We start from the raw sequence: 55,962 nt of genomic DNA, 5'->3' as shown, positions 1-55,962 counted from the left end.
GAGCACCAAGATGATCAAACGCAATCTGCTGGTTATGGGCCTCGCGGTACTGCTGAGCGCCTGCGGCTTCCAGCTGCGCGGCACCGGCACCACCGAGCTCGCTATCAAAGAACTCGACTTGAATGCCCGCAACGCCTACGGTGAGACCGTCACGCAACTGCGTCAGGTACTTCAGAACAGCGGCGTCAAAGTCTACGCCGGCGCGCCGTACAAGCTGACGCTGACTGATGAACAGGAATCCCAGCGCGCCCTCAGCTATGCCGGTGCAGGCCGCTCGGCCGAATACGAGCTGACCTCCGTGCTGTACTACGATATTCAGGGTCACGATAATCTGTCGTTACTCAGTGACAAGTTGCAAGTGCAGAAAGTCTTCCTCCACGACGGTAACAACCTGGTAGGTTCCGACCAGGAAGCGGCCGAAACACGTCAGGAAATGCGTCGTGACCTCGTACAGCGCATGGTGCTGCGTCTGCAACAGCTGAGCCCGGAACAACTGGATAAACTGCAGCAAACCGCGGATGCCAGAGCCAAGGCTGACGCCGAAGCACTGAAAGCGGCACAAAAGGCTGAAGCGGAAACGCCTCGCCAATCGCCTCTGCAATTGCAGAACCAATAAGCCTTACGGGGCGCTCCAGCGCCCCGTTCGCCTCTTCTTATGAAGCTTGCCCCCGCCCAGCTCGCCAAACATCTGCAAGGCAACCTTGCGCCTGTGTACATTATCAGTGGCGATGACCCGTTGCTGTGCCAGGAAGCCGCCGATGCCATCCGTTCTGCTGCCCGCCAGCAAGGCTTCGATGAGCGCCAGGTGTTCAGCGCCGATGCCAGCTTCGATTGGGGCACGCTGCTGCAAGCGGGCGCCAGCATGTCGCTCTTCGCCGAAAAGCGCTTATTGGAACTGCGTCTGCCTTCTGGCAAGCCCGGTGACAAAGGCGCTGCTGCATTCATTGAATACTGCTCACGCCCTGCCGAAGACACCCTGCTGCTGATCAGTCTGCCCAAGCTCGACGCCAGTGCGCAGAAAACCAAGTGGGGCAAAGCGCTGATCGAAGGTCAGCAAACCCAGTTCGTGCAGATCTGGCCGGTGGATGCCAGCCAGCTGCCACAATGGATTCGTCAACGCTTGTCTCAGGCCGGTCTTTCCGCCAGCCAGGACGCTGTCGAACTGATTGCCGCGCGAGTGGAAGGCAACCTGCTGGCCGCCGCGCAGGAAATTGAAAAGCTCAAACTGATGGCCGAAGGTGGTCAGATCACCGTCGATACGGTGCAAGCCGCGGTTGCCGACAGTGCACGCTTCGATGTCTTCGGGCTGGTGGATGCCATTCTCAACGGTGAAGCCGCCCACGCCTTGCGCATGCTCGAAGGCCTGCGCGGCGAAGGCGTCGAACCGCCGGTGATTCTCTGGGCCCTGGCCCGAGAGCTGCGCCTGCTGGCCAACCTGTCGCTGCAATACAGCCAAGGGGTGCCGCTGGACAAAGCCTTCGGCTTGGCGCGTCCACCGGTCTGGGACAAACGCAAGCCCCTGATGAGCAAAGCCCTGCAACGTCACTCAGCCCAGCGTTGGGGACAACTTCTGCTCGATGCCCAGCGTATCGATGCGCAGATCAAAGGTCAGGCTGCGGGCTCACCGTGGATGAGCCTGAGTCGGTTGTCATTGTTGATGGCCGGCCAGCGGTTGGCATTGCCGGCCGAGTGATCGGACATAGTGGCGAGGGAGCTTGCTCCCGCCGGGCCGGTCCGCGCTCGGAAACGGACGAATGGTCCTACACATTGTAGGGGCTGGACAGAATCTCGACTCTGTCCGATGATCTGCACCGCAAAAGCCATCCACAGTAGAGATCTCACCATGAGCAAGCCATCAAAGCATGGCCCCAACAAGGCCAAATCCATCATCGCCCAGCCACTGTTCCGCAGCCGTCAGGAACGAGCCGGCAAGGGCAAAGGCAGCTACCGCCGCGAAGCCTTCCAGTCTAAAAGCTGGGAGGCTTCTTACTTTCTGGCCGCTTGAAGGCAGAGAATCCCTTGGCGTGATAAGGTCGACACCTGATTCGTATTCTCTGGACCTGTGCATGCCCTTTTGTATTTCCCGTCGTTGGCACTTACGCCAATTGATTGCTGCCTCCAGCCTTGTTCTGTTAGTCGCCTGCGCGGAAAAACCGACCGCCGCCGACGCCCAACCGCTTCAGACCGCTCCTGCTGCCCCCGCTCCCGCCGTTACTCCTCCAATCGCCCAGACTGGCGAGGACCTGGACATTCAGCCAGCGCAGACTTTCGCCGAATGGCTGGCAGCCTTTCGCAAAGACGCCTTGGCCGCTGGCATCAACCCCGACCTTTTCGACCGGGCCTTCGCGGGTATCACGCCGGACATGAGCGTAATCCGCGCCGACCGCAGCCAACCGGAATTCGCTCGTCCGGTCTGGGAATACCTCGACGGCGCACTGTCTGCCTCGCGAGTACGTAAGGGCCAGGCACTGCTCAACCAATATGCCGGGATCCTGCAAAGCATCGAGCAACGTTATGGCGTTGATCGCCAGGCACTGGTAGCGGTCTGGGGTATGGAAAGTAACTTCGGCAGCTTCCAGGGTGACAAGTCGGTGATCCGCTCACTGGCGACCCTGGCCTACGAAGGCCGGCGGCCAGAGTTTGCCCACAGCCAATTGCTGGCAGCTCTGCAGATTCTCCAGCAGGGTGATATCGAGCCCGAGAAGATGCTCGGCTCCTGGGCGGGCGCCATGGGGCAAACCCAGTTCATGCCGACCACCTACAACACCCACGCGGTGGACTTCGACGGTGATGGTCGACGCGATATCTGGGGCAGCCCGACCGACGCCCTGGCCTCGACCGCTCACTACCTGCAAAGCTCCGGCTGGCAGAAAGGTCAGCCGTGGGGGTTCGAAGTACAAATGGCGACCGGTTTCGACTATGCACTGGCCGATGGCTCGATCCGCAAGACAGTCGCCGAGTGGCTGCAATTGGGGCTTAAACTCCCCAGCGGTGTGAAGGTACCGCTCGGTTCCGAACAACTGTCCGCGGCCCTGTTGCTGCCAGCGGGTTATCGCGGTCCGGCGTTCCTGATCCTCGACAACTTCCGCGCCGTTCTCAAGTACAACAATTCGTCGTCTTATGCCTTGGCTGTAAGCCTGCTGTCCGAGCGCTTTAACGGTGCCGGCCTGATCAGCGGCGAATGGCCGAAAGATGACCTGCCATTGAGCCGCTCCGAGCGGATCGAGCTGCAAAACCTGCTGAGCGCCAACAACTACGATGCAGGCAATGCCGACGGCATCATCGGCGCCAATACCCGCAAGGCGATTCGCACCGCACAGCAATCTTTTGGCTTGCCGGCTGATGGCTATCCGACGCATAAGCTGTTGGAAGGTTTGCGTAACCGCTAGTCAGCCTATGGCTACAACCGCATCGCGAGCAAGCCCCCACACGGGATTCAGGTCGCACACAAATGCTGTGTTCGCTGAAGAGTGCGGGCTTGCTCGCGATAGCGGCCTGCCAGACAGCGAAAATCTAAGGTTTGATTACCACATCCTGCTCCAGCACCAGCTCCTTGCGCCCTGCATCCAGCCGGACCAGTGCGCCCATGGGCAGCGTCAGGTTGGGATCGCAATGGCCGCTGCACCAGCCAGCCAACACCGGAATACGTAACGGTTCAAAGGTTTGCTTGAGCAACCGCGCCAACGCCTCGCCATCCACCCCCGCCACATCGCCCACCAGCACCCCACGCAACTTGCCAAGGGTTCCGGCCAGGCGCAGCTGGGTCAGCAACCGGTCGATGCGGTACAGCGGCTCGTTGACGTCCTCGATGAACAGAATCACGCCTTCGGCATCAATCTCATAGGGCGTGCCCATGGACGCAGCGATCATCGACAGGTTGCCGCCCAGCAAACGTCCATGAGCGACACCTGGCTCGATCGTCGTCAAGGGGTAGGCCACTGGGTGTGCCAACAGGCTTCCGGCCTTCAGCTGCCCGCTGAGCAGGTTGAACAGCGATGACTCAGTGGGCTGCTGTTTATCCCCCAGCAGATCGGCATTGAGCATCGCCCCATGGAAGGTCACGAAACCTGCGTAGCGACTGATGGCCAGGTGCAGCGCAGTGATGTCGCTGTAGCCGACAAACGGCTTTGCGTTGCATCGCAGCAGCTCGAAATCGATTCGGTCCAGCAACCGGGGGCTGCCATAACCACCGCGCAGACAGAGAATGGCATCGATGGCCGTGTCGGCAAAAGCATCATGCAGATCCTTCAGGCGAACGTCGTCGCTGCCCGCCAGGTAGCCGTCTGTCTCCAGGACGCCCGGGAAAATCCGTAGCGAATACCCCCGTGCATGCATCCATTGAAGGGCCTTTTCGGTATCCAGTGCCGCCGGCCCTGCCGGTGCAATAACGCCGATCAACCCTTCGGCAGGCAATGCCGGGACCGGAGCGTGCTCACAAACGATAGGGGTCGAGCGAGTGGTCATCCGTGATTCTCCCTGCGTGAATGTTTCAACACACAGTAGTCAGGAACGGGAACAAACAGAAGAGGGTCAGCCGCCCCGCAAGAGGCGGGAAATGACTGAATGTGACGTATCACCGTGGTCAGTGCCCGGGAACAAAAATGCCCGCAACGCGTAAGCCTTGCGGGCATTGTCGATCAGGACGACATCAACTCGGCCTTAACCAGTTTCGCCTGTTCGTCGGCGTGGTACGAGGAACGCACCAGCGGGCCCGACGCAACGTTCTTGAAGCCCATTTTGTAGCCTTCTTCGGCAAACCAGGCGAACACATCCGGGTGCACGAAGCGCTGGACCGGCAAGTGGTTGCGCGAGGGTTGCAGGTACTGGCCGAGAGTCAGCATGTCGATGTCGTGTTCGCGCATGCGCTTCATGACTTCGATGACTTCTTCATCGGTTTCGCCCAGCCCCAGCATCAAGCCAGACTTGGTCGGAATATGGGGCATCATTTGCTTGAACTTCTGCAGCAACGTCAGCGACCACTGGTAATCGGAACCCGGACGTGCAGCCTTGTACAGGCGCGGTACGGTTTCCAGGTTGTGGTTGAACACATCCGGCGGCTCGGCGGCGGTGATTTCCAGCGCCACGTCCATCCGGCCACGGTAGTCCGGGACCAGGGTTTCGAGCTGTACATCCGGCGACAGCTTGCGGATTTCGCGGATGCAGTCGGCGAAGTGCTGGGCACCGCCGTCACGCAAGTCGTCGCGGTCTACCGAGGTGATCACCACGTACTTCAGACGCAGGTCGGCGATGGCGATGGCCAGGCTTTGCGGCTCGTTGACGTCCAGTGGCTTCGGACGACCGTGGCCAACATCGCAGAACGGGCAACGACGGGTACAGATGTCGCCCATGATCATGAAGGTCGCGGTGCCACCGGAGAAACACTCACCCAGGTTCGGGCAGGACGCTTCTTCGCAGACACTGTGCAGCTTGTGTTTACGCAGCAGGGCCTTGATGCGGTCGACTTCCGGGGAAACCGGGATGCGTACGCGAATCCAGTCAGGCTTTTTCGGCAACTCGGTGGTCGGAATGATCTTCACCGGAATGCGCGCAACCTTTTCGGCACCGCGCAGCTTTACGCCAGCTTCCACTTTGGCACGCGGGGCCGGGCGCTCGGTAACATCCAGCGTCGGGATCATGGTTTGCACAGCGTCTTGCGCAGTAGTCATATCAGTCGATTCCGCCCGTTAGGGTCGTCTGCTCAGCATAGTCGAGGTGTTTGACAAGCTGCGCACGCAGCCGGGCACTAACCTCGGCAAATTCAATCGGCCCGGTGTGATCGCGCAGCTGGGTCATGGCCAGCCCGGCGTATCCACAGGGGTTAATCCGTCGAAACGGCTCCAGGTCCATATCCACGTTCAGGGCCAGGCCATGAAAGGAGCAACCGTGGCGGATCCGCAGACCCAGAGAAGCGATTTTTGCACCGTTGACGTAGACGCCCGGTGCATCGGCCTTGGCTACAGCGGTTACGCCGTAGCTGGCCAGCAGCTCGATCAGGCACTGCTCCATCCGGCTGACCAGGTCGCGCACGCCGAAACCCAGCTTGCGCACGTCCAGCAGCAGATAAGCCACCAACTGACCCGGGCCGTGGTAAGTCACTTGACCACCACGGTCAACCTGCACCACCGGAATATCGCCGGGGAGCAGCAGATGCTCAGCCTTGCCGGCCTGGCCCTGGGTGAAAACCGGCGGGTGCTCGACCAGCCAGATTTCATCGGCGCGGTCGCTGCCGCGCTCGTTGGTGAACCGTTGCATGGCATGCCAGACCGGCTCGTAAGCCAGCTGGCCGAGCTCGCGAAAGCCCAGCGGTTCGGACATCACAACACCATGTGCACGAAACCGGTCGCACGCAACTCGCTGTTGATGTTGTACAGCTGGTCCTGGTCGGTGGCGACGATGTGCAACTGAATCGTGGTGTACTTGCCGTTGGTGCTTTGGCGCTCATCCACACGGTCATGGTTGATCGTTGCGTGTTTCTTGACGATCTCGATGATCTTGTCTTTGTTGCCTACACCCGTATCGCTGATCACCTTAACCGGATAATCAACGTTGGGAAATTCGATCTTTGGCGCCTTTACTTCTGTGTCTGTCATGGCGTAACGGCCTCGTAAGCCGTGGCAACGGACATGGCCCCGCTCCAGATTGGAACGCAGCCATGCAGGTCCACACTAATCAGTTGAACAAGCCGTAGAAGAATAGACGGATGCTATCCCACATGCGGCGGAAGATACCACCTTCGTCAACAGCGTCCAGTGCGATCAGGTCGGCACTGTGCACGACTTTATCGTCCAGTTTCACTTCGACTTTACCAATCACGTCGCCCTTGGCGATCGGTGCAACCAGGTGCGGGTTCATGCTCATGCTCGCAGCCAGTTTCTTCAACTGACCTTTAGGCATGGTCATGGTCAGGTCTTCAGCCAAACCGGCTTTAACCTGATTGGTGGTGCCTTTCCAGACTGGAGCCTGAGCCAGCTCGGCGCCCTTCTGGTAGAAGGTCTGGGTTTCGAAGAAACGGAAACCGTAAGTCAGCAGCTTCTGGGTTTCAGCAGCACGAGCCGTTTCGCTGCTGGTGCCGAACACCACAGCGATCAAACGCATGCCTTCACGTACAGCCGACGATACCATGCAGTAGCCGGCTTCATCGGTGTGACCGGTTTTCAGACCATCGACGGTCTTGTCACGCCACAGCAGCAGGTTGCGGTTCGGTTGCTTGATGCCGTTCCAGAAGAACTCTTTCTGCGAGTAGATCGCGTAGTGAGCCGGATCTTCGTGGATGATCGCGCGGGCCAGCAGCGCCATGTCGTGGGCCGACGAGTAGTGCTCCGGGTTCGGCAGACCGGTCGGGTTCATGAAGTGACTGTTGCTCATGCCCAGATCGGCGACGGTTTTGTTCATCATGTCGGCGAACGCGTCTTCGCTACCGGCGATGTGCTCGGAGAGCGCAACACTGGCGTCGTTACCCGACTGAATGATGATGCCGTGCAGCAGGTCGCTGACCGTTACCTGAGAGCCGACCTTGATGAACATCCGCGAACCACCGGTACGCCAGGCGTTCTCGCTGACGGTCACCGGATCGTTTTCGCCGATCTGGCCGCGACGGATTTCCAGGGTCGCGATGTAGGCCGTCATCAGTTTGGTCAGGCTGGCCGGTGGCAGGCGCTGGTCACCATTGTTCTCGACCAGCACGTTACCGCTGCTGGCGTCCATGAGCACATAGGCCTTGGCAGCCAGTTGCGGTGGCGACGGCATCATCTCTGCCGCCCACGCAGCAGGTGTGATGATCAGCGGGACAAGCAGGCACAGGCGTTTGGCAAAGGTGGTGATGTTCATCCGTCTCTCGAAATTGCTAATGGAAACTTGCCCGCACGGGCAAAACTAATCTGACAACCGTTACCCGGTTGTCGCGTGTTCAGTTGCTCACTCTATGGCCCTTCACGAGCTTTTGTTGTTCGACGAGCCAACAACCGGAACCCGACCCTGCAAAGGCCAGGCCCTCAATCCGATGTCACTTATTCTGCTGTTACGACGCTAGGCTGGCCGAGATTGGCCAGTCGAACGCTGTTTTGCACTTGCTGGATTTCACCCTGAGTACCGAGTGGCCCCAGGCGTACCCGATGTAGCGTCTGTTGATTGCGTACGATCGAGCTGATGAAGACCGGGGCCTGCACCATCCCGCTCAGCTTCGACCTCAGCAGTTCTGCAGCGTCCGGGTTGGCGAAGGCGCCCACCTGAAGATACTGGCCAGAGGCTTGTGCAGAAGCGCTTTTTTTCGCATCCAGCTGCGCGGGCACAACGGCCGCGGCATGTTGCTGTGGTGGCGGCGTCCATTGCTCGACCGTGCCGGCCGAAGCCGTCAGCACGGGCGCGGCAGATTGCGCCACTTGCGGTTCGTTCAGCATCAACGGTGCCGGCCGGCCGCGCTGGGCCCACCACTCTTGCGGGTCAATGCCCTCGACCTTGACCCGCGCAGTGCCGATTTCGGCATAGCCGAGCTTCTTGGCAGCAGCGTAAGACAAGTCGATGATCCGGTCCGAGTAGAACGGCCCACGATCGTTGACTCGCAGAATCACGCTCTTGTTGTTGTCCAGGTTGGTCACCCGGACATAACTCGGCAACGGCAGGGTCTTGTGCGCGGCACTCATGCCGTACAAGTCATAGACTTCGCCGTTGGCGGTGTTCTGGCCGTGAAACTTGGTGCCGTACCAGGACGCCGTGCCCGAGGCGACATAGTTCTTCGACTCGTTCATCGGAAAGTAGTTTTTGCCCAGCACCGTGTACGGGTTGGCCTTGTAGGGCCCTTGGTGCAAGGTAGGCGTGGCGTCCGGAATGCGCGAAATATCGACATCCCACCACGGCGCGCCGTCTTTATGGGCGCGATTGATATCCAGACCGGGCATTGCGCGAACGCCGGACGATGATTTCTGCTGCGGTGAGCGACTGGTCGAACAACTGACCACCAGCAACGATAGTGCGGCGAAAGCCATCAGCTTCAGGGGTTTACGAATCGGCATTGCCCGCATTACTTGACGCCCCGTGCTTGGACCAGCAGTTCAGACAGCTGATGCACGGCCATGGCGTACATCACGCTGCGGTTATAGCGCGTGATTGCGTAAAAATTATTCAGACCCATCCAGTATTCTGGACCATTGTCGCCTTCCAGGCGAAAAGCCGTGACCGGCATATCATCGCGCAGCGCATCATGACTTGACCAGCCCAGCGCCCGCAACTCCCCGACCGTTTTGACCGGCTCGATTCCCGGGCTCAACCCATCGTCGACCTGATCGCCACGCACTGTGGCCTGGCTGACCACTGTCTCGCCCGCGACCCAGCCGTGACGCTTGAAGTAACTGGCAACGCTGCCGATGGCATCGTCAGGGTTGGTCCAGATATTAATGTGGCCATCACCGTCGAAATCCACAGCATAGGCGCGAAAGCTGCTCGGCATGAATTGCGGCAAGCCCATGGCACCGGCGTAAGAGCCCTTGAGGGTCAACGGGTCGAGCTGTTCTTCACGGGCCAGCAGCAGGAACTCACGCAACTCTTTGCGGAAGAATTCGGCGCGTGGCGGGTAGTCAAAGCTCAGGGTCGACAAGGCGTCGATCACCCGATAGTTGCCGGTATTGCGGCCGAAGAAGGTTTCAACGCCGATGATCGACACGATCACCTGAGCCGGAACCCCATATTCCTGCTCGGCACGGGCCAGCACAGCTTCGTGTTGACGCCAGAAATCCACACCGCGGGCGATGCGCGCGTCGGTGATGAACATCGGGCGGTATTCCTTCCACTGCTTGACCCGCTCGGCAGGCCGGGAAATCGCGTCGAGAATCGATTGTTTGCGCTCGGCTTCACGGAACACGCCCATCAGCTGCTCCCCGGCGAAACCATAGTCGCGGGTCATTTCACCGACGAATTCGGCCACTTGCGGCGAACCTTCATAATCGCCGGCCAACGCTTCCTGCGCCGCACCAAGAATGCCTACCAGGCCGACCCACGGAGCGTATCGAGCAGCCCAGCGACGCATTACCTGCATTGAAATCTTCACCTTATTCAAACCTGCGCGATCCACTTACGATGGGTATGGATCGACATCAAAACCCCAAACGCTGACAGCAGCGTCACCAGCGAAGTTCCTCCATAGCTAATGAATGGCAATGGCACCCCCACTACCGGCAACAGGCCGCTGACCATACCGATGTTGACGAAAACGTAAACAAAAAACGTCATGGTCAGGCTGCCGGCGAGCAATTTGCCGAACAATGTCTGCGCCTGAGCGGTAATCACCAGCCCACGACCGATCAACAGCAAATAGATCAGCAACAACGCACAGATGCCCACCAGACCGAACTCCTCGCCCATGACCGCGATGATGAAGTCGGTGTGGCTTTCCGGCAAAAAGTCTAGATGGGACTGGGTACCGAGCAGCCAGCCTTTACCGAATACGCCACCTGAACCGATGGCCGCTTTGGACTGAATGATGTTCCAGCCGGTGCCGAGCGGGTCACTCTCCGGATCGAGGAAGGTCAGGATCCGCTGCTTCTGGTAGTCATGCATGATGAAGAACCACATGGCGATCGCCACGGGAACGGTTGCGGCGATCACGCTGAGGATCCAGCGCCAGCGCAGGCCGCCCATGAACAGCACAAACGCGCCGCCCGCCAGAATCAGCAACGAGGTGCCAAGGTCGGGCTGGCGCACGATCAGAATGAACGGAACCCCGATCAGCATCAGGCTGATGCCCACATGCTTGAGTTGCGGAGGCAAGGTGCGCTTGGCCAGGTACCAGGCGATGGTCGCCGGCATGATGATCTTCATGAATTCCGAGGGCTGGAAGCGGATCACCCCAGGAATGTTGATCCAGCGTGTGGCGCCCATGGCGTTGTGGCCCATGACGTCCACCACCACCAACAACACGACACCCAGCACATAGGCCAGTGGCACCCAACGCGCCATGAACCTGGGCTCCAGCTGAGCAATGATGACCATCGACACCAGACCGATGCCAAACGAGGTGGCCTGTTTGATCAGCAGATCCCAGCTCTTGCCACTGGCCGAATACAGCACGAACAGACTGCCCGCCGCGAGCGTCAGCAGCAGGATCAGCAAGGGGCCATCAATGTGCATGCGTTGCAATAGCGTCGCGCGGCGACGCATCACATCCTCACTGGAGAGGATGCGATCAAAGTTACTCTTCACGGGCCGTAGCCTCCGCGCTTGTAGGGCTGGCAAACTCAGGCTTGAGCTGGCCGTTCTGGCCCAGTAGCCAGGCATCCATCACCTGACGCACTACCGGTGCGGCGACGCCGGAGCCGGACTCGCCGTTCTCGACCATGACCGCCACTGTGATTTTCGGGTTATCGGCCGGAGCAAAACCGACGAACAAGGCGTGGTCGCGGTGACGCTCCTGAACCTTGGAACGGTCGTACTTCTCGCCCTGTTTGATCGCCACCACCTGGGCCGTACCGCTTTTGCCGGCAATCCGGTATGGCGAGCCGATGGCAGCCTTGCGCGCGGTACCGCGGGCACCGTGCATCACCTGCTGCATGCCGTGATTGACTTTCATCCAGTCGGACGGATCGCGCAGGACGATATCCGCCATCGGGTTCGCATCGACCGGTTTCTCTCCTTCGATGGTTTTCGCCAGATGCGGGCGATTCCACTTGCCCTTGTTGGCCACCAACGCCGTGGCCTGAGCCAATTGCAACGGCGTCGACTGCATGTAGCCCTGACCGATACCCAGAATCAGCGTCTCGCCCGGGAACCAGGCCTGACGACGGGTAATCCGCTTCCATTCACGCGTTGGCATCAGCCCTGGCGACTCTTCGAACATGTCCAGGGAAACTTTCTGACCGATGCCGAATTTGCCCAGGTAAGAGGACAGTCGATCGATCCCCAGCTTGTGCGCCAGGTCATAAAAGTAGGTGTCGTTGGAACGCATGATCGCCGTATCCAGATCCACATAGCCGTCACCGGTGCGGTTCCAGTTCCGGTACTTGTGGTCGTAGTTGGGCAACATGTAGTAACCCGGGTCGAAGACCCGGGTCGAGGCGGTGACCACGCCAGAGTCCAGCCCGGCAATCGCCACCGCCGGTTTGATCGTCGACCCCGGCGGATACAGACCACGCAGGACCCGGTTGAACAGTGGGCGATCGATGGAGTCGCGCAACTCGGCGTAAGCCTTGAAGCTGATGCCGGTGACAAACAGGTTCGGATCGAAACTCGGCTGGCTGACCATCGCCAGAACCTCGCCGGTATTCGGGTCCAGAGCCACCACCGCGCCACGTCGACCGCCCAGGGCGAGTTCGGCGGCCTCCTGCAATTTGATGTCCAGGCTCAGGACAATGTCCTTGCCGGGAATCGGATCGGTACGCTTGAGTACCCGCAACACGCGACCACGGGCATTGGTCTCGACTTCTTCGTAACCGACCTGACCGTGCAATTCGGGCTCGTAAAAGCGCTCGATGCCGGTTTTGCCAATTTGATGGGTGCCGCTGTAACCCACCGGATCCAGAGTCTTGAGCTCTTTCTCGTTGATCCGCCCCATGTACCCGACCGAGTGTGCAAAATGCGCGCCCTGCGGATAGTGGCGCACCAGCTGCGCAACCACTTCGACGCCCGGCAGGCGGAACTGATTCACCGCAATCCGGGCGATCTGCTCTTCCGTCAGCTCGAACAGGATCGGCACCGGCTCAAACGGTCGGCGCCCCTGCTTCATGCGTTTTTCGAAGACCACCCGGTCTTCGGGCGTCAGTTGCAGCACTTCAACGATCACATCGAGCACTTGCTTCCAGTCACCCGAACGCTCGCGGGTCATGCTCAGGCTGAAGCTGGGCCGATTATCGGCCACCACAACGCCATTGCGGTCGAAGATCATCCCGCGGGACGGCGGAATCGGCTGCACATGAACGCGATTGTTCTCCGACAGCGTGGAGTGATACTCGTACTGGATCACCTGAAGGAAATACAGCCGCGCGATCAGCACGCCGATCAGCGTTACCACCGCAATTGCACCGAACACGACCCGGCCACGCACCAGACGGGCGTCTTTCTCGTGGTCCTTGATGCGGATCGGCTGAGACATGAGGGCGCTGAACTACTTGTGGTAAGGGTGCCCGGACAGCACTGTCCAGGCGCGATACAGCTGTTCACCGATCAGAATCCGCACCAGCGGATGCGGCAAGGTCAGCGGCGACAGCGACCAGCGCTGATCGGCCCGCGCGCAGACTTCAGGCGCCAACCCCTCGGGGCCGCCGACCATGAAATTCACCGTACGCGAATCCAGCCGCCAGCGATCGAGCTCGACCGCCAGTTGCTCGGTGCTCCAGGGCTTGCCGTGCACTTCGAGGGTAACGACGCGCTCGTTCGGGCCGACCTTGGCCAGCATGGCTTCGCCCTCCTGGCGAATGAAGCGCGCCACGTCAGCGTTCTTGCCACGGGTGTTGAGCGGTATTTCCACCAGCTCCAGCGCCAGCTCGGATGGCAGACGCTTGGCATACTCATGCCAGCCTTCTTCCACCCATTTGGGCATGCGGGAACCGACGGCGATCAGACGCAGTCGCACAGCGGCCCCTTATTCCTGGTCGCGGTTGAGCTTGATGAAGTGCTCGTGGGAGTTTTCCGGGCTGTGGTGAGCAGCGTTCAGAGCACGGCTCTGTTCAGCGCCAGACCACAGACGCTCAAGGTCATAGAACTGACGTGCAGAGGCGGTCATCATGTGCACGATGACGATGTCCAGGTCCAGCAGAACCCAGTCGCTGTTGCCTTTGCCTTCTTCGCCCAACGGCTTGAGGCCATGCTTTTTCACTTCTTCGCGAACCTTGTCGAGCATCGCGTTGATCTGGCGAGAAGAGGTACCGGTCGCGATGATCATGTAATCGGTGATGCTGTGCTTTTCGCGCACATCGATTACGTGGATATCTACCGCTTTGACGTCTTCCAGAGCCGCTACTGTCAGCTTGACTACTTCTTCGCCGCTAATTTGTACTTTGTTCGTCATATAAAACTCGTTCAGCTCGTATGTTCGGGCGCTTCAATACACGTTTATTCGTGCCTTGAAGCGCTCCTTTTCAGTTCGACGCACGGTAAAGTCCGTGCGCATCGATGTAGGCCAGGACCGCGTCAGGCACCAGGAAACGTACCGACTTACCGCTGGCCAGCAGTTGACGGATCTGGGTGGCGGATACCGCGAGCGGCGTCTGCCAGACGAATGCAATGTGTCCGCTCGGCCCCTTGAGGGCCAGCGGGTCGCTCACCGAGCGCGCTGCCAGCAGGTTGCGCAGGGCATCCGGCGGTTCGCTGTCGGCATCCGGGCGTTGCAGCACCAGGATGTGGCAATACTGGAGCAACTCTTCCCAGCGATGCCAAGTGGGCAGGCCGCAAAATGCGTCCCAGCCCAAAAGTAGAAATAACTGGTCATCAGCGGCCAACTCGGCCCGCATCAGTTCCAGGGTGTCGATAGTGTAGGACGGTTTGTCCCGTTGCAGCTCACGAGCGTCCACCACCAACGGTGCAACGCCCGCTACCGCACATTCGACCATCGCCAGACGGTCGGGGGCCGAAACCTGTGGCGTATCCCGATGCGGCGGCCTGGCACTGGGTGTCAGACGCAGCTCATCGAGCGCCAGCGATTCGGCAACCTCCAGTGCACCGCGCAAATGGCCGATGTGTACCGGGTCGAAGGTCCCGCCCAGCACGCCAATGCGTCGAGGCAGGGGTTCGCTTGGGGTCACGGTAGCTGACTGGCGTTTATCGGCCAAGTCAGACCGACTCCTGACCGCGCAACTGGCCATCACCGACCACGATGTACTTCTCGCACGTCAAACCTTCGAGCCCCACCGGACCGCGGGCGTGCAGCTTATCAGTAGAAATGCCAATCTCCGCACCCAATCCATACTCGAAGCCATCGGCGAAGCAGGTCGGGGTGTTGATCATCACGGAACTGGAGTCGACCTCAGCAACAAAACGCCGGGCCTCGCCCTGATGCTCGGTAACGATCGAGTCGGTGTGATGGGAGCCGTAATGGTTGATATGTTCGATGGCCTCATCCAGCCCGTCGACCACGCGGATCGACAGGATCGGTGCCAGGTATTCGGTGTTCCAGTCTTCTTCGGTTGCCGCGACCACGTCGATGACTGCGCGAGTTCGCTCGCAACCCCGAAGCTCGACACCCTTGGCGCGGAACTGTTCGGCCATCGCCGGCAAGAAATCGGTGGCCACCGCCTGATCGACCAGCAAGGTTTCCATGGCGCCGCAGATGCCATAACGATAAGTCTTGGCGTTGAACGCGATGCGCTGGGCCTTGGGCAATTCGGCGTGGGCACTGACATAAATGTGGCAGATGCCGTCCAGGTGCTTGATCACCGGCACGCGGGCGTCACGGCTGACGCGCTCGATCAGACCCTTGCCGCCACGGGGCACGATCACGTCGACGTATTCGGGCATGGTGATCAGCGCGCCAACGGCTGCGCGATCAGTGACTTCAACCACTTGCACCACGGCAGCCGGCAACCCGGCTTCGGCCAGGCCACGCTGAATGCACGCGGCGATTGCGCGGTTGGAATGAATGGCTTCCGAGCCACCACGCAAGATGGTTGCGTTGCCCGACTTCAGGCACAGGCTCGCGGCGTCGATGGTCACGTTCGGACGCGACTCATAGATAATTCCCACGACGCCCAGCGGCACGCGCATCTTGCCGACTTGAATACCCGATGGCCGATAGCTCATGTCGCGGATCGCGCCAATCGGGTCCGGCAGGCTGGCCACCTGACGCAAACCGACAATCATGCTGTCGATCCGTGCCGGAGTCAGCGCCAGACGCTCAAGCATGGCCGGCTCAAGACCGTTGGCCCGACCAGCGGCCAGGTCCAGTTCATTAGCGGTGGTCAACTCGGCGCGAGCGGCATCCAAAGCCGCGGCGGCAGCGTGCAGCGCGCGGTTTTTCTGCGCGGTGCTGGCACGGCCGATCACGCGGGAGGCTTCGCGGGCAGCGCGACCCAAACGGGTCATGTAGTCAAGAACGGACTCAGTCATGGTCTCTATGGTCTTGGCAAAGAGGAAAGCGGCAGATTATAGCTGTCGCGCTCTCCTACTAACAGCGGTGACGGGCGGATGGTCGAAATGGGGTGCAAATACCCACTGTTCAGCCTCGATTAAGGCTTAAGTTGTTATCATTCGGTCACATTTAGCCGAATTGCCCTTGGCCATCATGTCCAATCTGATCACCGAGAACCCGCCCAACGCCCTGCCTGACCAGTTTTTCAACCGAGACGCTCAGATACTTGCTCGCGATTTACTGGGTAAAGTCATCCGCCATCGGGTCGGTAATCTGTGGCTTTCGGCGCGAATCATTGAGACCGAAGCCTATTACTGTGCCGAGAAAGGCAGCCATGCCTCCCTTGGCTACACGGAAAAACGTAAGGCTTTGTTTCTGGATGGCGGCCACATCTATATGTACTACGCCCGTGGCGGCGATTCGCTGAACTTCAGCGCGCACGGGCCGGGTAATGCCGTCCTGATCAAATCGGCCTATCCGTGGGTCGACGAGTTGTCCGGCCCCGCGAGCCTGGCACAAATGCTCTTGAACAACCCCGACGCCAATGGTCGACCGCGCCCGTCGCAGAAGCTTTGCGCCGGCCAGACCCTGCTATGCAAGGCACTCGGCCTGAAAGTACCCGCCTGGGATGCCAAACGCTTCGATCATGAGCTGCTGTTTGTCGAAGATGTCGGCACACCACCGGCGCACGTCATTCAAACCACTCGTCTGGGCATCCCGCACGGGCGCGACGAACACTTGATGTACCGCTTCGTCGATGCCGCCTACGCGCCTTACTGCACCCGAAACCCGCTACGCCGTGGCCAGGTCGAAGGTTGCGACTATTTTCTGATCTGAAACCTGTAGGGGCTGGCGACGCCTGCAATCTTCTCTCTGGCACGTACAAAAGCCAGATCAAAAGATCGCAGCCGTAGGCAGTGCCAATATGACACCAATCCAATGGAGTTGAATCGATGGGCCCATGGCTCGATAGCCTGACCGGCTGGTTGACGGCAAACCCGCAATGGCTGGCCGCGGCGGTCTTCATAGTGACGTGCGTGGAGTGCCTGGCGATTGCCGGGCTGATCGTGCCGGGCACGGTATTGTTATTTGCCATCACCGTGCTGGCCGGCAGTGGCGCGTTGTCCCTGGGCGAGACCCTGCTAATGGGTTTTCTCGGTGGCTTGCTTGGCGATGCGGCGTCTTATTTGCTCGGCAGACGCTTCCACCAGAACATTCGTCGCCTGCCGGGGCTGCACCATCACCCTGAGTGGATCAGCGGCGCCGAGGCGTATTTCCAGCGCTATGGCATCGCCAGCCTGCTGGTCGGGCGCTTTATTGGCCCGTTGCGACCGATGCTGCCGATGGTTGCGGGGATGTTCGACATGCCATTTCCACGTTTTATTGCCGTCAGCGTGCTGGCCGCAGCAGGCTGGACGGTTGCCTATTTGCTGCCGGGCTGGGCCACTGGCGCAGCGATTCGCCTGCCGTTGCCCGAAGGGTTCTGGCCACAAGCCGGGATCGTCGCGGGCAGCATCGCGGTGCTGGTGGGTCTGAGTATCAACAGTACCCTGCGCCGCCACCGCAAGGTCACGCTGCTGATAACAGGCCTGAGCCTGATGATTCTGGCAGGACTGTTTATCGGCTATCCATACTTGGCTCAGCTCGATCATGGCGTGATGACGCTGGTACAAGAACACCGCAGCCCGTCGATGGATGAGGTGATGGTGGCCCTGACGCAGCTCGGCGAATTTCGCACGATGCTGCTGGCCAGCGCTCTGGTGACGATCCTGCTGCTGGCCACCCGGCAATGGCGACACGCTACCTTCGCCGGCGCCACGCTACTGTGCACCGCCCTGGCCAATACCGCGACCAAGTGGTTTTTCGCCCGCATGCGCCCGGAAGTGCTGACTGATCCGCTGACCAGCTACAGCATGCCCAGCGGCCACAGCTCCGGTTCGTTCGCCCTGTTCCTGACTCTGGCGGTGCTCGCCGGACGCGGCCAGCCACCGCGGATGCGCCTGACCTGGCTGCTGCTGGGTTGTTTGCCTGCGGCGTCGATCGCACTGTCGCGGGTGTATCTCGGAGCCCATTGGCCGACAGATATCCTGGCAGGCGCCATGCTCGCCGCCTGCTTCTGCGCGGCCAGCCTGGCCCTGAGCCAACGCCAGCGCCCCTTGGGCGTAATGCCGCGCAAAGTCTGGTGGCTGGTACTGCCGGCGCTGGTAGCGTTGTTTGGTTTCTTCGCGCTGTGGCATTTGCCTTATGCGATGGCGCGGTATGCGTATTGAGACGAGCTTGCGGATTGGGCTCCAATCGAAATCCATGCGAGCCATGAGGACGTCTTCGCGGGCAAGCCTCGCTCCTACAAGGACCGCGCAATACCCGTAGGAGCGAGGCTGTTGTGGCTCAATGTTTTTGGACCATGATGTAGGAGTGTCGACCTAAGGAAGCGTCATGGGATATCGGGTTGTTACCTCTGAGGAAAAAGCGGAAGCCATACGCTTGGTTGTGGAGTTCGATCGTTCCCACGCTCTGCGTGGGAACGATCACACCAGGGTCAAAGGCTAGGCAAACAACTCCCCCTGCAACTCATCAAGCAACGCCTGGATCGCGTCCAGGCGTTGTTGCGGATCGTCCAGTTGCAGCAGATCGATCTTGTCCAGTTCGGAAAAGGGCAACAGATAAGCCAGCTGATTGGCCAATGATTGCTGGCCCGTTGCCTCGGTGCCCATGTTCAAGGCTTCGACCATCGGGTGCTCGGCCAATGCCTTGAGTAAAGCGATCAAGTCGGCATCTTCATTCTGCAAGGGCTTCTCGGGCAGTTCGCCCAGCCACTCGATCTCGGCCACGGTCAGCTGATCGCGCTGGACCTCGGCGCTCAGCACGCGAAACCGACGCCGGCCTTCCACACGAATCCCCAGCAGGCCGTTGTCCTGCTGCTTGAAGTCGGTGATCACCGCCTCGCACCCGACCCGGGCATAGCCCTCGGGGGCGACACCGACTTCATCGCCTTCGACAATGCACACTACGCCAAAGCCACCGCCCTGTTTCATGCAGCGACCGATCATGTCCAGATAACGCGCCTCGAAGATCTGCAAGTCGAGGATGCACCCTGGAAACAACACTGTGTTCAGAGGGAATAGCGCCAGACTCATAAAGGTTTCCTTAAACCACCATCGACACTGCCAACGGCAGGAACACCGCCGTGGCTACACCCATCAAACTCATCGCCAACGCGGCGAAAGCGCCACATTCTTCACTTTCCTGCAACGCCACCGAGGTGCCGACCGCATGCGCCGTCATGCCCAGCGCCATACCGCGGGCTTCAGGGCTATGGACACCTAAACGAGTCAAAAGACCCGGACCGAAAATCGCCCCGATCACCCCGGTGATCAACACGAATACCGCCGCCAATGCCGCGACACCCCCAATCTGTTCAGCCACCAACATGGCGATTGGCGAGGTCACCGACTTGGGTGCCATGGTCATCAGAACCATGTGTCCGGTGCCGAACCACCAGCCCAGAAACACACCGAGGCCTGTCGCCACCACACCACCTATCACCAGCGTAGTAAATATCGGCCAGAACAGCTGCCGAATCCGCCGCAGATTGAGATAGAGCGGTACTGCCAGGGCAACCGTTGCCGGCCCCAGCAGAATGCTGAGGATCTCGGTACTTTTGCGATATTCGGTGTAGGTCAGGCCGCAACCGACCAGTACGCCGATCACCAACAGCATCGACACCAGCACCGGTTGCAAAAATATCCATCGGGTTTTCTCGAACGCCGCCAACACCAGTTGGTAGGCGCCCAAGGTAATGCCTATGCCAAACAACGGGTGATGAATGACCGCCGCCAGGGCCCCCTGCCAATTGAAGGTCATTGGGTATCCTCCCGACGCGCCTGGCGCTTGACCAACTTGTTCATCAGCACTCCGACGAAAGCCATGGAGATCACCAGCGACAACACCAGCGCGCCGACGATCGCCCAGAAGTCCGCGGCAATGTCGGCGGCATAAACCATCACCCCTACCGCAGGCGGTACCAGCAGCAATGGCAAATAACGTAACAAACTGCTGGCCGCCAGGCTCAACGGTTCAGCGACCTCGCCACGCGAAATCAGAAACGCCAGCAACAGCAGCAGCCCCACAATCGGCCCAGGTAGAACCGGCAAAAACAGGTGATTGATGGCCGTGCCGAGCAATTGAAACAGCACCAGCCAGGTCAGGCCGCGTAACAACATTCATCGTCTCCCGCAAAAAACGCGCCGGGCATTATAAGCATGCCGCGTACTATGAACCGGCATTCGCAAAAACCATAAATGGTTGACCGGAGCAAGTGGCCATGATGATCTAAAGTGGTTGCCAGGGGGCCAACCCCATCATTTAAAAAACTATAAAACCGATGAACCCAAGGAGAGTCTCAATGCCCTATGTTCCAGTTGCAGAGCTCAAAGATTATGTCGGCAAGGAACTCGGACGTTCCGAATGGCTCACGATCGATCAAGACCGCATCAACCTGTTCGCCGAAGCCACTGGCGATTATCAGTTCATCCACGTTGATCCGGTGAAGGCGGCGCAAACGCCGTTTGGCAGCACAATCGCCCACGGCTTTTTGTCGCTGTCGCTGATCCCGAAATTGATGGAAGACCTTCTGGTATTGCCTGAAGGTCTGAAAATGGTCGTCAACTATGGACTGGACAGCGTGCGTTTCATCCAGCCAGTCAAGGTCAACTCCAAAGTCCGGCTCAAGGTCGACCTGACGGAAGCCATCGAAAAGAAACCCGGCCAATGGCTGCTCAAGGCCACAGCCACCCTGGAAATAGAAGGATCGGAAAAACCGGCGTACATTGCTGAACCGCTGTCGCTGGCGTTCGTTTAACCCCTCCCGGATGCGAAGCAGTTCCTGCTGTTTCGCACCGCGTCTCTATATATCAGACACATAGCTGCGGCATACTCGGTCGCCTAATTGCCCGGATCCTGCTATGCGCTCACTTGCACCCCTCGTTTTAACCCTGTTGCTCACCGCGTGCGGCGACGGCGAATCGCTGTTGCCGCCCGATGCCCGCTTGCCAGATGGCGGGCGCTATCACGGCGATGTGGTCAACGGCTTATTGCAGGGGCAGGGCCGCGTCGATTACCCGAATGGCAGCTGGTACGCCGGTCAGTTCGACAAGGGTCAGTGGCATGGCAAGGGTGAATGGCACGGCAGCAATGGCGAGGTTTACAGCGGGCAGTTCCAGCAAGGCCTGTTCGATGGCCAGGGCACCCTGACCACCAGTGGCAGCAGTTACACCGGCGGTTTCAAGCTGGGTCGTCGCGACGGTGAAGGCACGCTCAAAGAAGACGGCATGACCTACCGCGGCGAGTTCAAGGCCGACCAGTATTCAGGGCTCGGTCGTCTGGAGCTCGAAGACGGTAGTCAATACCAGGGCCAGTTCGCCCATGGCAAACCCAATGGCGAAGGCCAGCGCGGCGATGCCAGCGGCAACCAGTTCACTGGCCATTTCGTCGATGGTCAACTGGAAGGCAACGGCACCTTCAGTAGCGCCGAAGGTGACATGTACATCGGTGGCTTCAAGCAGAACCAGTTGCACGGCAAGGGCCGCTACGAAAACGCCGATGGCGATGTCTGGATCGGCCAGTTCAAAGAAGGTGCACTCAATGGCAAAGGGGAACTGATCGGCGTCGACGGCAGCCATTACATCGGGCAGTTCAGTGACTGGCGCTTCACCGGCCTGGGCCGCTTGAACCTCAGCGATGGCAGTTTCTATATTGGCCAGTTCGATAGCGACAGCTATCAGGGCAACGGCACGCTGGTGCTGCGCGATGGCACCGTGCAAAGCGGTTATTGGGTCAATGGCCAACGGGTGCGTGATGCCGACGGCAAACTATTGCCGGACACGCTGGAACTCGGCTTGCTGGCTCAAGGTCGCCTGCTCGAACAAGCCTTGGCCAACGTGCCCGCGTCCACCCCGGCGGTCGAGTTGTACAGCCTGACGCTGGCCGGTGACGGCAAACAAAGTGTGTTCCTGCGTGAGGCCGACTACGTCAGCAACATGCTCGCCAGCCGCTTTGGCGCCTATGGCCAGATCCGCCTGGTCAACCACCGCGACCACCTTGGTGATCGGCCCATGGCCACCCGAGAGAGTCTGCGGCGTGCGGTCCTGACTCTGGCCGAGCGCAGCGGTCCGGAAGATTTGCTGTTCATTTACCTGACCAGTCACGGCACCCACGAACACGAGCTGGTGCTGGACCAGCCGCGTCTGGAGCTGGCCGACCTGCCGGCCGACGAGTTGGCCGCAGTGCTCGCACCGCTGAAGAATCGCGACAAGATCATTGTGATCTCGGCCTGTTACTCCGGCGGTTTTATCCCGGCGCTCAAAGATGAGAGAACCTTGATCATGACGGCCTCACGGGCTGACAGGGTGTCCTTTGGCTGCTCGGAAGAAGCTGACTTCACCTACTTCGGCGACGCACTGTTCGCCCAGGCATTGAACCAGACCGACGACCTGCAGCAAGCCTTCACCCTGGCCAAGGCGACTGTCGCCGCACGCGAGCAGGCAGACAGCTTCGAAGCGTCGGAGCCACAAATCTGGGCGCCCAAGGGCGTCCTCGCGCGCTGGCAGTTGTTGCGCAAACAGCAAGCACGAAAGGCTCTCGAAAGCGCCTCCTTGAACAACAAGGTAACAAAGAGCAACTAAGCTGAAACAGTATCAAGGGGGAAACACTATGTACTTGACGCCTCAGCATGTCTTGCTTGCCGGAGCCACCGGCCTGACCGGTGAACATCTACTCGACCGGCTGCTCAACGAGCCGACAGTCAACCGTGTATTAGCGCCCTCACGCCGGCCGTTGGCCGAGCATCCCCACCTGGAAAATCCGGTGGGTGACCCGGAAGTCTTTCTTCCACAGCTCAGTGGGCGCGTCGACATCGCTTACTGCTGCCTGGGCACCACCATCAAAAAGGCCGGCTCCGAGCAAGCCTTTCGGGCGGTGGACTTCGACCTGGTCGTGGCCTTCGCCAAACGCGCCCGGGAGATGGGTGCGCGGCATCTGATCGTGATCAGCGCCATCGGCGCCGATCGGAGGTCCTCGGTGCTCTACAACAGAGTCAAAGGCGAAATGGAGTATGCCTTGAAGGCTCAGAACTGGCCGCAGTTGACCATCGTGCGCCCTTCCCTGTTGATCGGCGATCGCCTGGAACCGCGCCTGGTGGAACAACTGGCAGCACCGTTTTCCAAGTTGCTCCCCGGTAAATACCACGGTATCGAAGCCTGCCAACTGGCCCGAGCCATGTGGCGCCTGGCGCTGGAAGAGCAGGATGGGGTTCGAATCGTCGAGTCGGATGAGTTGCGCAAACTGGGTAAGTAACAACACAGATCCCGTAGCAGCTGGCGAAGCCTGCGTTCGGCCGCGGAGCGGTCGTGAATGCCATATCGCATTTCTGGGTAGAGATCCAATAGCCTGGATTGCGACCGCTTCGCGGCCGAACGCAGCCTGGCGGCAGCTGCTACGAAAGCGGGTTCGGTGCTCCCCCCTACAACCCACCTGTCGCCTGAAACCCTACCCCCATCACCGTCAACACCGACAGTGGCAACAACAAGGTGTCGAGCAAGGCGCTGGCCGGCAGGTCGACGCCCGGGTAGCTCGGGGCCTCGGCGCCGAAACGGTCCATGGCGCAGCAACCGCCCTGCATCGCATACACGTCCAGGCGTGTTCCCGAATACACCACTGGCGCGCCCGGCTTGGCAGCATCCAGGGTTCGCGCCGTGGCGCAGCCACCCAATTGCAGGGCGAGGATAATGCTCAATAGCTTATTCATCGCTGCTCAAATGGTGTTCGCCCCAACGCGGCAGCATGTCTTGCGGGATGTTCAGCAGGTTGAGAATCCGCGCCACGACGAAATCGATGAGGTCATCAATGGTCTGTGGCTGGTGATAGAAACCCGGTGATGCAGGCAGGATGGTCACGCCCATGTTCGACAGCTTGAGCATGTTCTCCAGATGGATACTGGAATACGGCGCTTCACGGGGCACCAGAATCAGCTGACGACGCTCCTTCAAGGTGACGTCCGCGGCGCGCTCGATCAGGTTGTTGCATGCGCCCGTGGCGATTGCCGACAAGGTTCCGGTAGAGCACGGCACCACCACCATTGCACTTGGCGAACCGGAACCGGAGGCCACAGGTGACATCCAGTCTTCCTTGCCATACACACGAATTTGCCCGGCGGCAGCGCCGGTGTATTCGGTAAGGAAGGCCTGCATCATCTGGGTTTTCGACGGCAGCGAAACATCGGTCTCGGTGGCCATCACCAGTTGCGCGGCCTTTGAGATCAGGAAATGCACCTCGCGATCTTCACGCACCAGGCAGTCGAGCAGGCGCAAGCCGTACTGCGCGCCGGAGGCACCGGTCATCGCCAGTGTGATGCGTTCAGGGCTGTTGCTCATTGCAGCGCCTCGGCCAGTTTGCCGTGCAGGCCACCGAAGCCGCCGTTGCTCATGATCACCACGTGGGTACCGGGTTTGGCCTGACTTTTCACCCGTTCGATGATGCCTTCCAATGAATGGCTGACAATCGACGGCACTGTGCACAACGCTGCGGTAGCGCCCAGATCCCAACCGAGGTTGGCCGGCGAGTACCAGATCACCTGATCGGCATCGACCACGCTTTCCGGCAAACCATCACGGTGCGCGCCGAGTTTCATGGAGTTGGAGCGCGGCTCGATGATCGCAATCAACGGCGCGTCACCGATGCGTTTGCGCAAGCCATCGAGGGTGGTGGCAATCGCCGTCGGGTGGTGGGCGAAGTCGTCGTAGATGGTGACGCCATGGACTTCAGCGACTTTTTCCATTCGGCGCTTGACGCTTTTGAATGCGCTCAACGCGGCGATGCCCATGGATGGCACTACACCGACGTGTCGCGCAGCCGCCAAAGTGGCCAAGGCGTTGGCGACGTTGTGCTGGCCGGTCATGCCCCAGTCGACCACACCTTGGGCGACACCGTCGAACATGACCTCGAACTTCGAGCCATCTTCGCTGAGCAGCTTGACCTGCCATTGGCCACCAACACCGGTGGTTTGCACCGGAGTCCAGCAACCCATTTCGATCACTCGCTGCAACGCAGGTTCAGTGGTCGGATAGATCACCAGACCTTCGCTCGGGATGGTCCGCACCAAGTGGTGGAACTGACGTTCGATGGCGGGCAGATCGGGAAAGATGTCAGCGTGATCGAACTCGAGGTTGTTCAGGATCACCGTGCGCGGGCGGTAGTGAACGAACTTGGAGCGCTTGTCGAAGAACGCACTGTCATATTCATCCGCCTCGACCACGAAGAACGGCGTACCGCCCAAGCGTGCCGACACGGCAAAGTTCTGCGGTACACCGCCGATCAGGAAGCCCGGGCTCATCCCGGCGTGCTCCAACACCCAGGCCAGCATGCTGCTGGTGGTGGTTTTGCCGTGAGTTCCTGCAACCGCCAGCACCCAGCGACCTTGCAGCACATGATCGGCCAGCCATTGCGGACCGGAAACATACGGCAGGCCTTTGTTCAGCACGTACTCAACCGCAGGGTTACCACGCGAGAGCGCGTTGCCGATCACCACCAGATCCGGCGCCGGATCGAGTTGGGCGGGATCGTAGCCCTGTGTCAGCTCAATGCCCTGAGCCTGCAATTGAGTGCTCATCGGCGGATAAACGTTGGCATCGGAGCCGGTCACGCGATGACCCAGCTCTTTGGCCAGTACCGCCAACGAGCCCATGAATGTGCCGCAAATACCAAGAATATGAATGTGCATAGTCGACCTCGTAAAACATCGAGGCAGGTTAGCGTAGAGGACCGCAAATCGCACCTTGTGTTTGAGTGATCGTTCCCACGCTCCGGCGTAGGATTGCCTCAATTGATCGTTCCCCTGTGGCGAGGGCGCTTGATCGTTCCCACGCTCCGCGTGGGAATGCCTCAATGGACGCTCTGCGTCCGCTCGTGAATGTGACGCGGAGCGTCACGGGCTGCATTCCCACGCAGAGCGTGGGAACGATCATCTTTTCGCTAGCGCGCTATTCCATGCTTGCGCAGCTTTCTATAAAGGGTATTGCGGCTGACCCCCAATTGTTCGGCAGTATGGGTCATGTGCCAACGCTGCTGTTCCAGGACGTCGAGCAATGCCAGACGCTCGGCGTCATCAAGGGGATGCCCGGAGGACTCTTCGACGGTCGTTAGCGCCAGAACTGGCCGACTCTGCCTGATCATCACCGGCAAATCCTGCAGACCAATCCGCCCGTCGTCGCACAGCGCCGCCAGGGTACGCAGCACATTACGCAATTGCCGCACATTGCCCGGCCAGGCGAAGTCCAGCAACGCCTGTCGCGCCGGTCCGTCAAGCAATACGTTGTGCTCGCCGGCCTCCTCGGCCAGCAGGAAGTCCAGCAACTGCGACTTGTCGCTACGCTCGCGCAACGCCGGCAAGCCGATCTCCAGGCCGTTGAGCCGGTAATACAAGTCCTCGCGGAAACTGCCGTCCTGCACCCGATCGAGCAAGTCACGGTGGGTCGCGCTGATAACCCGAACGTTCACCGCCTGCGGCTCGCCGCCGATGGGCACCACCAGCCGGTCCTCCAACACCCTTAACAGACGGGTCTGCAAAGCCAGCGGCATGTCGCCGATTTCATCGAGGAATAAGGTGCCGCCATCGGCCTGTTGCAACTTGCCGCGCATACCTTCTTTGCGCGCTCCGGTGAAACTGCCGCCGCGATAGCCGAACAGTTCGCTCTCAATCAGACTTTCAGGGATCGCCGCGCAATTGAGCGCGACAAAGGCTTTATCCGCCCGTTGACTGGCGTGATGCACAGCCTTGGCGAAGGCTTCTTTACCGGAACCGGTTTCGCCGTTGATCAGCAGCGGTACATCGCGCTCGAACACCCGCAAGGCTTTGCGGAAATCGTTTTGCAACGCTGCATCGCCCAGGCAGATACCAGACAGTCGCGCACGCTCGGCCACCGGCGGAGTCTGTATCACCGGGCTCGGCACACTACGCGGCTGGCCACGCAACACCGCGAACAAGCCGCGCCCGTCACGGGTGCACAGCGGCCAACTGGCGTTGGCGTTCACACTGGCACGACCGAGCAGTTCATCCAGAGAGCAATCGAAAAAGGCTTCTACCGGCTTGCCAAGCAGCCCGCCGCGCACATGCCCCAGCAGATTCAAGGCACTTTGGTTGACCGCGCTGATCCGCCCTTCCCCATCGAATGCCAGCAGCCCTTCGCTGAACAGGCCAACGGACTCGGCCTGCAAGTGAAAGCGCAGCAACCACTGGTTGTCGAAGTAACGCAGGAAATAACAGCTCTCGATCATCTTTGCCGAGAGATTGACCAGCGCCATGGTGTGGAACTGGCTCTGACGCGAAACGTCATGGCGCGCCGACGACACATCGAGCACCGCCAGCAGCTCACCATGGGGGTCGAACACCGGGCTCGCCGAGCAGGTAAGCCCTGTGTGGCGACCGCGGAAATGTTCGTCCTGATGGATGGTCAGCGACTGGCGCTCCACCAGGCAGGTGCCGATGCCGTTGGTGCCTTCGCAGGCTTCGCTCCAGTCCGCACCGAGCCAGAGGCCGGCGCGCTCGAAAATCTTGCGCTCGGCGGGCGCGGTGACGCAGTTGAGGATCACCCCACGCGAATCGGTGAGCAGCACCGCATGACCGGCACCGGAGAGTTGCTGATGGAGGCTGGTCATTTCGTTGCCGGCGATCTGCAGCACTTGCTGCAAACGCTCGCGGCTTTCCAGCACGCGACCATGTTCAAGCACCGTCGGCGCAATACTCAGGGCCGGATCGAGGTGATAGTCCTCAAGGCAACGCAGCCATGAACGGGCAATGGACGGATCGCTACCCGGCCCCTGCAAGTGGGCTTTGCCCTGAGTCACGGTCAGCACCTGCTGGGCGTGCCGACTCAGATGATTGTTCTGCATTTCTTATTATTCTCCCCGTAGGGCCTGGTTCGTTCTCGTAGTAGCTGCCGTAGGCTGCGGCTACAAAGGCGAAGCAAGGCAATCGCGTGAGGCCGAGCATCCTCCAGCGCCGCGAGTATTGCAATGCCGGCCTGACGGGCAAGTCTCAGGTTGTGCCACAAGCGGTACAAACTGTCACAAGACCTGTACCGCCTCTGTCACAAGCTTCGTTCCGCCAGCCCCTGAAAAACCCGTACCCCCTTGATTTACCTGGCCTGCAAAGCACTGGCCCGACCTTTGCTCTACGCTTATGCAGCGCAACAGCGCGTCCTCCCTTATAAGCACAAAAGCCAAGGAGATACCCATCATGCGTTACGCTCACCCCGGTACTGAAGGCGCTATCGTTTCGTTCAAAAGCAAATACGGTAATTACATCGGTGGCGAATTCGTCGCGCCTGTCAAAGGTCAATACTTCACCAATACCTCGCCGGTAAACGGCCAACCTATCGCAGAATTCCCGCGCTCCACCGCCGAAGATATCGACAAAGCGCTGGACGCCGCCCACGCTGCCGCTGCGGCCTGGGGCAGTACTTCGGCTCAGGCCCGTTCGCTGGTCCTGCTGAAAATTGCCGACCGTATCGAACAGAACCTCGAACTGCTGGCCGTCACCGAAACCTGGGACAACGGCAAAGCCGTGCGCGAAACCCTGAACGCCGACATCCCGCTGGCCGCTGACCACTTCCGTTACTTCGCCGGTTGCCTGCGGGCTCAGGAAGGCAGCGCCGCGGAAATCGATGGCAACACCGTGGCGTATCACATTCATGAACCACTGGGCGTGGTCGGGCAGATCATCCCGTGGAACTTCCCGATCCTGATGGCCGCCTGGAAACTCGCCCCGGCCCTGGCTGCCGGTAACTGCGTGGTGCTCAAACCTGCCGAGCAAACCCCGCTGGGCATTACCGTCCTGATGGAGCTGATCGGCGATTTGCTACCGCCGGGCGTGCTCAACGTGGTGCAAGGTTTCGGCAAAGAAGCGGGCGAAGCGCTGGCCACCAGCAAACGCATCGCCAAGATCGCCTTCACAGGCTCCACCCCGGTCGGCTCGCACATCATGAAATGCGCGGCCGAAAACATCATTCCGTCGACTGTTGAACTGGGCGGCAAGTCGCCGAACATCTTCTTCGCCGACATCATGCAAGCCGAACCAACCTTCATCGAGAAAGCGGCCGAAGGCCTGGTGCTGGCGTTCTTCAACCAGGGCGAAGTCTGCACCTGCCCATCTCGGGCACTGGTGCAAGAGTCGATCTACGACGACTTCATGAAAGTAGTGATGAAAAAGGTCGAACAGATCAAGCGCGGCGACCCACTGGACACCGACACCATGGTCGGCGCTCAGGCGTCCGAACAGCAATTCGACAAGATCCTGTCCTACCTGGAAATCGCCAAGGGCGAAGGCGCCCAGCTGCTGACCGGCGGCAAGGTGGAAAAACTCGAAGGCAATCTGGCCAGCGGTTACTACATCCAGCCGACCCTGCTCAAGGGCACCAACAAAATGCGCGTGTTCCAGGAAGAAATCTTTGGCCCGGTGGTGAGCATCACCACCTTCAAGGACGAAGCCGAAGCCCTGGCGATTGCCAATGACACCGAGTTCGGCCTTGGCGCCGGCCTCTGGACTCGCGACATCAACCGCGCGTACCGCATGGGCCGGGCGATCAAAGCCGGCCGCGTCTGGACCAACTGCTACCACCTGTACCCGGCTCACGCCGCGTTCGGCGGCTACAAAAAATCCGGTGTCGGTCGTGAAACCCACAAAATGATGCTCGACCACTACCAACAGACAAAAAACCTGTTGGTGAGCTACGACATCAATCCGCTGGGCTTCTTCTAACCCGGCGCGACTTCGCGTAACGGCTATCGCGGGCAAGCCTCGCTCCTACAGGATCAGGTCGTATCAGTAGGAGCCTGGCTTGCCAGCGATGGCGCCTCCATTGACACAACGAACATCGCCCTGCCGCTCTGGCACGGGCATTGCGTGCCTGCTCTACAGATAAACCGCTGCGTGAACAGCGTCCCCTGACTCAAACAACCGCTACTGAAAGTCCAACAGATCAACAATAAAAATACAGAGAGGACTTATGACTTCTACCACACAGCTCAAACCCACACTCGGCACCCTGCATTTATGGGGCATTGCCGTTGGTCTGGTGATTTCCGGCGAGTACTTCGGCTGGAGCTACGGCTGGGGTACGGCCGGCACACTGGGCTTTCTCGTCACCGCGTTAATGGTGGCGACGATGTACACCTGCTTCATCTTCAGCTTCACCGAATTGACCACCGCCATTCCCCATGCTGGCGGACCGTTTGCCTATAGCCGTCGGGCGTTTGGCGAAAAAGGCGGATTGATCGCCGGGATCGCCACGCTGATCGAGTTCGTCTTTGCGCCACCGGCTATCGCCATGGCCATCGGCGCCTACTTGAACGTGCAATACCCGGATCTGGACCCGAAAGTAGCCGCGGTCGGCGCCTACTTCGTGTTCATGGGCCTGAACATCCTTGGCGTCAGCATTGCCGCGACCTTCGAACTGGTGGTGACCGTTCTGGCGGTGGCCGAGCTACTGGTGTTCATGGGCGTAGTCGCGCCGGGCTTCAGCTTCAGCAACTTCGTGCTTAATGGCTGGTCCGGTTCCAGCGAATTCAGTGCTGCCTCGATCCCCGGCATCTTTGCCGCGATCCCCTTCGCCATCTGGTTCTTCCTGGCCATCGAAGGCGCGGCCATGGCCGCCGAAGAAGCCAAGGACCCGAAACGCACCATTCCACGGGCCTACGTCAGCGGCATTCTGACCCTGGTGTTCCTGGCGATTGGCGTAATGGTGATGGCCGGCGGCGTGGGCGATTGGCGCCAACTGTCGAACATCAACGACCCGCTGCCGCAAGCGATGAAAGCCGTGGTCGGCAACAACTCCAGCTGGATGCACATGTTGGTGTGGATCGGTCTGTTCGGTCTGGTGGCGAGTTTCCATGGCATCATCCTCGGCTACTCGCGGCAATTCTTCGCCCTGGCCCGTGCCGGTTACTTGCCCGCAGGGCTGGCTAAGCTCAACCGCTTCCAAACCCCCCACCGGGCGATTCTGGCTGGCGGCGTGATCGGCATCGCGGCGATCTACAGTGATGGCCTGGTCAACCTGCAAGGCATGACCCTGACTGCGGCGATGATCACCATGTCGGTGTTCGGCGCCATCGTGATGTACATCATCAGTATGCTCAGCCTGTTCAAACTGCGTAAAACCGAGCCGCTGCTGGAGCGTACTTTCCGTGCGCCGGGCTATCCGGTGGTCCCGGCGATCGCGCTGTTCCTGGCGGTGGTGTGTCTGGTGGCGATGGCCTGGTTCAACACGCTGATCGGTTTGATCTTCCTGGGTTTCATGGCGGCAGGCTTCATTTACTTCCAGCTGACCGCCAAACAACGTTCCGACGCCCCGGCTGACGCCATGCTGACAGGAATCTAAGATGCACCTGCGCCGGGCGGATCCCCGGCGCATGCCCTATGTAGGAGCGAGCTTGCTCGCGATGAGGCCGTCACATTCAACATCAATGTTGACTGACAGGCCGCAATCGCGAGCAAGCTCGCTCCTACAGAGAACACTTCACAGAAATCAGGAGGACACCGCCCATGGCCGCATTTGCCCATACCGTCGGCGCCCAGACCTACCGCTTTGACAGCCTCAAAGAAGTCATGGCCAAGGCCAGCCCGGCGCGCTCCGGGGACTTTCTGGCCGGCGTCGCCGCCCTCAACGATGGCGAACGGGTCGCTGCGCAGATGGCCCTTGCTGACATCCCGCTCAAGCATTTTCTCGAAGAAGTGCTGATCCCTTATGAAAGCGATGAAGTCACCCGACTGATCATCGACAGCCACAATAGCGCAGCTTTTGCCGTGGTCAGCCACCTCACCGTCGGCGGCTTTCGCGATTGGCTGCTCAGCGACGCGGCCGACGAACACAGCCTGCGCGCCCTGGCGCCGGGCCTGACCCCGGAAATGGCCGCCGCCGTATCGAAGATCATGCGCGTGCAGGATCTGGTGCTGGTGGCGCAGAAGATCCGCGTCGTGACCCAGTTTCGCGGCACCATGGGCCTGCGCGGGCGCCTGTCCACCCGCCTGCAACCCAACCACCCGACCGACGCGCCGGCCGGGATCGCCGCAAGCATCCTCGACGGCCTGCTCTACGGTAACGGTGACGCAATGATCGGCATCAACCCGGCCACCGACAGCATCGCCTCGATCTGCACCATGCTGGAAATGCTCGACGCGATCATTCAGCGTTACGAAATCCCCACCCAGGCCTGCGTGCTGACCCACGTCACCACCTCCATCGAGGCGATCAACCGTGGCGTGCCGCTGGATCTGGTGTTCCAGTCGATTGCCGGCACCGAAGCGGCCAACGCCAGTTTCGGGATCAATCTGAATGTCTTGCAGGAAGGCTACGACGCCGGTTTGAGCCTGAACCGCGGGACGCTGGGACAGAACCTGATGTATTTCGAGACCGGCCAGGGCAGCGCCCTGTCAGCCAACGCCCACCATGGTATCGACCAGCAAACCTGCGAAACCCGCGCCTATGCCGTGGCACGGCATTTCAAACCGTTTCTGGTGAACACCGTGGTCGGCTTCATCGGCCCGGAATACCTCTATAACGGTAAGCAGATCATCCGTGCAGGGCTGGAAGATCACTTCTGCGGCAAGCTGCTGGGCGTGCCAATGGGTTGCGACATCTGCTACACCAACCATGCCGAAGCCGACCAGGACGACATGGACACCCTGCTGACCTTGCTCGGCGTGGCCGGGATCAACTTCATCATGGGTATCCCCGGCTCCGACGACATCATGCTCAACTACCAGACCACCTCGTTCCACGACGCGCTCTATGCCCGGCAGACCCTGGGCCTGAAGCCGGCACCGGAATTCGAGCGATGGCTGGCGCACATGGGCATCTTTACTCAGGCTGATGGCAAGGTGCATTTCGGCAACAGCCTGCCGCCAGCCTTCCGCCAGGCTATGGCGCAACTGGGATGAGTGATCGAGTGATGGATAAACCGCCTACCGATAGCCAGAATCCGTGGCTGGAACTGCGTCGCCTGACCCCGGCACGGATCGCCCTCGGCCGCACCGGCACCAGCCTGCCGACCGGTGCGCAACTGGACTTCCAATACGCCCACGCCCAGGCCCGCGATGCGGTGCATCTGCCCTTCGATCATGCCGGGCTCAGCACGCAACTGGCCGAACGTGGGCGCGACAGCTTGTTGCTCCACAGTGCCGCCACCGATCGCAACAGCTATCTGCAACGTCCCGACCTCGGCCGACGACTGAGCAACGAGTCGGCACAAAAGCTGCAAGATTATGCGGTGGAACACCCCGGTGGCGTGGATCTGGCCGTGGTAGTGGCTGATGGCCTCTCGGCGCTGGCCGTGCATCGGCATACCCTGCCGTTTCTGGCGCGCTTGGAGGAGCAGGCCCTGGCCGAAGGTTGGTCGTTGTCTCCCGTGATGCTGGTGGAACAGGGGCGGGTCGCGGTGGCCGATGAAATCGGTGAACTGCTGGGTGCAAAAATGGTGGTCATTCTGATCGGTGAACGCCCGGGCCTCAGCTCGCCGGACAGTCTCGGTCTGTACTTCACCTATAATCCCAAGATCGGCCTGACTGACGCCTACCGAAATTGCATCTCCAATGTCCGGCTGGAAGGGTTAAGTTATGGAATGGCCACCCATCGCTTGCTGTATTTGATGCGTGAGGCCTGTCGCCGGCAGCTGTCTGGGGTTAATTTAAAGGACGAAGCACAAGTTCATACATTGGATTCGGACGCAGCCGTACACTCAAATGGCAACTTCCTACTTCCAAAACAGGTGTAATTGACGGCATCCTGACTACGCTTTTTACAGGCCTTAGGCAGCATCGAACCACGGCTGCCCGAGTAATGCCCTGTTTGCCGTCTACCCACTTGAAGTTGAGGCTTATCATGCGGATTACTCAAGCGACCCTGGAACATCTGGACCTGCTGACCCCACTGTTCGTCAAATATCGCGAGTTCTATGGCTCGCTACCGTTTCCTGACTCCTCCCGTGCCTTTCTCGAAAAACGTCTGCGGCGCAAGGAATCGGTGATCTACCTGGCCCTGTCCGATGAAGACAACAGCAAGTTGCTGGGTTTCTGTCAGTTGTATCCGAGCTTCTCTTCCCTCTCGCTAAAACGTGTGTGGATCCTCAACGACATTTATGTCGCCGAAGACGCCCGCCGACAACTGGTGGCCGATAACCTGATCCGCACCGCAAAAAAAATGGCCAAGGAAACCCATGCCGTACGCATGCGGGTCTCCACCAGCAGCAACAACGAAGTGGCGCAGAAAACCTACGAATCCATCGGTTTTCGCGAAGACACCGAGTTCAAGAACTACATACTGCCCATCAGCGAAGATTGAAACGCAAGCCCTGTGGCGAGGGAGCTTGCTCCCGCTGGACCGGGGCGCGCTCGTCCGCGAAGCGGTCCTGAAGTCAGGCAATGAATTCGCTCGGTCAGAACCCGTGTTCCGGTTTTACGATTGTTTTGCCCGAGCGCGGACCGACTGGCGGCGGCAGGCCCCTCGCCACGGTAAATAGTCAAATGCCCGGAAGTCCGCGTTGCATCCTCGACATTCCCCGCTACAAACTCAACACGCAATTCACATCTGAAATCGTATAATGCCGACCTTCCCGGGCCGTAAGAAAAACTACACCTTCCTGTAGTCTCATTGCCCAAAGCCTCGCACAGGCCTGCTGAGTCGGGCCATCACCACAGGTGCCATCCATGGATTTCAACCCGCTCGACCTGATTCTGCATCTCGATGTCTATCTCGATTTGCTGGTAACCAACTACGGGTCATGGATATACGCCATCCTGTTTATGGTGATCTTCTGCGAAACCGGTCTGGTGGTCACACCGTTTCTGCCGGGCGATTCGCTGCTGTTCATCGCCGGCGCCGTAGCCGCTGGTGGCGGTATGGACCCGGTGCTGCTGGGCGGACTGCTGATGCTGGCGGCGATCCTCGGTGACAGCACCAATTACGTGATTGGTCGAACAGCCGGCGAACGCTTGTTCAGCAACCCGAACTCGAAAATCTTCCGCCGCGACTATCTGCAGCAAACCCACGACTTCTACGATAAGCACGGCGGCAAGACCGTGACTCTGGCGCGCTTTCTTCCGATCATTCGGACCTTCGCTCCGTTCGTCGCCGGCGTCGCCAAAATGCCTTACTCGCGGTTCGTCTCTTTCAGCGTTGCCGGCACCATTCTGTGGGTCGGCGGGCTGGTCACCCTGGGCTATTTCTTCGGCAACGTGCCATTCATCAAGAAGAACCTTTCGCTGCTGGTCGTCGCAATTATCTTGCTGTCACTGCTGCCGATGATCATCAGTGTCGTACGCAACCGCCTCAACCGTTCGACCTCAAAAGCCGAATCACGCTGAACGTCCATGTGGTCGCTCAGCGCCTGGCGCCGGCGGCGCACATTGGCCAAACATCCCGTTGCCCCTGAAATGTGGCAGCGGGTGCGTCAGCACCTGAGCTTTCTCGATGGTTTGAGCGACGCCGAAGACCAATGGCTGCGCGAGTCCAGCGTGTTGTTCCTGCAAGACAAGCACCTGACCACGTTGTCGGGTGTTGAACTTCACCAAGAGCAACGCCTGCTGCTCGCCGCACAGGCGCAATTACCGCTGCTGCATCTGGGCGATCTGAATTGGTATCAGGGTTTTCACGAAATCGTGCTTTACCCCGACGACTTCCTCAGCCCGCAGCGTCATCGCGATGCCAGTGGCGTCGTCCATGAGTGGGACGGCGAGCACAGCGGTGAAGCCTGGCAACAGGGGCCGATCATTCTGGCCTGGCCGGGCGTGATGGCCAGTGGTGGCTGGGAAGGCTACAATCTGGTGATCCACGAACTGGCGCACAAACTCGACATGCTCAACGGCGACGCCAACGGCCTGCCGCCGCTGCACAGCGACATGCGCGTCAGTGACTGGGCGAAGGTGATGCAACACGCCTACGACGACCTCAATCGCCAACTGGATCGCCACCCGCACGCCGACTCCGTCATCGACCCATATGCAGCGGAAAATCCGGCCGAATTTTTCGCCGTCACCAGCGAATACTTCTTCAGCGCCCCGGATTTGCTGCACCAGGCTTACCCACAGGTCTATCAGCAACTGCAGCTGTTTTACCGTCAGGACCCGTTGGCCAGGCTCAAGCAACTGCAAGCCACACATCCGGCTTACCAGACATACGACTAAGGTCTACGCGACCTCTGGTACGTGGCGTTGATTGCGGAATATGCCTATAATCGCCGCCACTTTTTGGTCAATCCGGCCAAGTCATTTGGCCACTTACGGGGGCACCGCCCAATGAGCTACAGCAAGATTCCGGCTGGCAAAGACCTGCCGAACGACATCTACGTCGCGATCGAGATTCCGGCCAACCACGCGCCGATCAAATACGAAATCGACAAAGACAGCGATTGCCTGTTCGTTGACCGTTTCATGGCCACCCCAATGTTCTACCCGGCCAACTACGGTTACATCCCGAACACCCTGGCGGACGACGGTGATCCCCTCGACGTGCTGGTGGTAACCCCTTACCCGGTTGCTCCAGGCTCGGTGATCCGTGCGCGTCCAGTCGGCATCCTGAACATGACCGACGACGGCGGCGGCGATGCCAAAGTCATCGCCGTTCCACACGACAAGCTGTCCCAGCTGTACGTGGACGTGAAGGAATACACCGACCTGCCACCGCTGCTGATTCAGCAGATCGAGCACTTCTTCGCGAACTACAAGGATCTCGAAAAAGGCAAATGGGTGAAGATCGAAGGCTGGGACGGCGCAGACGCCGCCCGCGCCGCGATCATGAAGTCGGTTGCTGCCTATAAAGGCTGAGACGGCATTGGCTGATCGCCACTGACGGTTTCAAAAAACCCCGGTTATCCGGGGTTTTTCATGTCTGGACAAACACAAATCAAGCGAACGGCTTAACAAATAGACAGACCTGTTTAATAAGGTTTAAACAACGCTAAAAACATCCTGCATTCAGCAATTTTTACCCTCACAAATTGAACTACTTGTTTATTTGAACACGTGGCGCTCATCCGTAAACTCCGTACCCATGAAAACGACATGCGGCTCTCGCTTTAAAGCGCTCCTTAAAGAGGTGAACATCAAATCCTCGGAATTTGCTGCGTTCTGCAACGTAGAGCCGCAGCACGTGAACAACTGGTACAACCGCGGAGTACCGTCTTACCGAATGGATGAGATTGCGGCGTTGTTATCCGTCAACAGCAAATGGCTGCGAACCGGCGAAGGTCCGAAATACCCCAATCGCCTGCAACTTGCCGATACCTCAAGCAACACTTTTGAATCAGCGGAAACTCACTGCACCTATAGTGTGAATGCGCAGTTGGCAGACGTAGAAATCCCGTTTTATAAAGAAGCGTCCACCGCTCCAGGTTCCAGCGAAACACAGGTCATTGAAATACCCGGGCAGAGCGTGCGCTTGCCGCGACGTCACCTGGAAATCCTGGACGTTGATCCCGCCCAAGCCATCTGCGCACCGATGATCGGCAACAGCATGGCGGAAAAGATCCAGGACGGCTCCATCCTCGCCATCGACCGAGGCCTGACCCACATAGTGGATGGCGAGATCTACGCCCTCGAACACGACGGCATGCTCCGGCTGAGATACGTCCACCGCCTCCCCGCCGGGGCCTTGCGCCTGCGCAGCCACAACAGCGCCGAATACCCGGACGAAGTATTCAGCGCCGAGCAGATTGAGGCGCAAAACATTCAGATACTGGGCTGGGTATTCTGGTGGTCGACACTCCACAAACGCCGCCCACCGGTACCTTTCAAATAGCTCCTGCGCAGGTTATTGAGAACCCGATCACCCTGGAACGCCCTCTGGGCTGGGAATTCTTCAAAAAAATCAGTATGCTGCGCCCCACATTTGCGCATCGACCGTTTCCAACGGCCAGATTGCCCGACGCGGCAGATAATTTTCTCGCCAAGTCCCACAGCCAGACGCCAGATCTGGATGTACGTTTTGAAGGCTGGCGCGGCTTACCAAAAATAAGCCAAGCCAGTCCCCGAGAAGCCGGCCACAAGCCGGCTTTTTAATGTCTTAAGTTTTTCGCCACCCATGTATGCCCCCCCCAATTCCAAAAGCGGCATTCTGTCAGTCAAGCACTTTGACCTGAACCGTCCTCCTGAACAGCGCCTCCGCAGCAGAAAACGCCAACTGCAGACCATGAGTACTGGTAGACATCGCCGCGCCGCTGATCAAAGGCCCGAGCAAGCTGCCCACGCCCCACAAAAAACCTGCGCTGGCATTGGCCGTCACCAGGTCTGCGCCCTTGAAACCCTGTCCAATCAGGATGATCGCCAGGGTATAGACCCCACCGGCGATCGCCCCGAGAACCACCAGGCCAGAGCAGAAGTGGATAGTTCATCAGCCACGGCAGGCACACCCCCGATGATCAGCGAAAGTACGCCGCACGCCAGATTTGTCCGAGAGCCAGCCCAAGGGGATCTGGAACGCCGCATCGCCAAGCAGGGGAAAAGGGGATTTATTTGTGAATAACTCATCTGTACAGCCGTTGCCTGGCAATTTCTCCAATGCCATCGATGACGCAGCCTGCTGCCCAAGTTGGCCGACGAGGCACTTTGGTTCGCGCCCCTCGGAATTCAATGAGTAGCGTTGCAGCAAAACACTGGACCCTGAGCTAAACCCCCAACACAAACGGCTCACAAAATGAGCCGAATAAGCCCTCTATTCGGCTCACTATTGAAAAGCCTTCAACAGGCGATGGCTCGTATCGGTCGGGTGCTTGGCAAGGCTCGTTTCTGGCAGCTGCATCGACAGCAGATCCTGTCTTCAGAACGAGTCAAAGTACTCAATCGCCTGCTCGATGGTGGTGAGAACGGTTTTGAGGAAGGCATCAGCGCGGCCCAGTACCAAGCGGTAGCAAAGGTCTCCAAAGCCACTGCCACCCGTCATCTGACCGATCTTTTGGACAAAGGCTGCCTGGTTCGTCTGCCCGGCGGTGGTCGCAGCACCCGATATCAGGTCAATTACTCGGGAGACACTGAAACCTGACCCGGCGGGGTCACCCCTCAGATTTGCCCCAACCCCCTATGTCTGCTAGTGTCGCGCCGGTTTAACGTCAACCGGGATAGCCGCCATGGCCCGCAAAAAAGCTGCCTTAGATTTCGAACAATCCCTCGCTGACCTGCAAACACTGGTCGAGCGTCTGGAGAACGGCGAGCTGTCGCTGGAAGACTCGTTGACAGCCTTCGAACAAGGCATCGGCCTGACCCGCGATTGCCAGGCTGCTCTGGCCCAGGCTGAGCAGAAGGTTCAGGTGTTGCTCGAACGCGACGGGGAGCTGACCGAGGAACCCTTCGACGCGGAACAGCCAGAATGATTGCCGCGTATCAGGCCAGCAGCCAGGCCCGCGTCAATGCTGCGCTGGAAATCCTGTTCGTCGCTCCAGGCCCCGAGCTGTCGCGTCTTTACGCAGCCATGCGCTACAGCGTGATGAACGGCGGCAAACGTGTACGCCCGCTGCTTGCTTACGCAGCCTGCGAAGCCCTTGGCGGTGCGCCCGAGCAAGCCAACGGCGCGGCCTGTGCGGTGGAATTGATACACGCGTACTCGCTGGTGCATGACGATTTGCCGGCAATGGATGATGACGATCTGCGTCGCGGCCAGCCTACTACTCACAAAGCGTTCGATGAAGCCTGTGCGATTCTTGCCGGTGACGGCCTGCAAAGCCTGGCGTTCAGTGCCTTGCTCGACCCACGCCTGAGCGCCTCGGATGCCGAAACCCGTTTGAGCATGGTCAGCACCCTGGCATTGGCGGCAGGCCCGGCGGGCATGGTCGGCGGCCAGGCCATCGACCTCGGTTCGGTCGGACTCAAGCTCGATCAAGCGGCGCTGGAATACATGCATCGGCACAAGACCGGTGCGCTGATCGAAGCCAGCGTCAAGCTGGGCGCATTGGCCAGTGGCCGTGCCGAAAAAGCCGAACTGAAATCCTTGCAGACGTACGCACAGGCCATCGGTTTGGCGTTTCAGGTGCAGGACGACATCCTCGACGTCGAAAGCGATACCGCGACACTTGGCAAACGCCAGGGCGCCGATATCGCCCGGGACAAACCGACTTATCCGGCCCTGCTCGGCCTTGAAGCGGCCAAAGCCTATGCCCTGGAACTTCGCGATCAAGCCTTGCACGCCCTGCGACCGTTTGACGCGGCGGCCGAGCCGTTGCGGGACCTGGCGCGCTATATAGTCGAGCGGCGCAGCTGAATCAGCCGCGTTGTTTGACTGCATATCGGCCAACTTCCAAGCTCTGCGTGGGCAGCTTGCGATGCATAAGGTAAACTGCCGCCTCTTTCTATACCTATAACGATTCGCCTGATGCCCACGACGTTTCATGAGATTCCCCGCAAACGCCCAACCACGCCCCTGCTCGACCGTGCCGATACGCCGGCCGGCCTGCGCCGGTTAGGTGAAGCCGAGCTCGAAACCCTGGCCGATGAGTTGCGCCAGGAGCTGCTCTATACGGTCGGCCAGACGGGCGGACATTTCGGTGCCGGCCTTGGCGTCATCGAGCTGACCGTTGCGCTGCACTATGTCTTCGACACCCCGGACGACCGGCTGGTGTGGGACGTGGGCCATCAGGCTTATCCGCACAAGATCCTCACCGGCCGTCGCGAGCGCATGAGCACCCTGCGCCAGAAGGACGGCATCGCGGCCTTCCCGCGCCGTTCCGAGAGCGAGTACGACACCTTTGGCGTCGGTCACTCCAGCACCTCGATCAGTGCAGCGCTGGGCATGGCGATTGCCGCCCGTTTGCAAAACAGCGAACGCAAGGCTATCGCAGTCATCGGCGACGGTGCATTGACCGCGGGCATGGCTTTCGAGGCGCTGAACCACGCGCCGGAAGTTGACGCCAACATGCTGGTGATCCTCAACGACAACGACATGTCGATCTCGCGCAACGTCGGCGGGCTGTCGAATTATCTGGCGAAGATCCTTTCCAGCCGTACTTACGCAAGCATGCGTGAAGGCAGCAAGAAAGTGCTCTCGCGTCTGCCCGGCGCCTGGGAGATTGCCCGTCGTACCGAAGAATACGCAAAAGGCATGTTGGTTCCCGGCACACTCTTCGAAGAGCTGGGCTGGAACTACATCGGCCCGATCGACGGACACGACCTGCCGACGCTGATCGCTACCCTGCGCAACATGCGTGACCTCAAGGGCCCGCAGTTCCTGCACGTAGTCACCAAGAAAGGCAAAGGCTTCGCCCCGGCGGAAGTCGACCCGATCGGCTATCACGCCATCACCAAACTCGACCCCCTGGATGCCCCGGCCGCTGCGCCGAAGAAAGCCGGCGGGCCGAAGTATTCCAGCGTGTTCGGTGAGTGGCTGTGTGACATGGCCGCCGCCGATCCGCGCCTGGTCGGGATCACGCCGGCGATGAAGGAAGGCTCCGACCTGGTGGCCTTCAGCGAGCGTTTCCCGCTGCGCTATTTCGACGTGGCGATTGCCGAGCAGCACGCCGTGACCTTCGCTGCCGGTATGGCCTGCGAAGGCGCAAAACCAGTGGTGGCGATCTATTCGACCTTCCTGCAACGCGGTTACGACCAGTTGGTGCATGATGTTGCGGTACAAAACCTCGACGTACTGTTCGCCATCGACCGCGCGGGCCTGGTGGGCGAAGACGGTCCGACCCACGCTGGCAGTTTCGACCTGTCGTTCCTGCGCTGCATTCCCGGCATGCTGGTGATGACCCCGAGCGACGAGAACGAACTGCGCAAAATGCTCAGCACCGGACACCTCTACAACGGCCCGGCCGCTGTGCGTTACCCGCGCGGCACCGGCCCGAATGCGCCCATCGAGAAAAATCTCGAACCGATTGAGATCGGCAAAGGCGTGATTCGCCGTCAGGGCAGCAACGTCGCTCTGCTGGTGTTCGGTGTGCAACTGGCCGCAGCACTGAAAGTCGCGGACAAACTCGATGCGACGGTAGTCGACATGCGTTTCGTCAAGCCATTGGACGAAGCCTTGGTTCGGGAAATTGCCAACACTCACAAGCTGCTGGTGACCATCGAAGAAAACGCGATCATGGGCGGCGCCGGTGGTGCGGTCAGCGAATTTCTCGCCCAAGAGAATATCCTCAAGTCCATGCTGCATCTGGGCTTGCCGGACGCTTACGTCGAGCATGCAAAACCTGCGCAAATGCTCGCCGAGTGTGGCCTGGACGAAGCGGGTATCGAAGAATCCGTACGTCAGCGCTTGCAGCTGCTGGGCCTCTAAACCTCTGGAATCATGCAGAACCCTGTGGGAGCGAGCTTGCTCGCGATAGCGGACTGACAGTCGACATAAACGTCGACTGACACAACGCTATCGCGAGCAAGCTCGCTCCCACATTGGTTTTTCGTCCCCCCTCGAATTTGTATCCGTTTCAAAACGCCAATGGATTGCCCATGAACCTCCCCCGCCTCGCCTTGACGTTGACCCTTTGGCCTGCCGGACAGCTTTTGGCTGAGACCTTCGAACGTGAACAAGCCCTTAAACTGCCGGACGTGCTGATCAGCGCCAATCGCCAGGTCGAAGCCCGCAACGACAGCAGCGCCGCCAATACCGTATTTACCCGCGAAGACATCGACCGTTTGCAACCGAGCAGCGTCACTGACCTGCTCAGCCGTGTGCCGGGCGTGCAGGTCGCGCAAGCAGGCGGACGTGGCAGCCTGCCGGGGATATACATCCGCGGCACCAAGTCGGCGCAGAGTCTGGTGCTGGTGGACGGCCAGCGCATCGGCAGCTCGACCTCCGGTGACAGCAATCTGCAACACCTGAACATCGATCAGATCGAGCGCGTGGAAGTCCTGCGCGGTTCACGCTCGGTGATCTACGGCAGCGACGCCATTGGCGGGGTGATTCAGATTTTCACCCGGCGCGGTGCCGAACAGGGCCTGCAGCCGCGTCTGCACCTGGGATTTGGCAGCAACCGGACCTGGGAGCGCGGCCTGGGGTTGTCCGGCGGCGATGAACAAACCCGCTTCAACCTCGGTGCCAGCCTCGATGAAACCGCCGGGATCAATCGCACCCACGAGTCCTTCCCCAGCGACGGCGACCACGACGAGTATCGCAACAACTCCCTGAGTTTGAGCCTTGGCCATTCCTTAAGCGATGACTTCGAAGTGGGCCTGAACCTGCTGGATAACCGTGGCAAAAGCGAGTTCGACAGCCCGTTTGGCCGCTTCGACACGAATACACTCCAGACTGTCAGCCAACAGCCTTACAGCGATTTCACAGTGAACAGCGTCAGCAGTTATGTTGAGGCGCGCATCAATGATCTGTGGGAATCTCGGCTGGAACTGGGCCACAGCGAAAACCGCGAGAAGACCTTTGACAAACTCAGTGACGAGCGCAGCGTGTTCAACACCTATCGCGATTCGTTCAACTGGCAGAATGACCTGACGCTCGACGACAGCAACAGCCTGATCCTCGGCGCAGACTGGTACGAAGACCGGATCAACAGCAGCACCGCATTCGACGAAGACAGCCGCTGGAACCGTGCAGCCTTTATTCAGCACCGTTTCCAGGCTGAAAGCTTCTCCACTGAACTGGGCCTGCGCCGCGACCAGAACCAGCAGTTTGGCGGCCAGAACAGCTGGAGCGGCACCTTCACCCTACCGCTGAACCCGGACAACGATCTGCTGCTGACCTACAGCGAAGGCTTCCGCGCGCCGACGTTCAACGACCTGTACTACCCCGATTTCAGCAACCCGAACCTCAAACCCGAGACCTCGAAAAGCTACGAGCTGCAATGGCGCAGCCAGTTGAGCGAAACCCACCGCCTGGAAGCCTCGCTCTACCGAATCGATCTTGAAGACGCGATCATCTTCGGCAAAAACTCTCGCCCGGAAAACGTCGCTTCGGCACGGATCAATGGCTTCGAAGCCGCGCTCAAACAAGAGCTGTTCGGCTGGCAGAGCAACCTCGGGCTGGCGATCATCGACCCGCGAGACCGCGACAGCGGCCACACCCTGAGCCGCCGCGCCCGACGCACCTTGAGCCTGGACCTGGATCGGCAATTCGATCGGTTTAGCCTTGGAGCAAGCTGGCAAGCAGTGAGCAGCAGCTACGACGACGAGGACAACCAGGATCCGTTAGGCGGTTATGCCTTATTCGGTTTGCGCAGCAGTTGGGCTCTGAATCGCCAGATCCAGCTGGAGCTCAAGGTCGACAACCTGCTGGACAAGGCATACAGCCGTGCGCTCTACAGCTTTGACGGGAATAACTATGGTTATCGGGAAGAAGGTCGGGCATGGATGTTTGGCGTGACCTGGACACCGCAGATCTAGCCAAAAGTTTTGTTGCCCGCGATGAATGCACTTTTTGGGTCTCAGCGATCTGGCGCTATCAACTCACACAACCTGGCCGTAGCCGCAATCATCTGCCCACTCGGCCGTTCCAGCCCTTTATCCGTCACCAGCAGCAATTGCCCATGCGCCACCGCCCTCACCTGCGGCCAGGCTTTCCAGGCATCGAGCTGCGCCTGGCTACCGGCCAGGATAACCTCGGGATTGCGCTGCAATACTGACTCCAGATTGACCTGCGGCGCCGGTAAATTCAGGTTGGAAAACACATTGTGTGCACCGCAGACTCCCAGCGCATCGCTGATGATCTGCCCGCCACCAACGGTGTACAGCGGCTGATCCCAGACCTGATAGAACACCTGCAACGGCTCGTCCCGTCGATAGCGCTGGCGCAGATTCGCCAGTTGTCTGCGCAAGTCTGCGGCCAGCGTTCGGCCACTCTCTGGCCGACCGAGTTGCCCGGCAATCGCGTCTATCTGCGTGATGAGCTGTTCAAGGTTGTGGGGATCGGCAACGTAGGTGGGGATATTCAAGCGCTTGAGTTGCTCACGCTGCGTCGGGCCGACACTGCCGGGCCAGAGCAACAGCAAATCAGGCTTGAGACTGAGCAGGCGCTCCATGTCCAATTGACCATAACGCCCGACCGAGGGCACGGCGCTCAACTCAGACGGACGCTCACCGGCATCGAGCACGCCGACCAGCAGATCGGCAGAACCCAGCTCAACGACAATTTCAGAGAGAGACGGTGCGAGGCTGACCACCCGCTCCACGGCAGCCGCCGAGCCACCGATGGCCAGCAGCAGAACCGCCAGCCACCTACGCATCAACCGAGCTGGCGCGGAATACGGTAGAGGTAGAACAGTACCGTCGTGGACAGCGCCAGCAGAATCAACGGCACGGCTTCGAGGCCGACAAACACCGCCAGCGCACCGACCCAGGCCGGTAGCCCGGCGGCCAGGAACGCTGCACGGCGTTTGGCAGCCAAAGCAATCCAGGCAGCAGGCTCTTCAGGCGTATCGAGGGCTTTCTGGGTGGCGATCAAGGCGTGTTTATAGCCACCGAAGAAACGCAGACTGACGAACATCGACGCCATGCCCGCGATAAAGAACGGCATTGCCAGAACCGGTAACACGGCCTCGGTCTGACCGAACACCGCATTGATCACCAACAGCGGCAGCAAGGCCAGCGCCAGGTACTGCCACCAGTTGACGGCCAATCGCCGCCGTACTTGACCGCGGGTCACGCCCGATCAGCCTCGCCCTGGTGCTCGTTGCCCATCATGTGGTCGAGCTTGCTGGCTTTGGTGGCCAGGTAGAGTTTGTTGTGCGGGTTGTGGCCAGTGTGCAGCGGGACGCGCTCGGCGACCACGATGCCCATCTCGGTCAGTGCTTTGACCTTGCGCGGGTTGTTGGTCATCAGGCGCAAGGATTTCACACCCAGATGCTCAAGCATTGGCAGGCAGATGGCATAGTCGCGCTGGTCTGCAGCAAAGCCCAGACGCTCGTTGGCTTCAACAGTGTCGGCGCCGCCGTCCTGCAACTCATAAGCGCGGATCTTGTTCAGCAAGCCAATGCCACGACCTTCCTGACGCAAATACAGCAACACACCGCGGCCTTCACGGGCGATCGCCTGCAAGGCGGCCTCGAGTTGCGAGCCGCAGTCGCAACGCTGGCTGAACAAGGCATCGCCGGTCAGGCATTCGGAGTGCAACCTGCCGAGTACCGGTGAGCCATCGGCGACCTCACCCAGACTGAGCACAACGTGCTCGCGACCAGTGGCCTCATCGAGAAAGCCATGCATGGTGAATTGCGCAAAAGGGGTTGGCAGCTTGGAAGCAGCGACGAAAACGACGGGCACCGTGTGCTCCTGATCTGTATGAGGACTGGAGATTCGCAGAGGCGGCATTGTAACAGCAGGTTCCTGCCGACGCTTAGGCTGAATTATCGGCCATAAAGATCAAGAAGTTTGATCTCTACCCCGTAAAGCCAAGCAAACACCAGCTGCTACATTTTTTCGAACGGGTAAGGTTGTTTCCAGCGTTCGAAGATCGGTCGCAACTGACCACTTTTCACCAACGACCCCATGCGCTGATCGAACAGCGCCAGCAGCGCCCGCCCCCGAGGGTTGTTGGCGAATCCCAGAAAAACCGGTAGTTCGGCCAGATGCGTTCGCCGGAACTGCGCTGGGTTCTGCGCCCCACCGAGCACGAAATCAACCTCGGTCAACGCATCGATGTAGTAATCGGCACGGTCGTGCAACAGCATCGGCAAAACCCCGTTACGACGCTGAACCTCATTGAAGTTATGGATGTTGGGAAAGTATTTTTGATACTGGTAACCCCGTACCCAGAGCAGGCGAGAGTTCCCCAGCGTGGCCACGGTTGGCGCCGGGCTGCTGGCCAGACCCAGTGCGTAAATATGGTCATAGTCGTAGTGCCAACGGGGATAGAGCACGCCACCGACTTCATCTCGGTAAGAGCCGACCCAGGCATCCACCTCACCGCGCTGCACCAGTCCGACCGAGCGTGTGTAAGGCACCGTGCGGATCTGCAGCGTAACGGCAGCCGGCTCGAAGACTGCCCGCAGCACATCCCAGGCCAGACCATGGCCGTCGGCGGCGGTGTAGTCGCTCCATTCTTCACTGGCCAGACGAATCTGGGCGGGAGTCGTGGGCAATTCACTCGCCCGTACCGCAGTGCACGACAATACGCAAAGCAGTATCAACAGCCAGCGACCACTCATCCTTGGTCCCTCAGGCGAAATACCATACCAGCCCTCGCATGGCCAACCAGGCAAACACACCCGCCAGAACGTCGTCGAGCATGATCCCGACGCCCCCGTGCACATGCCGGTCGATCCAGCTGATCGGCCATGGCTTGAGAATGTCGAAGAAGCGGAATATCAGGAAGCCCGCCAATAACCAGTACCAACCTTGCGGCACCAGCCACAGGGTTATCCACATCCCGACCATTTCGTCCCAGACGATGCCTTCGTGGTCGTGTACCCGCAGATCGTCCGCCACCTTGCCGCACAGCCAAAAGCCAAACAGCGTGGTGATGCCGAGCATCAGCCAGTAACCCCAGCCGGGCAACATCTGCCACAGCGGGATAAAGGGTAGCGCAACCAACGAGCCCCAGGTGCCGGGCGCTTTGGGCAGGGTGCCCGAACCGAAGCCGAACGCCAGGAAATGCCAGGGATTACGCCAGACCGAAGGCGGCACAGACTCTGCCGGGACCTGCTTGGGATGATCTGTCACGGGGTCTCCCGAAAATGTTGATAACCCCGGGTGTCCGGGGTGATGTCTTGTCCGTCTGCAGCCAAAAGCGTGACGCCCTGCCCGACCACGACGCGACCGACCACATGCACCGGCCAGCCGTCCGCCAACAACTGCGACAGCTCGGCGGGCGGCAAGGTAAAGGCCAGCACGTAATCGTCGCCACCGCTGAGGGCTGCCGCCCGGGCGTCATTCTCGCCGAGAAACGCCAGCAGCGCCTTGGACAGCGGCAGCTTTTCGCTTTCGATCAGCAAACTGACAGCTGAAGCAGCGGCAATATGCCCGCAATCGGCCAACAGACCGTCCGAGATATCCAGCGCCGAGGTCGCCTTGCCACGCAATGCCTGACCCAACGCCAACTGCGGTTGTGGCGACCAGTAGTGCGCCAGCAACGGCTCGGCGATCGCAGGTTCCGCAGTGCGCTGGCCCAGCACCAGCGGTAAAGCGCCCGCCGCGTTACCCAGTTCGCCGCCAACACACAGCAGATCACCCGGTTGCGCACCACTGCGGGTCAGGGCCAAACCCGTTGGCACACGGCCGAACACGGTCATGGTCAGGCACAGCGGACCGCGCGTTGTGTCGCCGCCCACCAGACGCACACCGCAGCTTTGCGCCATGGCGTTCAAACCACGGGCAAAGGCTTGCAGCCAATCGGCAGCATCCGTCGGCAAGGTCAGGGCAAGGGTAAATGCGAGGGGTGTTGCGCCCATGGCTGCCAGGTCACTGACCGCCACCGCCAGCGAACGCTGACCGAGCAGAAAAGGGTCGCAGGGGTCTGCGAAATGGACACCGGCAACCAGGGTGTCGGTGGAGATAGCCAACTGTTCCCCAGCGGGAACAGTCAGCAAGGCGCAATCATCGCCGATCCCCAAAGCAACGCCAACGCCGCCCTGCGCACAAGGCGCGGCAGCGAAGTAATGACGGATCAGCTCAAACTCGCCCATGGCGTTGTGTCCTGTCTCACCAATACTGTTCCTTTTGGGCGGCGTCTGCTGTCGCCATACTGCGTTGTCGCTCCTCGCCATAGCGGGCTATGACTTGTCGCGGCGCCTTGTCTGGCAACAACAGCCTCGCGCCAAAAAGGAACGTATTGGCAAGACAGGACACTGCAAGCGCGAATCAGCGCTTGAACGCCTTCACTTCAGCTTCACGCAGACGCGGGGCCAGCTTGTCGAGTACGCCGTTGACGAACTTGTGACCGTCGGTGGAACCGTAGACCTTGGCCAGTTCGATCCCTTCGTTGATCACAACGCGGTACGGAACGTCGACGCGCTTGAGCAGCTCCCAGGTGGACAGGCGCAGGACCGCCAGTTCAACCGGATCGAGCTCATCGATAGTGATGTCCAGGCACGGAGCGAGGGCAGAATCGATCTCGGTCTTGTGCGCCGGCACGCCATGCAGGATGTCGTGGAAGTAGGCGGCATCGACATCACTGAAATCGTTATCGACCCGGAACTGCGCTTCGATCTCGTTCAGCGAAGTTTTGGCCATGTGCCATTGGTACAGCGCCTGAGTCGCGAGCTGACGGGCTTCGCGACGCTTGACGCTCTTGGATGGCTTGCCAGCGTCCGCAGGTTTCGGATCGCGCGGGTTGAAACGATCGCTTTCGTCGCTAATCACTTGGCCTCCAACTGCGCCAGCAGGCTGACCATTTCCAGAGCGGACAAGGCAGCTTCGGCACCTTTGTTGCCGGCTTTGGTGCCGGAACGCTCAATGGCTTGCTCGATCGAGTCGACGGTCAGCACGCCAAAGGCAACCGGCACGCCGAACTCCATGGACACCTGGGCCAGGCCCTTGGTGCATTCGCCAGCCACGTATTCGAAGTGCGGAGTGCCGCCACGAATGACCGCGCCCAGGGCGATGATCGCCGCGTACTCGCTTTGTTGAGCGACTTTCTGCGCAACCAGCGGAATTTCGAATGCGCCAGGAGCACGGATGATGGTGATGTCGCTTTCGCTCACGCCATGGCGAACCAGGGCATCAACAGCACCGCTCACCAGGCTTTCGACGACGAAGCTGTTGAAGCGGCCGACCACCAGGGCATAGCGGCCTTTGGGGGCGATGAAGGTACCTTCGATGGTCTTCAGGGTCATTCGACAAATCTCTTAAAGAGCCAGAGCGCGTTCGGTACGCGCTCTTTAGTGATATTTGAACCGCGAATCAAAGACCGGAACAGCCGGTCTTTATTCGGAGGGCACGTATTCTACAACTTCCAGATCGAAACCGGATATCGCATTAAATTTCATCGGCGCACTCATCAGGCGCATTTTGCGCACACCGAGGTCACGCAGGATCTGCGAACCGGCACCGACGATACTGTAGGTGGTCGGTTTCTTCACCGCAGTGTGGTCGGCGGTTTCGCGGATGTGCGCCAGCAATACATCACCATCGAGCGGGTGACCGAGCAACAGCACCACACCGCTGCCCGCCTCGGCCACCGCGGCCATGGCCGCGCGCAGGCTCCAGCGGCCAGGTTGCTTGACCATCAGCAGGTCGCGCAGCGGGTCCATGTTATGGACGCGAACCAGGGTCGGTTCTTCTGCGCAAATGGTGCCCAGGGTCAGCGCCATGTGCACATCGCCCTCCACCGAATCACGATAGGTCACCAGATTGAACTGGCCCAGTTCGCTGTCCAATGGCTGCTCGGCAATCCGCTGAACGGTACGTTCGTGGATCATCCGGTAGTGAATCAGGTCGGCGATGGTACCGATCTTGATGTTGTGTTCGACAGCAAAAGCTTCCAGCTCGGCACGACGGGACATGGTGCCGTCGTCGTTCATCACTTCGCAGATCACTCCGCTCGGCTCAAAACCGGCCATCCGTGCCAGATCGCAGGCGGCTTCGGTGTGGCCGGCGCGTGCCAGCGTACCGCCAGCCTGGGCCATCAGCGGGAAGATGTGACCCGGACTGACGATATCTTCGGCCTTGGCGTCTTTGGCGGCGGCGGCTTGAACGGTGCGCGCACGGTCAGCAGCGGAAATACCGGTGGTGACGCCTTCAGCAGCTTCAATCGAGACGGTGAACTTGGTGCCAAAACCGGAACCGTTGCGCGGCGCCATCAACGGCAGTTTGAGCAGTTCGCAGCGCTCGCGGCTCATCGGCATGCAGATCAGGCCGCGGGCATGCTTGGCCATGAAGTTGATGTGCTCAGGCAGGCAGCACTCGGCGGCCATGATCAGGTCGCCTTCATTCTCGCGATCTTCGTCATCCATCAGGATGACCATCTTGCCTAGGCGGATGTCTTCGACCAGTTCTTCGATGCTATTGAGCGCCACGCGGCACCCCCTTGAGTCAGGATTTGAGATAGCCGTTGGCGGCCAGAAAGCTTTCGGTAATGTTGCCAGCGCTAGGCTCTGCAGCCTTGTCGCCGAGCAACAGGCGTTCCAGATAACGTGCCAGCAAGTCGACTTCAAGGTTGACCTGCCGACCCGGCCGGTAGTCGGCCATGATGGTTTCAGCCAGCGTGTGCGGGACAATGGTCAGTTCGAATTCGGCACCATTGACCGCGTTCACCGTCAGGCTGGTGCCGTCGACGGTGATCGAGCCTTTGTGGGCGATGTACCTGGCCAGATCTTTTGGCGCACGGATGCGGAACTGGATGGCCCGGGCATTTTCTTCCCGGGCAATCACTTCGCCGACACCGTCGACGTGACCGCTGACCAGATGCCCGCCCAAACGAGTGGTCGGAGTCAGGGCCTTTTCCAGGTTGACCCGGCTGCCGCTTTTCAGCTCGTTGAACGCCGTGCAGTCGAGGGTTTCGCGGCTGACGTCCGCCCAGAAACCGTCGCCCGGAAGCTCCACCGCAGTCAGGCAAACGCCGTTGACCGCGATGCTGTCGCCGAGTTTGACGTCAGCCAGATCAAGCTTGCCAGTCTCTACATAAACCCGCACATCGCCGCCTTTTGGGGTCAACGCACGGATACTGCCGATGGATTCGATGATGCCGGTAAACATGGAGTCCTCCTCGAGAACAGGGCCGACGCTTAGCGAAAGCCGAGAATTATACGCTCGCTGGTGGCAGAGGAATGGCAGTGACTCGCCAGTCATCGCCCACGGCGCGCATTTCAATGATTTTCAGCAACGGCGCCTCACTCATCAGCTCCAGCGGCCAGTCCAGCAATGGCCGCGCCGATGAGCCGAGAAACTTGCCCGCGACGAAGATTTGATATTCGTCCACCAGGCCTTGCTGAGCGAAAGCCCCCGCCAGACGCGGACCGGCTTCCACCAGCACCTCGTTGACACCACGGGCAGCCAGTTCGATCAGCAGCTTGCGCAGATCAACCTGACCATCGGAGCCCGGCACGATCAGGCATTCCGGGCCACTGGCATACTGTTCTTCCACCGCGACACAGGTGGCGACCAGCGCCGGGCCGGCCTTGAAGAACGGTGCGTCGAGAGGCACCCGCAGGCGACCATCGATCAGCACGCGCAAGGGTGGTCGGGAAAGCGCCAGCGCAGTCTGCTCGGCATCCAGCCCCAGTTCGTCAGCGCGCACTGTCAGCCGGGCGCCGTCAGCCAATACCGTGTCGGCGCCGGTCAGCACCACGCTGGCCTGGGCGCGCAGGCGCTGCACCGCGCAACGTGCGTCCGGGCCGGTGATCCATTGGCTTTCGCCACTGGCCATGGCGGTGCGACCGTCCAGACTCATGGCCAGTTTGACCCGCACGAACGGCAGACCCTGTTCCATGCGTTTGAGGAAGCCTTGATTGATGGCTCGCGCTTCACCTTCAAGCACGCCGCTATGGATTGCGATGCCCGCCTGCGCCAGACGCTGCATGCCACGGCCAGCGACCTCTGGATTCGGGTCCTGCATGGCGGCAACGACCCGCGCCACACCGGCACTCACCAACGCATCGGCGCACGGCGGCGTGCGCCCATGATGACTGCACGGTTCGAGGGTCACATAGGCGGTAGCGCCCCGGGCGCTCTCACCGGCGGCACGCAACGCATGGACTTCGGCATGGGGCTCGCCGGCGCGCACATGCCAGCCTTCACCGACAATCTGCCCGTCACGCACAATCACACAACCGACTCGAGGATTGGGATGGGTGGTGTAAAGGCCTTTGCGCGCCAGCTCCAGGGCCCGAGCCATGTAGTGGGCGTCGAGGACGGCTTGTTCAGAGGACATAGTCATTCTTTGGCTGGCTCACGGGCCAGGCGATCGATTTCTTCGCGGAACTCGTTGAGATCCTGAAAACGTCGATACACCGAGGCGAAACGAATGTAGGCGACTTCATCGAGCTTTTGCAGCTCGGCCATCACCAACTCACCGACCACCAGTGACTTGACCTCTCGTTCACCGGTCGCCCGCAGTTTGTGCTTGATGTGCGCCAGCGCAGCTTCCAGGCGCTCGACGCTCACCGGACGTTTTTCCAGGGCGCGCTGCATACCGGCACGAAGTTTTTCTTCGTCGAACGGCTGACGGCTGCCGTCGGTTTTGATCAGGCGCGGCAACACCAGTTCGGCGGTTTCGAAGGTGGTGAAACGCTCACCGCAGGCCAGGCATTCACGCCGGCGGCGCACCTGCTCGCCCTCGGCGACCAGACGCGAGTCGATGACCTTGGTGTCGTTGGCACCGCAGAAGGGACAGTGCATGGTGGCAGGCAACAAAAAAAGGGAGGGCCATGGTAGCGCATCCCACTGGCAAGACAAGCCATAGGCTTTACGGTATATAGACCGGCTACTATTTATACACACCGAATTTAGTCTTGCTGGAGCTTCACATGTCGCTACGACCGCTCGTATTGCTCAGCCTCGTCAGCTTGCTGGTCGCGTGCAGCAGTGCGCCCAAACCCGCGCCACCGGTGCCAGGGCCTGCGCCACAGCAGGCACAGAAGAAAGCTCAGGAGTCCGCCAACCTCGGCCCGCTGCCGGCCTTCCAGCGCGAATTGAGCGGTAGTCTGCTAGGCGTGCCGGCCGGCGCTGAAGTCGAACTGGCACTGCTGGTGATCGACGAGCGCGGCCGGCCGCAACAATTGCTGGCCAGCTCTAGCCTGATCGGCAACAACCAGGTGCTGCCGTTCCGTCTGCGCTTCAATCCGGAAGCCTTTCCGGTCGGGGCTCGCGTCGAATTGCGCGGCCGCGCCAGCCAGTCCGGACAACTGATTCTGCATTTGCCTTCGCGACGCATTGATCAACCGATCACCCAGGCACTGGGTCAATTGCAGTTTTTCAAAGCGCCATGACCGTACCGCTCGACTTGCAAGAGGCTCTGGGAGAGCTGCTCGGTGACGCAAAGCTTGTCTCCTGTACATTGCCGGAGACCGAGCTCAAGCTCTGGTTGATTGACGCCGAAAACATGGACCGCGCCTTCACCCCGGAAGAAACCCGGCGAATCCTGCATGAACCGCCTTACTGGAGTTTCTGCTGGGCCAGCGGCCTGGCGTTGGCGCGCTATCTCGCCGAACGCCCGCAATGGGTCGAAGGCAAACGGGTGCTGGATTTCGGAGCAGGTTCCGGGGTTGCCGGTATTGCGGCGGCCAGGGCCGGTGCGCTGGAAGTGGTGGCCTGTGATCTTGATCCGCTGGCGATTGCGGCCTGCCGGGCGAATGCTGAACTCAATGATGTACAGCTCAGCTACTCGACGGACTTTTTCGCCGAAGCCGATCGCTTTGATCTGATCCTGGTGGCCGATGTGCTGTACGACCGCGGCAACCTGCCGCTGCTCGATGAGTTTTTGAGTCGTGGCCGGGAAGCTCTGGTGGCGGACTCCAGAGTGCGCAATTTCCAGCATCCGGCGTATCAACGGCTGGAAATGCTGGAAGCCTTCACTTTGCCGGATCTGGCCGAGCCTGAAGAGTTTCGTCATGTGAGCCTGTACCACGCGCAAAGACGGTAGAAGCCACCTGTAGCAGTTACCCGGACGCAGCCTTCGGCAACGGCTACGCAAAGCGCCTTCAAGCCCTTATAGTTAGCCCATTCACGCTTTCAAGAGATGCCCCATGAGTCAGGACACGCCGTATATCTTCGACGCCAGCACTGTCGATTTCGACCAGTCGGTGATCGAGAACTCTTTCCACAAACCGGTGCTGGTGGATTTCTGGGCCGAATGGTGTGCGCCGTGCAAGGCGCTGATGCCGATGCTCCAGCAGATTACCGAGAGCTATCAGGGCGAGCTGTTGCTGGCCAAGGTCAATTGCGACGCCGAACCGGACATCGTTTCGCGCTTCGGTATCCGCAGCCTGCCGACCGTGGTGCTGTTCAAGGACGGTCAACCGGTGGACGGTTTTGCCGGTGCGCAACCGGAATCTGCGGTCCGCGCGTTGCTTGAGCCCCATGTACAGATGCCACCACCGGCCGCTGCCGATCCCTTCGAGCAGGCTCAGGCGTTGTTCGATGAAGGCCGTTTTGCCGACGCCGAAGCCATCCTCAAAGTGCTGCTGGGCGAAGACAACACCAATGCGAAAGCGCTGATCCTCTACGCCCGCTGCCTCACCGAACGTGGCGAGCTGGGTGAAGCGCAAACCGTGCTCGACGCGGTCAAGACCGATGAGCACAAGGCCGCCCTGGCCGGCGCCAAGGCGCAGATCCAGTTCCTGGGCCAGGCCAAGGATTTGCCGGATGCGGCAGACCTGAAGGCGCGCCTGGCGAAAAACCCGCAGGACGATGAAGCGGTCTATCAACTGGCGATTCAGCAACTGGCTCGCCAGCAATACGACGCGGCGCTGGATTCGTTGCTGAAGTTGTTCATCCGCAACCGCGGCTACAGCGAAGGCTTGCCGCACAAGACCTTGCTGCAAGTGTTCGAATTGCTGGGCAACGATCACCCGCTGGTGACCACGTACCGCCGCAAGTTGTTTGCTGCGTTGTATTAAGCAGGAGCACGGCTTGCCGGCGATGGCATTCTTGAGATCGCCATCGCGAGCAAGCTGTGCTCCTACGCGGGCTCAACCCAGCTATAGAGCGGCGTATCCCCGCCGCTCACCACTTTCACTTCCGCGCAATGGCGCAAGCGCACCAACAGGCGTTTGCCCGACGCCGCGCTTCCTGTCAGTCCTTCCAGTTGCTCCAGCAAATCCGGCCCGCTCATCTGCCCTGCCTTGCGCAACAGATCCTTGGCGATCTGCCACAGTGCATCGTCCTGATTCACTGGTTTGGCCTGCGGGGTATTGCTCTCGGGCCTGGTCACCTGCAACTGCGCCCCTAACTGCGCCCAATCGCCCTCGTCCAGCTCCAGGGTCAAGTCCACCGGCCAGTCGCCGATGCTTCCACGTATCCGCACCATAGGTTTTCCCTCAAGTTTCTGACGAACATGCTCCCACGCGTCTTGCGCAAC

59 protein-coding genes and 2 pseudogenes are annotated in these 55,962 nt (G+C 60.0%); 27 read left to right on the top strand and 34 right to left on the bottom strand.

Translation table 11 applies throughout. The features are described from left to right. Positions 1–10: 10 nt before the first annotated feature. The 4 genes from AC07UI_RS25245 (at position 11) to AC07UI_RS25230 (ending at position 3,389) form a co-directional block, all read left to right on the top strand. Positions 11–616 carry an LPS-assembly lipoprotein LptE gene (locus tag AC07UI_RS25245; protein WP_494995032.1) on the top strand — a complete coding sequence of 202 codons (606 nt, stop codon included), beginning with the start codon at positions 11–13 and terminating at the stop codon, positions 614–616. A 39-nt stretch (positions 617–655) separates the two neighbouring features. After that, on the top strand, positions 656–1,693 hold the full coding sequence (gene holA, locus AC07UI_RS25240; protein WP_494995031.1) for a DNA polymerase III subunit delta: 1,038 nt from the start codon (positions 656–658) through the stop codon (positions 1,691–1,693). A 150-nt stretch (positions 1,694–1,843) separates the two neighbouring features. Further along, positions 1,844–2,005, top strand: coding sequence for an alternative ribosome rescue factor ArfA (arfA, locus tag AC07UI_RS25235; protein WP_494995030.1), 162 nt, complete (start codon positions 1,844–1,846; stop codon positions 2,003–2,005). A 61-nt stretch (positions 2,006–2,066) separates the two neighbouring features. Further along, positions 2,067–3,389 (top strand): lytic murein transglycosylase, encoded by a 1,323-nt coding sequence (locus tag AC07UI_RS25230; protein ID WP_494995029.1) that lies wholly within the window; start codon positions 2,067–2,069, stop codon positions 3,387–3,389. Positions 3,390–3,513: 124 nt separating this feature from the next. On the opposite strand, the gene AC07UI_RS25225 is transcribed toward AC07UI_RS25230, so the two are convergent. The 13 genes from AC07UI_RS25225 to AC07UI_RS25165 all read right to left on the bottom strand — a co-directional run bounded on the left by AC07UI_RS25225 (position 3,514) and on the right by AC07UI_RS25165 (position 16,023). Then, a complete protein-coding gene (locus AC07UI_RS25225; protein WP_494995028.1) occupies positions 3,514–4,464 on the bottom strand; it encodes a S66 peptidase family protein in 951 nt (316 codons plus the stop codon). A gap of 173 nt (positions 4,465–4,637) precedes the next feature. After that, entirely contained in the window at positions 4,638–5,636 is a 999-nt protein-coding gene (gene lipA, locus AC07UI_RS25220; RefSeq protein WP_494995086.1) for a lipoyl synthase, read from the bottom strand. Positions 5,637–5,667: 31 nt separating this feature from the next. Beyond that, the gene (gene lipB, locus AC07UI_RS25215) at positions 5,668–6,315 is read right to left on the bottom strand and encodes a lipoyl(octanoyl) transferase LipB (RefSeq protein WP_054594204.1); all 648 of its coding nucleotides are present in this window, start codon (positions 6,313–6,315) and stop codon (positions 5,668–5,670) included. Further along, the gene (locus AC07UI_RS25210; RefSeq protein WP_003215438.1) at positions 6,315–6,590 is read right to left on the bottom strand and encodes a DUF493 domain-containing protein; all 276 of its coding nucleotides are present in this window, start codon (positions 6,588–6,590) and stop codon (positions 6,315–6,317) included. Before AC07UI_RS25210 ends, lipB begins: the two co-directional genes overlap by 1 nt. 79 nt (positions 6,591–6,669) lie before the next feature. Then, the gene (locus tag AC07UI_RS25205; RefSeq protein ID WP_494995027.1) at positions 6,670–7,827 is read right to left on the bottom strand and encodes a D-alanyl-D-alanine carboxypeptidase family protein; all 1,158 of its coding nucleotides are present in this window, start codon (positions 7,825–7,827) and stop codon (positions 6,670–6,672) included. 179 nt (positions 7,828–8,006) lie between these two features. Then, the gene (locus AC07UI_RS25200; protein WP_494995026.1) at positions 8,007–9,017 is read right to left on the bottom strand and encodes a septal ring lytic transglycosylase RlpA family protein; all 1,011 of its coding nucleotides are present in this window, start codon (positions 9,015–9,017) and stop codon (positions 8,007–8,009) included. After that, positions 9,017–10,027 (bottom strand): lytic murein transglycosylase B, encoded by a 1,011-nt coding sequence (gene mltB / locus AC07UI_RS25195; RefSeq protein ID WP_494995025.1) that lies wholly within the window; start codon positions 10,025–10,027, stop codon positions 9,017–9,019. The genes AC07UI_RS25200 and mltB overlap by 1 nt, the downstream gene beginning before the upstream one ends. Before the next feature lie 17 nt (positions 10,028–10,044). After that, complete coding sequence (gene rodA, locus AC07UI_RS25190) at positions 10,045–11,148, bottom strand: rod shape-determining protein RodA (protein WP_494995085.1); 1,104 nt, start codon at positions 11,146–11,148, stop codon at positions 10,045–10,047. 31 nt (positions 11,149–11,179) lie between these two features. After that, positions 11,180–13,075 carry a penicillin-binding protein 2 gene (gene mrdA, locus AC07UI_RS25185; RefSeq protein ID WP_494995024.1) on the bottom strand — a complete coding sequence of 632 codons (1,896 nt, stop codon included), beginning with the start codon at positions 13,073–13,075 and terminating at the stop codon, positions 11,180–11,182. 12 nt (positions 13,076–13,087) lie between these two features. After that, entirely contained in the window at positions 13,088–13,555 is a 468-nt protein-coding gene (gene rlmH / locus AC07UI_RS25180) for a 23S rRNA (pseudouridine(1915)-N(3))-methyltransferase RlmH (RefSeq protein ID WP_007937439.1), read from the bottom strand. Between the two features lie 9 nt (positions 13,556–13,564). Then, on the bottom strand, positions 13,565–13,990 hold the full coding sequence (gene rsfS, locus AC07UI_RS25175; protein ID WP_494995023.1) for a ribosome silencing factor: 426 nt from the start codon (positions 13,988–13,990) through the stop codon (positions 13,565–13,567). A 70-nt stretch (positions 13,991–14,060) separates the two neighbouring features. Continuing rightward, on the bottom strand, positions 14,061–14,705 hold the full coding sequence (nadD, locus tag AC07UI_RS25170) for a nicotinate-nucleotide adenylyltransferase (RefSeq protein ID WP_494995084.1): 645 nt from the start codon (positions 14,703–14,705) through the stop codon (positions 14,061–14,063). 46 nt (positions 14,706–14,751) lie between these two features. Beyond that, the gene (locus tag AC07UI_RS25165) at positions 14,752–16,023 is read right to left on the bottom strand and encodes a glutamate-5-semialdehyde dehydrogenase (RefSeq protein ID WP_494995022.1); all 1,272 of its coding nucleotides are present in this window, start codon (positions 16,021–16,023) and stop codon (positions 14,752–14,754) included. 175 nt (positions 16,024–16,198) lie between these two features. Here AC07UI_RS25165 and AC07UI_RS25160 point away from each other — a divergent pair, with 175 nt between their 5' ends. Then, on the top strand, positions 16,199–16,882 hold the full coding sequence (locus tag AC07UI_RS25160; protein WP_494995021.1) for a DNA-3-methyladenine glycosylase: 684 nt from the start codon (positions 16,199–16,201) through the stop codon (positions 16,880–16,882). 116 nt (positions 16,883–16,998) lie between these two features. Then, complete coding sequence (locus AC07UI_RS25155) at positions 16,999–18,315, top strand: bifunctional DedA family/phosphatase PAP2 family protein (protein ID WP_494995020.1); 1,317 nt, start codon at positions 16,999–17,001, stop codon at positions 18,313–18,315. Between the two features lie 276 nt (positions 18,316–18,591). Here the strand turns inward: AC07UI_RS25155 and AC07UI_RS25150 are convergent, their stop codons facing one another. Genes AC07UI_RS25150 through AC07UI_RS25140 form a run of 3 tightly spaced genes read right to left on the bottom strand, consistent with a single transcriptional unit; the run spans position 18,592 to position 20,268 of the window. Then, positions 18,592–19,182, bottom strand: a complete 591-nt coding sequence (locus AC07UI_RS25150; protein WP_494995019.1) for an LON peptidase substrate-binding domain-containing protein — start codon at positions 19,180–19,182, stop codon at positions 18,592–18,594. Between the two features lie 10 nt (positions 19,183–19,192). Beyond that, positions 19,193–19,909, bottom strand: coding sequence for an LrgB family protein (locus AC07UI_RS25145; protein ID WP_494995018.1), 717 nt, complete (start codon positions 19,907–19,909; stop codon positions 19,193–19,195). Further along, positions 19,906–20,268 (bottom strand): CidA/LrgA family protein, encoded by a 363-nt coding sequence (locus AC07UI_RS25140; RefSeq protein ID WP_494995017.1) that lies wholly within the window; start codon positions 20,266–20,268, stop codon positions 19,906–19,908. The genes AC07UI_RS25145 and AC07UI_RS25140 overlap by 4 nt, the downstream gene beginning before the upstream one ends. Positions 20,269–20,450: 182 nt before the next feature. Between AC07UI_RS25140 and AC07UI_RS25135 the strand changes: the two genes are divergently transcribed. From AC07UI_RS25135 to AC07UI_RS25125, 3 genes are all read left to right on the top strand, one after another. Continuing rightward, a complete protein-coding gene (locus AC07UI_RS25135; RefSeq protein ID WP_494995016.1) occupies positions 20,451–20,906 on the top strand; it encodes a MaoC family dehydratase in 456 nt (151 codons plus the stop codon). A 103-nt stretch (positions 20,907–21,009) separates the two neighbouring features. After that, positions 21,010–22,728: a C13 family peptidase gene (locus AC07UI_RS25130; protein ID WP_494995015.1), complete on the top strand. Its 1,719-nt coding sequence runs from the start codon at positions 21,010–21,012 to the stop codon at positions 22,726–22,728. Positions 22,729–22,756: 28 nt separating this feature from the next. After that, positions 22,757–23,398 carry an oxidoreductase gene (locus tag AC07UI_RS25125; protein WP_494995014.1) on the top strand — a complete coding sequence of 214 codons (642 nt, stop codon included), beginning with the start codon at positions 22,757–22,759 and terminating at the stop codon, positions 23,396–23,398. A 166-nt stretch (positions 23,399–23,564) separates the two neighbouring features. Here the strand turns inward: AC07UI_RS25125 and AC07UI_RS25120 are convergent, their stop codons facing one another. The 4 genes from AC07UI_RS25120 to AC07UI_RS25105 all read right to left on the bottom strand — a co-directional run bounded on the left by AC07UI_RS25120 (position 23,565) and on the right by AC07UI_RS25105 (position 27,988). Continuing rightward, the gene (locus AC07UI_RS25120; RefSeq protein WP_494995013.1) at positions 23,565–23,849 is read right to left on the bottom strand and encodes a YceK/YidQ family lipoprotein; all 285 of its coding nucleotides are present in this window, start codon (positions 23,847–23,849) and stop codon (positions 23,565–23,567) included. Next, positions 23,842–24,474, bottom strand: a complete 633-nt coding sequence (gene ubiX, locus AC07UI_RS25115) for a flavin prenyltransferase UbiX (protein ID WP_494995012.1) — start codon at positions 24,472–24,474, stop codon at positions 23,842–23,844. The genes AC07UI_RS25120 and ubiX overlap by 8 nt, the downstream gene beginning before the upstream one ends. Beyond that, a complete protein-coding gene (gene mpl / locus AC07UI_RS25110) occupies positions 24,471–25,820 on the bottom strand; it encodes a UDP-N-acetylmuramate:L-alanyl-gamma-D-glutamyl-meso-diaminopimelate ligase (protein WP_494995011.1) in 1,350 nt (449 codons plus the stop codon). Before mpl ends, ubiX begins: the two co-directional genes overlap by 4 nt. A gap of 251 nt (positions 25,821–26,071) precedes the next feature. Beyond that, positions 26,072–27,988, bottom strand: a complete 1,917-nt coding sequence (locus tag AC07UI_RS25105) for a sigma-54-dependent Fis family transcriptional regulator (protein ID WP_494995010.1) — start codon at positions 27,986–27,988, stop codon at positions 26,072–26,074. Between the two features lie 346 nt (positions 27,989–28,334). Here AC07UI_RS25105 and exaC point away from each other — a divergent pair, with 346 nt between their 5' ends. From exaC to AC07UI_RS25055, 10 genes are all read left to right on the top strand, one after another. Continuing rightward, complete coding sequence (gene exaC, locus AC07UI_RS25100; RefSeq protein WP_494995009.1) at positions 28,335–29,855, top strand: acetaldehyde dehydrogenase ExaC; 1,521 nt, start codon at positions 28,335–28,337, stop codon at positions 29,853–29,855. 247 nt (positions 29,856–30,102) lie between these two features. Then, complete coding sequence (gene eat, locus AC07UI_RS25095; RefSeq protein WP_494995008.1) at positions 30,103–31,473, top strand: ethanolamine permease; 1,371 nt, start codon at positions 30,103–30,105, stop codon at positions 31,471–31,473. Between the two features lie 164 nt (positions 31,474–31,637). After that, on the top strand, positions 31,638–33,032 hold the full coding sequence (locus AC07UI_RS25090; RefSeq protein WP_494995007.1) for an ethanolamine ammonia-lyase subunit EutB: 1,395 nt from the start codon (positions 31,638–31,640) through the stop codon (positions 33,030–33,032). 11 nt (positions 33,033–33,043) lie between these two features. Beyond that, positions 33,044–33,865 (top strand): ethanolamine ammonia-lyase subunit EutC, encoded by an 822-nt coding sequence (eutC, locus tag AC07UI_RS25085; RefSeq protein WP_494995083.1) that lies wholly within the window; start codon positions 33,044–33,046, stop codon positions 33,863–33,865. Positions 33,866–33,972: 107 nt separating this feature from the next. Further along, positions 33,973–34,431, top strand: coding sequence for a GNAT family N-acetyltransferase (locus tag AC07UI_RS25080; protein ID WP_494995006.1), 459 nt, complete (start codon positions 33,973–33,975; stop codon positions 34,429–34,431). A gap of 365 nt (positions 34,432–34,796) precedes the next feature. Next, complete coding sequence (locus tag AC07UI_RS25075; protein ID WP_494995005.1) at positions 34,797–35,453, top strand: DedA family protein; 657 nt, start codon at positions 34,797–34,799, stop codon at positions 35,451–35,453. A gap of 6 nt (positions 35,454–35,459) precedes the next feature. Then, on the top strand, positions 35,460–36,272 hold the full coding sequence (locus tag AC07UI_RS25070) for a M90 family metallopeptidase (protein WP_494995004.1): 813 nt from the start codon (positions 35,460–35,462) through the stop codon (positions 36,270–36,272). Between the two features lie 111 nt (positions 36,273–36,383). After that, entirely contained in the window at positions 36,384–36,911 is a 528-nt protein-coding gene (gene ppa / locus AC07UI_RS25065) for an inorganic diphosphatase (RefSeq protein ID WP_123423475.1), read from the top strand. Positions 36,912–37,137: 226 nt separating this feature from the next. Next, on the top strand, positions 37,138–37,884 hold the full coding sequence (locus AC07UI_RS25060; protein WP_494995082.1) for a S24 family peptidase: 747 nt from the start codon (positions 37,138–37,140) through the stop codon (positions 37,882–37,884). After that, positions 37,839–38,144, top strand: coding sequence for a hypothetical protein (locus tag AC07UI_RS25055; protein ID WP_494995003.1), 306 nt, complete (start codon positions 37,839–37,841; stop codon positions 38,142–38,144). The genes AC07UI_RS25060 and AC07UI_RS25055 overlap by 46 nt, the downstream gene beginning before the upstream one ends. 58 nt (positions 38,145–38,202) lie before the next feature. On the opposite strand, the pseudogene AC07UI_RS25050 reads toward AC07UI_RS25055, so the two are convergent. Further along, positions 38,203–38,580 (bottom strand): annotated as a pseudogene (locus AC07UI_RS25050) (MFS transporter); the annotation flags it as partial. 225 nt (positions 38,581–38,805) lie between these two features. Between AC07UI_RS25050 and AC07UI_RS25045 the strand changes: the two are divergent. The 5 genes and pseudogenes from AC07UI_RS25045 to AC07UI_RS25025 form a co-directional block, all read left to right on the top strand. Beyond that, positions 38,806–39,123: pseudogene (locus AC07UI_RS25045) on the top strand (DUF4172 domain-containing protein); the annotation flags it as partial. An 85-nt stretch (positions 39,124–39,208) separates the two neighbouring features. Further along, positions 39,209–39,451 carry an exodeoxyribonuclease VII small subunit gene (locus tag AC07UI_RS25040; RefSeq protein ID WP_419116615.1) on the top strand — a complete coding sequence of 81 codons (243 nt, stop codon included), beginning with the start codon at positions 39,209–39,211 and terminating at the stop codon, positions 39,449–39,451. After that, complete coding sequence (ispA, locus tag AC07UI_RS25035) at positions 39,448–40,335, top strand: (2E,6E)-farnesyl diphosphate synthase (protein ID WP_494995002.1); 888 nt, start codon at positions 39,448–39,450, stop codon at positions 40,333–40,335. Before AC07UI_RS25040 ends, ispA begins: the two co-directional genes overlap by 4 nt. Before the next feature lie 111 nt (positions 40,336–40,446). After that, positions 40,447–42,345 (top strand): 1-deoxy-D-xylulose-5-phosphate synthase, encoded by a 1,899-nt coding sequence (gene dxs / locus AC07UI_RS25030; protein ID WP_494995001.1) that lies wholly within the window; start codon positions 40,447–40,449, stop codon positions 42,343–42,345. A gap of 170 nt (positions 42,346–42,515) precedes the next feature. Continuing rightward, the gene (locus tag AC07UI_RS25025) at positions 42,516–44,399 is read left to right on the top strand and encodes a TonB-dependent receptor domain-containing protein (RefSeq protein WP_494995000.1); all 1,884 of its coding nucleotides are present in this window, start codon (positions 42,516–42,518) and stop codon (positions 44,397–44,399) included. A 41-nt stretch (positions 44,400–44,440) separates the two neighbouring features. Here the strand turns inward: AC07UI_RS25025 and AC07UI_RS25020 are convergent, their stop codons facing one another. From AC07UI_RS25020 to nrdR, 12 genes are all read right to left on the bottom strand, one after another. Beyond that, a complete protein-coding gene (locus tag AC07UI_RS25020; protein ID WP_494994999.1) occupies positions 44,441–45,238 on the bottom strand; it encodes a cobalamin-binding protein in 798 nt (265 codons plus the stop codon). Continuing rightward, positions 45,238–45,657, bottom strand: a complete 420-nt coding sequence (locus tag AC07UI_RS25015; RefSeq protein ID WP_494994998.1) for an MFS transporter — start codon at positions 45,655–45,657, stop codon at positions 45,238–45,240. The genes AC07UI_RS25020 and AC07UI_RS25015 overlap by 1 nt, the downstream gene beginning before the upstream one ends. Then, positions 45,654–46,271, bottom strand: a complete 618-nt coding sequence (gene ribA, locus AC07UI_RS25010) for a GTP cyclohydrolase II (RefSeq protein WP_494994997.1) — start codon at positions 46,269–46,271, stop codon at positions 45,654–45,656. Before ribA ends, AC07UI_RS25015 begins: the two co-directional genes overlap by 4 nt. Before the next feature lie 146 nt (positions 46,272–46,417). Beyond that, positions 46,418–47,155, bottom strand: coding sequence for a substrate-binding periplasmic protein (locus AC07UI_RS25005; protein WP_494994996.1), 738 nt, complete (start codon positions 47,153–47,155; stop codon positions 46,418–46,420). 10 nt (positions 47,156–47,165) lie between these two features. Beyond that, positions 47,166–47,669 (bottom strand): phosphatidylglycerophosphatase A family protein, encoded by a 504-nt coding sequence (locus tag AC07UI_RS25000; protein WP_494994995.1) that lies wholly within the window; start codon positions 47,667–47,669, stop codon positions 47,166–47,168. Beyond that, positions 47,666–48,631, bottom strand: a complete 966-nt coding sequence (thiL, locus tag AC07UI_RS24995) for a thiamine-phosphate kinase (protein ID WP_494994994.1) — start codon at positions 48,629–48,631, stop codon at positions 47,666–47,668. Before thiL ends, AC07UI_RS25000 begins: the two co-directional genes overlap by 4 nt. A 175-nt stretch (positions 48,632–48,806) precedes the next feature. Beyond that, positions 48,807–49,307, bottom strand: a complete 501-nt coding sequence (nusB, locus tag AC07UI_RS24990) for a transcription antitermination factor NusB (protein WP_489073749.1) — start codon at positions 49,305–49,307, stop codon at positions 48,807–48,809. Further along, entirely contained in the window at positions 49,304–49,780 is a 477-nt protein-coding gene (gene ribH / locus AC07UI_RS24985) for a 6,7-dimethyl-8-ribityllumazine synthase (protein ID WP_028944446.1), read from the bottom strand. The genes nusB and ribH overlap by 4 nt, the downstream gene beginning before the upstream one ends. 90 nt (positions 49,781–49,870) lie before the next feature. After that, positions 49,871–50,962 (bottom strand): bifunctional 3,4-dihydroxy-2-butanone-4-phosphate synthase/GTP cyclohydrolase II, encoded by a 1,092-nt coding sequence (ribBA, locus tag AC07UI_RS24980; RefSeq protein WP_494994993.1) that lies wholly within the window; start codon positions 50,960–50,962, stop codon positions 49,871–49,873. Between the two features lie 16 nt (positions 50,963–50,978). After that, positions 50,979–51,641 carry a riboflavin synthase gene (locus AC07UI_RS24975; protein WP_494994992.1) on the bottom strand — a complete coding sequence of 221 codons (663 nt, stop codon included), beginning with the start codon at positions 51,639–51,641 and terminating at the stop codon, positions 50,979–50,981. 46 nt (positions 51,642–51,687) lie between these two features. Beyond that, positions 51,688–52,821, bottom strand: a complete 1,134-nt coding sequence (ribD, locus tag AC07UI_RS24970; RefSeq protein ID WP_494994991.1) for a bifunctional diaminohydroxyphosphoribosylaminopyrimidine deaminase/5-amino-6-(5-phosphoribosylamino)uracil reductase RibD — start codon at positions 52,819–52,821, stop codon at positions 51,688–51,690. Beyond that, the gene (gene nrdR / locus AC07UI_RS24965) at positions 52,818–53,282 is read right to left on the bottom strand and encodes a transcriptional regulator NrdR (protein WP_489375050.1); all 465 of its coding nucleotides are present in this window, start codon (positions 53,280–53,282) and stop codon (positions 52,818–52,820) included. Before nrdR ends, ribD begins: the two co-directional genes overlap by 4 nt. Before the next feature lie 128 nt (positions 53,283–53,410). Between nrdR and AC07UI_RS24960 the strand changes: the two genes are divergently transcribed. The 3 genes from AC07UI_RS24960 (at position 53,411) to trxA (ending at position 55,501) form a co-directional block, all read left to right on the top strand. Continuing rightward, positions 53,411–53,872 (top strand): hypothetical protein, encoded by a 462-nt coding sequence (locus AC07UI_RS24960; protein ID WP_494994990.1) that lies wholly within the window; start codon positions 53,411–53,413, stop codon positions 53,870–53,872. Further along, on the top strand, positions 53,869–54,525 hold the full coding sequence (locus AC07UI_RS24955; protein ID WP_494994989.1) for a class I SAM-dependent methyltransferase: 657 nt from the start codon (positions 53,869–53,871) through the stop codon (positions 54,523–54,525). The genes AC07UI_RS24960 and AC07UI_RS24955 overlap by 4 nt, the downstream gene beginning before the upstream one ends. A 103-nt stretch (positions 54,526–54,628) precedes the next feature. After that, positions 54,629–55,501, top strand: a complete 873-nt coding sequence (gene trxA / locus AC07UI_RS24950; protein WP_494994988.1) for a thioredoxin — start codon at positions 54,629–54,631, stop codon at positions 55,499–55,501. A gap of 62 nt (positions 55,502–55,563) precedes the next feature. On the opposite strand, the gene AC07UI_RS24945 is transcribed toward trxA, so the two are convergent. Further along, positions 55,564–55,911: a hypothetical protein gene (locus AC07UI_RS24945; RefSeq protein WP_494994987.1), complete on the bottom strand. Its 348-nt coding sequence runs from the start codon at positions 55,909–55,911 to the stop codon at positions 55,564–55,566. Positions 55,912–55,962 lie beyond the last annotated feature (51 nt).

The organism is Pseudomonas sp. GW821-FHT04C07 (assembly GCF_059420325.1).
This window is presented reverse-complemented; position numbering and strand designations above follow the sequence as displayed.

Coding starts and splice junctions, on each gene's coding strand:
- lipB (WP_054594204.1), bottom strand. CDS start 6,315: ATGTCCGAACCGCTGGGCTTTCGCGAGCTCGGCCAGCTGGCTTACGAG.
- AC07UI_RS25225 (WP_494995028.1), bottom strand. CDS start 4,464: ATGACCACTCGCTCGACCCCTATCGTTTGTGAGCACGCTCCGGTCCCG.
- AC07UI_RS25060 (WP_494995082.1), top strand. CDS start 37,138: ATGAAAACGACATGCGGCTCTCGCTTTAAAGCGCTCCTTAAAGAGGTG.
- holA (WP_494995031.1), top strand. CDS start 656: ATGAAGCTTGCCCCCGCCCAGCTCGCCAAACATCTGCAAGGCAACCTT.
- eat (WP_494995008.1), top strand. CDS start 30,103: ATGACTTCTACCACACAGCTCAAACCCACACTCGGCACCCTGCATTTA.
- mrdA (WP_494995024.1), bottom strand. CDS start 13,075: ATGTCTCAGCCGATCCGCATCAAGGACCACGAGAAAGACGCCCGTCTG.
- ribH (WP_028944446.1), bottom strand. CDS start 49,780: ATGACCCTGAAGACCATCGAAGGTACCTTCATCGCCCCCAAAGGCCGC.
- AC07UI_RS24960 (WP_494994990.1), top strand. CDS start 53,411: ATGTCGCTACGACCGCTCGTATTGCTCAGCCTCGTCAGCTTGCTGGTC.
- AC07UI_RS25075 (WP_494995005.1), top strand. CDS start 34,797: ATGGATTTCAACCCGCTCGACCTGATTCTGCATCTCGATGTCTATCTC.
- lipA (WP_494995086.1), bottom strand. CDS start 5,636: ATGATCCCGACGCTGGATGTTACCGAGCGCCCGGCCCCGCGTGCCAAA.
- ubiX (WP_494995012.1), bottom strand. CDS start 24,474: ATGAGCAACAGCCCTGAACGCATCACACTGGCGATGACCGGTGCCTCC.
- AC07UI_RS25120 (WP_494995013.1), bottom strand. CDS start 23,849: ATGAATAAGCTATTGAGCATTATCCTCGCCCTGCAATTGGGTGGCTGC.
- AC07UI_RS25125 (WP_494995014.1), top strand. CDS start 22,757: ATGTACTTGACGCCTCAGCATGTCTTGCTTGCCGGAGCCACCGGCCTG.
- AC07UI_RS25245 (WP_494995032.1), top strand. CDS start 11: ATGATCAAACGCAATCTGCTGGTTATGGGCCTCGCGGTACTGCTGAGC.
- ispA (WP_494995002.1), top strand. CDS start 39,448: ATGATTGCCGCGTATCAGGCCAGCAGCCAGGCCCGCGTCAATGCTGCG.
- AC07UI_RS25080 (WP_494995006.1), top strand. CDS start 33,973: ATGCGGATTACTCAAGCGACCCTGGAACATCTGGACCTGCTGACCCCA.
- AC07UI_RS25145 (WP_494995018.1), bottom strand. CDS start 19,909: ATGACCTTCAATTGGCAGGGGGCCCTGGCGGCGGTCATTCATCACCCG.
- thiL (WP_494994994.1), bottom strand. CDS start 48,631: ATGGGCGAGTTTGAGCTGATCCGTCATTACTTCGCTGCCGCGCCTTGT.
- trxA (WP_494994988.1), top strand. CDS start 54,629: ATGAGTCAGGACACGCCGTATATCTTCGACGCCAGCACTGTCGATTTC.
- AC07UI_RS25160 (WP_494995021.1), top strand. CDS start 16,199: ATGTCCAATCTGATCACCGAGAACCCGCCCAACGCCCTGCCTGACCAG.
- AC07UI_RS25200 (WP_494995026.1), bottom strand. CDS start 9,017: ATGCGGGCAATGCCGATTCGTAAACCCCTGAAGCTGATGGCTTTCGCC.
- AC07UI_RS25150 (WP_494995019.1), bottom strand. CDS start 19,182: ATGAGTCTGGCGCTATTCCCTCTGAACACAGTGTTGTTTCCAGGGTGC.
- AC07UI_RS25205 (WP_494995027.1), bottom strand. CDS start 7,827: ATGAACATCACCACCTTTGCCAAACGCCTGTGCCTGCTTGTCCCGCTG.
- eutC (WP_494995083.1), top strand. CDS start 33,044: ATGGATAAACCGCCTACCGATAGCCAGAATCCGTGGCTGGAACTGCGT.
- AC07UI_RS25005 (WP_494994996.1), bottom strand. CDS start 47,155: ATGAGTGGTCGCTGGCTGTTGATACTGCTTTGCGTATTGTCGTGCACT.
- dxs (WP_494995001.1), top strand. CDS start 40,447: ATGCCCACGACGTTTCATGAGATTCCCCGCAAACGCCCAACCACGCCC.
- rodA (WP_494995085.1), bottom strand. CDS start 11,148: ATGCGTCGCCGCGCGACGCTATTGCAACGCATGCACATTGATGGCCCC.
- AC07UI_RS25020 (WP_494994999.1), bottom strand. CDS start 45,238: ATGCGTAGGTGGCTGGCGGTTCTGCTGCTGGCCATCGGTGGCTCGGCG.
- AC07UI_RS25165 (WP_494995022.1), bottom strand. CDS start 16,023: ATGACTGAGTCCGTTCTTGACTACATGACCCGTTTGGGTCGCGCTGCC.
- AC07UI_RS25105 (WP_494995010.1), bottom strand. CDS start 27,988: ATGCAGAACAATCATCTGAGTCGGCACGCCCAGCAGGTGCTGACCGTG.
- AC07UI_RS24975 (WP_494994992.1), bottom strand. CDS start 51,641: ATGTTTACCGGCATCATCGAATCCATCGGCAGTATCCGTGCGTTGACC.
- mltB (WP_494995025.1), bottom strand. CDS start 10,027: ATGCAGGTAATGCGTCGCTGGGCTGCTCGATACGCTCCGTGGGTCGGC.
- nrdR (WP_489375050.1), bottom strand. CDS start 53,282: ATGCACTGTCCCTTCTGCGGTGCCAACGACACCAAGGTCATCGACTCG.
- ribD (WP_494994991.1), bottom strand. CDS start 52,821: ATGACTATGTCCTCTGAACAAGCCGTCCTCGACGCCCACTACATGGCT.
- AC07UI_RS25135 (WP_494995016.1), top strand. CDS start 20,451: ATGCCCTATGTTCCAGTTGCAGAGCTCAAAGATTATGTCGGCAAGGAA.
- ppa (WP_123423475.1), top strand. CDS start 36,384: ATGAGCTACAGCAAGATTCCGGCTGGCAAAGACCTGCCGAACGACATC.
- arfA (WP_494995030.1), top strand. CDS start 1,844: ATGAGCAAGCCATCAAAGCATGGCCCCAACAAGGCCAAATCCATCATC.
- exaC (WP_494995009.1), top strand. CDS start 28,335: ATGCGTTACGCTCACCCCGGTACTGAAGGCGCTATCGTTTCGTTCAAA.
- AC07UI_RS25130 (WP_494995015.1), top strand. CDS start 21,010: ATGCGCTCACTTGCACCCCTCGTTTTAACCCTGTTGCTCACCGCGTGC.
- AC07UI_RS24955 (WP_494994989.1), top strand. CDS start 53,869: ATGACCGTACCGCTCGACTTGCAAGAGGCTCTGGGAGAGCTGCTCGGT.
- AC07UI_RS25210 (WP_003215438.1), bottom strand. CDS start 6,590: ATGACAGACACAGAAGTAAAGGCGCCAAAGATCGAATTTCCCAACGTT.
- AC07UI_RS25140 (WP_494995017.1), bottom strand. CDS start 20,268: ATGTTGTTACGCGGCCTGACCTGGCTGGTGCTGTTTCAATTGCTCGGC.
- AC07UI_RS25040 (WP_419116615.1), top strand. CDS start 39,209: ATGGCCCGCAAAAAAGCTGCCTTAGATTTCGAACAATCCCTCGCTGAC.
- mpl (WP_494995011.1), bottom strand. CDS start 25,820: ATGCACATTCATATTCTTGGTATTTGCGGCACATTCATGGGCTCGTTG.
- AC07UI_RS25090 (WP_494995007.1), top strand. CDS start 31,638: ATGGCCGCATTTGCCCATACCGTCGGCGCCCAGACCTACCGCTTTGAC.
- AC07UI_RS25025 (WP_494995000.1), top strand. CDS start 42,516: ATGAACCTCCCCCGCCTCGCCTTGACGTTGACCCTTTGGCCTGCCGGA.
- rsfS (WP_494995023.1), bottom strand. CDS start 13,990: ATGACGAACAAAGTACAAATTAGCGGCGAAGAAGTAGTCAAGCTGACA.
- AC07UI_RS25155 (WP_494995020.1), top strand. CDS start 16,999: ATGGGCCCATGGCTCGATAGCCTGACCGGCTGGTTGACGGCAAACCCG.
- AC07UI_RS25070 (WP_494995004.1), top strand. CDS start 35,460: ATGTGGTCGCTCAGCGCCTGGCGCCGGCGGCGCACATTGGCCAAACAT.
- AC07UI_RS24945 (WP_494994987.1), bottom strand. CDS start 55,911: ATGGTGCGGATACGTGGAAGCATCGGCGACTGGCCGGTGGACTTGACC.
- AC07UI_RS25230 (WP_494995029.1), top strand. CDS start 2,067: ATGCCCTTTTGTATTTCCCGTCGTTGGCACTTACGCCAATTGATTGCT.